Source organism: Brevundimonas sp. MEB006b (genome assembly GCF_030209705.1).
Taxonomy (GTDB): Bacteria; Pseudomonadota; Alphaproteobacteria; order Caulobacterales; family Caulobacteraceae; genus Brevundimonas.
Genome location: NZ_JARVRL010000005.1, coordinates 389888 through 446999 on the forward strand (window position 1 = coordinate 389888; position 57112 = coordinate 446999).

Annotated in this window: 56 protein-coding genes (2 of these 56 cut by a window edge); 9 read left to right on the forward strand and 47 right to left on the reverse strand. The window is 65.9% G+C overall.

Going from position 1 to position 57112, the window contains the following annotated elements; translation table 11 throughout:
• From pyrG to tpiA, 3 genes are all read right to left on the reverse strand, one after another.
• Positions 1 to 801: the start of a CTP synthase gene (gene pyrG / locus QRN13_RS08300; RefSeq protein ID WP_284877549.1), read on the reverse strand. 852 nt of this gene lie to the left of the window's left edge; only the first 801 of its 1653 coding nucleotides appear in the window; its start codon is at positions 799 to 801; its stop codon lies off the left edge, out of view.
• A 122-nt stretch (positions 802 to 923) separates the two neighbouring features.
• Positions 924 to 1355, reverse strand: coding sequence for a preprotein translocase subunit SecG (secG, locus tag QRN13_RS08305; protein ID WP_017503940.1), 432 nt, complete (start codon positions 1353 to 1355; stop codon positions 924 to 926).
• 64 nt (positions 1356 to 1419) lie between these two features.
• Complete coding sequence (gene tpiA / locus QRN13_RS08310; RefSeq protein ID WP_284877550.1) at positions 1420 to 2172, reverse strand: triose-phosphate isomerase; 753 nt, start codon at positions 2170 to 2172, stop codon at positions 1420 to 1422.
• A gap of 140 nt (positions 2173 to 2312) precedes the next feature.
• Here tpiA and QRN13_RS08315 point away from each other — a divergent pair, with 140 nt between their 5' ends.
• On the forward strand, positions 2313 to 4220 hold the full coding sequence (locus QRN13_RS08315; RefSeq protein WP_284877551.1) for a peptidylprolyl isomerase: 1908 nt from the start codon (positions 2313 to 2315) through the stop codon (positions 4218 to 4220).
• Entirely contained in the window at positions 4217 to 5734 is a 1518-nt protein-coding gene (trpE, locus tag QRN13_RS08320; RefSeq protein ID WP_284877552.1) for an anthranilate synthase component I, read from the forward strand. The genes QRN13_RS08315 and trpE overlap by 4 nt, the downstream gene beginning before the upstream one ends.
• Here trpE and QRN13_RS08325 read toward each other — a convergent pair.
• Positions 5731 to 5934 carry a peptidoglycan-binding protein gene (locus QRN13_RS08325; RefSeq protein ID WP_284877553.1) on the reverse strand — a complete coding sequence of 68 codons (204 nt, stop codon included), beginning with the start codon at positions 5932 to 5934 and terminating at the stop codon, positions 5731 to 5733. The genes trpE and QRN13_RS08325 overlap by 4 nt on opposite strands.
• Positions 5935 to 6022: 88 nt before the next feature.
• On the opposite strand from QRN13_RS08325, the gene QRN13_RS08330 reads away from it, so the two are divergent.
• From QRN13_RS08330 to lexA, 4 genes are all read left to right on the forward strand, one after another.
• Positions 6023 to 6613: an anthranilate synthase component II gene (locus tag QRN13_RS08330; RefSeq protein WP_284877554.1), complete on the forward strand. Its 591-nt coding sequence runs from the start codon at positions 6023 to 6025 to the stop codon at positions 6611 to 6613.
• A 2-nt stretch (positions 6614 to 6615) separates the two neighbouring features.
• Positions 6616 to 7653, forward strand: a complete 1038-nt coding sequence (trpD, locus tag QRN13_RS08335) for an anthranilate phosphoribosyltransferase (RefSeq protein ID WP_284877555.1) — start codon at positions 6616 to 6618, stop codon at positions 7651 to 7653.
• On the forward strand, positions 7650 to 8444 hold the full coding sequence (gene trpC / locus QRN13_RS08340) for an indole-3-glycerol phosphate synthase TrpC (RefSeq protein ID WP_284877556.1): 795 nt from the start codon (positions 7650 to 7652) through the stop codon (positions 8442 to 8444). Before trpD ends, trpC begins: the two co-directional genes overlap by 4 nt.
• A 118-nt stretch (positions 8445 to 8562) precedes the next feature.
• The gene (lexA, locus tag QRN13_RS08345; RefSeq protein WP_284877557.1) at positions 8563 to 9261 is read left to right on the forward strand and encodes a transcriptional repressor LexA; all 699 of its coding nucleotides are present in this window, start codon (positions 8563 to 8565) and stop codon (positions 9259 to 9261) included.
• Here the strand turns inward: lexA and QRN13_RS08350 are convergent.
• Positions 9242 to 11428: a ComEC/Rec2 family competence protein gene (locus QRN13_RS08350; protein WP_284877558.1), complete on the reverse strand. Its 2187-nt coding sequence runs from the start codon at positions 11426 to 11428 to the stop codon at positions 9242 to 9244. The two genes, lexA and QRN13_RS08350, sit on opposite strands and share 20 nt — an antisense overlap.
• Here QRN13_RS08350 and gltX point away from each other — a divergent pair.
• The gene (gene gltX / locus QRN13_RS08355) at positions 11427 to 12842 is read left to right on the forward strand and encodes a glutamate--tRNA ligase (protein ID WP_284877559.1); all 1416 of its coding nucleotides are present in this window, start codon (positions 11427 to 11429) and stop codon (positions 12840 to 12842) included. The genes QRN13_RS08350 and gltX overlap by 2 nt on opposite strands.
• Before the next feature lie 66 nt (positions 12843 to 12908).
• Complete coding sequence (gene gltA, locus QRN13_RS08360) at positions 12909 to 14210, forward strand: citrate synthase (protein ID WP_284877560.1); 1302 nt, start codon at positions 12909 to 12911, stop codon at positions 14208 to 14210.
• 56 nt (positions 14211 to 14266) lie between these two features.
• Here the strand turns inward: gltA and QRN13_RS08365 are convergent, their stop codons facing one another.
• From QRN13_RS08365 to dnaE, 19 genes are all read right to left on the reverse strand, one after another.
• The gene (locus tag QRN13_RS08365) at positions 14267 to 15259 is read right to left on the reverse strand and encodes an FUSC family protein (protein ID WP_284877561.1); all 993 of its coding nucleotides are present in this window, start codon (positions 15257 to 15259) and stop codon (positions 14267 to 14269) included.
• Positions 15260 to 15261: 2 nt separating this feature from the next.
• A complete protein-coding gene (gene lpxB, locus QRN13_RS08370; protein WP_284877562.1) occupies positions 15262 to 16431 on the reverse strand; it encodes a lipid-A-disaccharide synthase in 1170 nt (389 codons plus the stop codon).
• A complete protein-coding gene (gene lpxI, locus QRN13_RS08375; protein ID WP_284877563.1) occupies positions 16428 to 17267 on the reverse strand; it encodes a UDP-2,3-diacylglucosamine diphosphatase in 840 nt (279 codons plus the stop codon). Before lpxI ends, lpxB begins: the two co-directional genes overlap by 4 nt.
• Entirely contained in the window at positions 17264 to 18052 is a 789-nt protein-coding gene (gene lpxA / locus QRN13_RS08380) for an acyl-ACP--UDP-N-acetylglucosamine O-acyltransferase (RefSeq protein ID WP_284877564.1), read from the reverse strand. Before lpxA ends, lpxI begins: the two co-directional genes overlap by 4 nt.
• The gene (fabZ, locus tag QRN13_RS08385) at positions 18052 to 18546 is read right to left on the reverse strand and encodes a 3-hydroxyacyl-ACP dehydratase FabZ (protein WP_055753514.1); all 495 of its coding nucleotides are present in this window, start codon (positions 18544 to 18546) and stop codon (positions 18052 to 18054) included. The genes lpxA and fabZ overlap by 1 nt, the downstream gene beginning before the upstream one ends.
• Positions 18543 to 19556 carry a UDP-3-O-(3-hydroxymyristoyl)glucosamine N-acyltransferase gene (gene lpxD, locus QRN13_RS08390; RefSeq protein ID WP_091747011.1) on the reverse strand — a complete coding sequence of 338 codons (1014 nt, stop codon included), beginning with the start codon at positions 19554 to 19556 and terminating at the stop codon, positions 18543 to 18545. Before lpxD ends, fabZ begins: the two co-directional genes overlap by 4 nt.
• Positions 19557 to 19563: 7 nt before the next feature.
• The gene (locus tag QRN13_RS08395; RefSeq protein ID WP_055753512.1) at positions 19564 to 20169 is read right to left on the reverse strand and encodes an OmpH/Skp family outer membrane protein; all 606 of its coding nucleotides are present in this window, start codon (positions 20167 to 20169) and stop codon (positions 19564 to 19566) included.
• 32 nt (positions 20170 to 20201) lie between these two features.
• The gene (gene bamA / locus QRN13_RS08400; protein ID WP_284877565.1) at positions 20202 to 22667 is read right to left on the reverse strand and encodes an outer membrane protein assembly factor BamA; all 2466 of its coding nucleotides are present in this window, start codon (positions 22665 to 22667) and stop codon (positions 20202 to 20204) included.
• Between the two features lie 29 nt (positions 22668 to 22696).
• The gene (locus QRN13_RS08405; protein ID WP_271041264.1) at positions 22697 to 23914 is read right to left on the reverse strand and encodes a M50 family metallopeptidase; all 1218 of its coding nucleotides are present in this window, start codon (positions 23912 to 23914) and stop codon (positions 22697 to 22699) included.
• Positions 23915 to 23941: 27 nt separating this feature from the next.
• Positions 23942 to 25138, reverse strand: a complete 1197-nt coding sequence (gene dxr, locus QRN13_RS08410) for a 1-deoxy-D-xylulose-5-phosphate reductoisomerase (RefSeq protein WP_284877566.1) — start codon at positions 25136 to 25138, stop codon at positions 23942 to 23944.
• Positions 25135 to 25953 carry a phosphatidate cytidylyltransferase gene (locus tag QRN13_RS08415; RefSeq protein WP_205680905.1) on the reverse strand — a complete coding sequence of 273 codons (819 nt, stop codon included), beginning with the start codon at positions 25951 to 25953 and terminating at the stop codon, positions 25135 to 25137. The genes dxr and QRN13_RS08415 overlap by 4 nt, the downstream gene beginning before the upstream one ends.
• Entirely contained in the window at positions 25953 to 26726 is a 774-nt protein-coding gene (gene uppS, locus QRN13_RS08420; RefSeq protein WP_284877567.1) for a polyprenyl diphosphate synthase, read from the reverse strand. Before uppS ends, QRN13_RS08415 begins: the two co-directional genes overlap by 1 nt.
• Positions 26727 to 26763: 37 nt before the next feature.
• Positions 26764 to 27321: a ribosome recycling factor gene (gene frr, locus QRN13_RS08425; RefSeq protein WP_017503964.1), complete on the reverse strand. Its 558-nt coding sequence runs from the start codon at positions 27319 to 27321 to the stop codon at positions 26764 to 26766.
• Positions 27322 to 27360: 39 nt separating this feature from the next.
• Complete coding sequence (pyrH, locus tag QRN13_RS08430) at positions 27361 to 28095, reverse strand: UMP kinase (RefSeq protein WP_045811327.1); 735 nt, start codon at positions 28093 to 28095, stop codon at positions 27361 to 27363.
• A gap of 126 nt (positions 28096 to 28221) precedes the next feature.
• Positions 28222 to 29163, reverse strand: a complete 942-nt coding sequence (gene tsf, locus QRN13_RS08435; protein ID WP_284877568.1) for a translation elongation factor Ts — start codon at positions 29161 to 29163, stop codon at positions 28222 to 28224.
• A 111-nt stretch (positions 29164 to 29274) separates the two neighbouring features.
• Positions 29275 to 30138: a 30S ribosomal protein S2 gene (gene rpsB, locus QRN13_RS08440; protein WP_017503967.1), complete on the reverse strand. Its 864-nt coding sequence runs from the start codon at positions 30136 to 30138 to the stop codon at positions 29275 to 29277.
• Between the two features lie 227 nt (positions 30139 to 30365).
• Complete coding sequence (locus tag QRN13_RS08445; RefSeq protein WP_284877569.1) at positions 30366 to 30962, reverse strand: DUF4142 domain-containing protein; 597 nt, start codon at positions 30960 to 30962, stop codon at positions 30366 to 30368.
• A 99-nt stretch (positions 30963 to 31061) separates the two neighbouring features.
• Positions 31062 to 31448 carry a DUF3224 domain-containing protein gene (locus QRN13_RS08450; RefSeq protein WP_284877570.1) on the reverse strand — a complete coding sequence of 129 codons (387 nt, stop codon included), beginning with the start codon at positions 31446 to 31448 and terminating at the stop codon, positions 31062 to 31064.
• A 98-nt stretch (positions 31449 to 31546) separates the two neighbouring features.
• The gene (gene dnaE / locus QRN13_RS08455; RefSeq protein WP_284877571.1) at positions 31547 to 35011 is read right to left on the reverse strand and encodes a DNA polymerase III subunit alpha; all 3465 of its coding nucleotides are present in this window, start codon (positions 35009 to 35011) and stop codon (positions 31547 to 31549) included.
• 385 nt (positions 35012 to 35396) lie between these two features.
• Here dnaE and msrA point away from each other — a divergent pair, with 385 nt between their 5' ends.
• Positions 35397 to 36020 carry a peptide-methionine (S)-S-oxide reductase MsrA gene (msrA, locus tag QRN13_RS08460; RefSeq protein ID WP_284877572.1) on the forward strand — a complete coding sequence of 208 codons (624 nt, stop codon included), beginning with the start codon at positions 35397 to 35399 and terminating at the stop codon, positions 36018 to 36020.
• A gap of 14 nt (positions 36021 to 36034) precedes the next feature.
• On the opposite strand, the gene QRN13_RS08465 is transcribed toward msrA, so the two are convergent.
• The 23 genes from QRN13_RS08465 to QRN13_RS08575 form a co-directional block, all read right to left on the reverse strand.
• On the reverse strand, positions 36035 to 36739 hold the full coding sequence (locus QRN13_RS08465) for an ABC transporter ATP-binding protein (protein ID WP_284877573.1): 705 nt from the start codon (positions 36737 to 36739) through the stop codon (positions 36035 to 36037).
• Positions 36732 to 38018, reverse strand: a complete 1287-nt coding sequence (locus QRN13_RS08470) for a lipoprotein-releasing ABC transporter permease subunit (RefSeq protein WP_284877574.1) — start codon at positions 38016 to 38018, stop codon at positions 36732 to 36734. Before QRN13_RS08470 ends, QRN13_RS08465 begins: the two co-directional genes overlap by 8 nt.
• On the reverse strand, positions 38015 to 39331 hold the full coding sequence (gene proS / locus QRN13_RS08475) for a proline--tRNA ligase (RefSeq protein WP_284877575.1): 1317 nt from the start codon (positions 39329 to 39331) through the stop codon (positions 38015 to 38017). Before proS ends, QRN13_RS08470 begins: the two co-directional genes overlap by 4 nt.
• A 77-nt stretch (positions 39332 to 39408) precedes the next feature.
• Positions 39409 to 39675 carry a DUF1467 family protein gene (locus tag QRN13_RS08480; protein WP_055753501.1) on the reverse strand — a complete coding sequence of 89 codons (267 nt, stop codon included), beginning with the start codon at positions 39673 to 39675 and terminating at the stop codon, positions 39409 to 39411.
• Positions 39676 to 39684: 9 nt separating this feature from the next.
• The gene (locus QRN13_RS08485) at positions 39685 to 40023 is read right to left on the reverse strand and encodes a DUF3088 family protein (protein ID WP_284877576.1); all 339 of its coding nucleotides are present in this window, start codon (positions 40021 to 40023) and stop codon (positions 39685 to 39687) included.
• A 40-nt stretch (positions 40024 to 40063) separates the two neighbouring features.
• Positions 40064 to 40972, reverse strand: coding sequence for a hypothetical protein (locus QRN13_RS08490; protein ID WP_284877577.1), 909 nt, complete (start codon positions 40970 to 40972; stop codon positions 40064 to 40066).
• A gap of 56 nt (positions 40973 to 41028) precedes the next feature.
• Positions 41029 to 42702 carry a ribonuclease J gene (locus QRN13_RS08495; protein WP_055753498.1) on the reverse strand — a complete coding sequence of 558 codons (1674 nt, stop codon included), beginning with the start codon at positions 42700 to 42702 and terminating at the stop codon, positions 41029 to 41031.
• Positions 42703 to 43482, reverse strand: coding sequence for a type III pantothenate kinase (locus tag QRN13_RS08500; RefSeq protein WP_284877750.1), 780 nt, complete (start codon positions 43480 to 43482; stop codon positions 42703 to 42705).
• Complete coding sequence (locus QRN13_RS08505; RefSeq protein ID WP_284877578.1) at positions 43479 to 44228, reverse strand: biotin--[acetyl-CoA-carboxylase] ligase; 750 nt, start codon at positions 44226 to 44228, stop codon at positions 43479 to 43481. The genes QRN13_RS08500 and QRN13_RS08505 overlap by 4 nt, the downstream gene beginning before the upstream one ends.
• A gap of 4 nt (positions 44229 to 44232) precedes the next feature.
• Positions 44233 to 45675, reverse strand: a complete 1443-nt coding sequence (gene nuoN, locus QRN13_RS08510; RefSeq protein ID WP_161639056.1) for an NADH-quinone oxidoreductase subunit NuoN — start codon at positions 45673 to 45675, stop codon at positions 44233 to 44235.
• A 9-nt stretch (positions 45676 to 45684) separates the two neighbouring features.
• Positions 45685 to 47169 carry an NADH-quinone oxidoreductase subunit M gene (locus QRN13_RS08515; RefSeq protein WP_284877579.1) on the reverse strand — a complete coding sequence of 495 codons (1485 nt, stop codon included), beginning with the start codon at positions 47167 to 47169 and terminating at the stop codon, positions 45685 to 45687.
• A gap of 4 nt (positions 47170 to 47173) precedes the next feature.
• On the reverse strand, positions 47174 to 49261 hold the full coding sequence (gene nuoL / locus QRN13_RS08520; protein WP_284877580.1) for an NADH-quinone oxidoreductase subunit L: 2088 nt from the start codon (positions 49259 to 49261) through the stop codon (positions 47174 to 47176).
• A gap of 2 nt (positions 49262 to 49263) precedes the next feature.
• A complete protein-coding gene (gene nuoK, locus QRN13_RS08525) occupies positions 49264 to 49569 on the reverse strand; it encodes an NADH-quinone oxidoreductase subunit NuoK (protein ID WP_039247409.1) in 306 nt (101 codons plus the stop codon).
• Positions 49569 to 50195, reverse strand: a complete 627-nt coding sequence (locus QRN13_RS08530) for an NADH-quinone oxidoreductase subunit J (protein ID WP_017503986.1) — start codon at positions 50193 to 50195, stop codon at positions 49569 to 49571. Before QRN13_RS08530 ends, nuoK begins: the two co-directional genes overlap by 1 nt.
• Before the next feature lie 73 nt (positions 50196 to 50268).
• Positions 50269 to 50760, reverse strand: coding sequence for an NADH-quinone oxidoreductase subunit NuoI (gene nuoI / locus QRN13_RS08535; RefSeq protein ID WP_017503987.1), 492 nt, complete (start codon positions 50758 to 50760; stop codon positions 50269 to 50271).
• Positions 50760 to 50939, reverse strand: a complete 180-nt coding sequence (locus tag QRN13_RS08540) for a hypothetical protein (RefSeq protein ID WP_284877581.1) — start codon at positions 50937 to 50939, stop codon at positions 50760 to 50762. The genes nuoI and QRN13_RS08540 overlap by 1 nt, the downstream gene beginning before the upstream one ends.
• Positions 50939 to 52012: an NADH-quinone oxidoreductase subunit NuoH gene (gene nuoH, locus QRN13_RS08545; RefSeq protein WP_039247406.1), complete on the reverse strand. Its 1074-nt coding sequence runs from the start codon at positions 52010 to 52012 to the stop codon at positions 50939 to 50941. The genes QRN13_RS08540 and nuoH overlap by 1 nt, the downstream gene beginning before the upstream one ends.
• 3 nt (positions 52013 to 52015) lie before the next feature.
• The gene (gene nuoG, locus QRN13_RS08550) at positions 52016 to 54061 is read right to left on the reverse strand and encodes an NADH-quinone oxidoreductase subunit NuoG (protein ID WP_284877582.1); all 2046 of its coding nucleotides are present in this window, start codon (positions 54059 to 54061) and stop codon (positions 52016 to 52018) included.
• On the reverse strand, positions 54061 to 54450 hold the full coding sequence (locus QRN13_RS08555) for a hypothetical protein (protein ID WP_284877583.1): 390 nt from the start codon (positions 54448 to 54450) through the stop codon (positions 54061 to 54063). The genes nuoG and QRN13_RS08555 overlap by 1 nt, the downstream gene beginning before the upstream one ends.
• 2 nt (positions 54451 to 54452) lie before the next feature.
• Complete coding sequence (nuoF, locus tag QRN13_RS08560; protein ID WP_039247403.1) at positions 54453 to 55766, reverse strand: NADH-quinone oxidoreductase subunit NuoF; 1314 nt, start codon at positions 55764 to 55766, stop codon at positions 54453 to 54455.
• Positions 55767 to 55771: 5 nt separating this feature from the next.
• Complete coding sequence (locus tag QRN13_RS08565; RefSeq protein ID WP_017503994.1) at positions 55772 to 56035, reverse strand: hypothetical protein; 264 nt, start codon at positions 56033 to 56035, stop codon at positions 55772 to 55774.
• Positions 56035 to 56712 (reverse strand): NADH-quinone oxidoreductase subunit NuoE, encoded by a 678-nt coding sequence (gene nuoE / locus QRN13_RS08570; RefSeq protein WP_284877584.1) that lies wholly within the window; start codon positions 56710 to 56712, stop codon positions 56035 to 56037. The genes QRN13_RS08565 and nuoE overlap by 1 nt, the downstream gene beginning before the upstream one ends.
• Positions 56709 to 57112: the final stretch of an NADH-quinone oxidoreductase subunit D gene (locus QRN13_RS08575; RefSeq protein WP_088582886.1), read on the reverse strand. It continues 775 nt past the right edge of the window; the window shows 404 of its 1179 coding nt (coding positions 776–1179); its start codon lies off the right edge, out of view; its stop codon occupies positions 56709 to 56711. Before QRN13_RS08575 ends, nuoE begins: the two co-directional genes overlap by 4 nt.

Sequence of the window (57112 nt, forward strand, 5' to 3'; positions counted from 1 at the left end):
ATGCGCCAGGACCTCGCGGTCCAGACCCTCGCGGTGATAGTCCAGCGGCACGGCGTAAATATCGGCGGAGTCCATCGCCTGAATGACGCCGCTTTCGCGCACGTTGCAGAACTGGCCGATCTTGCGCTTTTCCTCGGCCGGGATCGGCTGCTCGCAGCGGCACAGCAGGATGTCCGGCTGGATGCCGATGGAGCGCAGTTCCTTGACCGAGTGCTGGGTCGGCTTGGTCTTCATCTCGCCGGCCGTCTTGATAAACGGCAGCAGCGTCAGGTGAACGAAGCAGCTCTGGCCGCGCGGCAGGTCCTGCCCAAGCTGGCGGATCGCCTCGAAGAAGGGCAGGCCCTCGATATCGCCGACCGTGCCGCCGATCTCGACCAGAACGAAGTCGACGTCTTCGCCCGCGTCGGTCAGGGCGGGCGTCAGGCAGAAGGATTTGATCTGGTCGGTCACGTGCGGAATGACCTGGACGGTGGCGCCCAGATAGTCGCCGCGACGCTCCTTCTCCAGAATTGTCGAATAGATGCGGCCGGTCGTGATGTTGTCGGACTTGGCCGCCGATACGCCGGTGAACCGCTCGTAGTGGCCTAGGTCCAGGTCGGTCTCGGCGCCGTCGTCGGTCACGAAGACCTCGCCGTGCTGATACGGGCTCATCGTGCCCGGATCGACGTTCAGATAGGGGTCGAGCTTGCGCAGGCGGACCTTGTAGCCGCGCGCCTGCAAAAGAGCGCCGAGAGCGGCGGAGGCGAGGCCTTTTCCTAGCGAGGAAACCACGCCGCCGGTGATGAACACATAGCGAGCCATGGGGGGACACCTTACTCCATGATTCGCGGCTCGGTCATGCCGCCGTCGAATCGAACTGTTGATCAAAAGAAGAAAGCGCGCCCTGCGGCGCGCTTTCTGAAACTCGGGTCTCTGTCTGAGCCTTACTGAGCGGGCTGTTGGGCCGGCGCCGGAGCGGTGGAGGCCGACGGCAGGCTGGCTTCCAGATCATCCAGCGAAGGCGTCGCCGGCTTGGCCGGCGCAGCGGGCTGTTGCTGGGCGGGCTGTTGCGTCTGGGTCTGCGGCGTCGTGGCCAGCGAACCCACGGCGTCGGCGTCGATGCCGGACACCGAGGCGCGGTCCATATTGCCGACAACCGTCAGAATGATCGTCAGGGCGAACAGCGCGGCCGCCAGCCACCAGGTGGTGACGGTCAGCAAGTTGCCGGCGCCGCGTGCGGTCATGAAGCCCGACGGACCGCCGCCCATGCCCAGGGCGCCACCCTCGGACTTCTGAAGCAGGACGATGCCCGTCAACGCGATGGCGACGATGATGATGGCGACGAGCAGGATGGTCTGGAGCATGGCGTCATTCATGTGGGCGCGGATCTGCGCCGATCAAGCGGCGGCCTCTATCATCGAAGCGCGCCAGGGGCAAACGTCACGCGGCGGCGTTGACGATCGGCATGAAGTCCTCGGCCTTCAAGGACGCGCCGCCGACCAGGGCGCCGCCGACTTCCGGCGTCGCCAGAATGTCGCGCGCATTCTCCGGTTTGACCGAACCGCCATACAGAATAGGCGCGGCGCGAGCGCCGTCTCCCAGCTTTGCGACGATGGCGGCGCGCACGGCGGCATGGACCTCGGCGATCTGATCCAGCGTCGGGGTCAGGCCCGTGCCGATGGCCCAGACGGGTTCATAGGCCACCGCGAAGTCGCGCTCGGCCAGGCTGGACGGCAGCGAGCGCGCGACCTGGCCCGACACGACGGCGATGGCGTCGCCCGCTTCCCGCTGCTGCAAGGTTTCACCCACGCACACGATGGGCTCCAGCCCGGCGGCGATGGCGGCCTCGACCTTGGCGGCGACGTCCGCATCGGTCTCGCCGAAAGCGGAGCGGCGTTCGGAATGCCCAAGAATCACCACGGTCGCGCCGGCGTCGACCAGCATTTCGGCCGACACCGAGCCGGTGAAGGCGCCGGCGGGCTTCTCATGGCAATCCTGACCGCCGACGGCCACGCCGCTGCCCGCCAAGGCGGACTGCATACGCTCGATCAGCGTCGCCGGCGGGCACAACACAACACGACATCCCTGCCCCGTCGCCGCGACGGCGTCCCTGATGGCTTCAGCCTGCGCCAAGGCGGCCGAGACGCCGTTCATCTTCCAATTGCCGACGATCATCTTCACGGATTGTTTCATGGGCGCCTGTCTAGAAGGCGAAAACCGCCAAGCCAAGAGGCGGCGCCGCAATCCGGACACGAAGCCATCCTTGCAGCGGCGGCCCCGGCCCGACTATACGCGACGATTGACGCCAACATCGGCCAGTCCCGGGTTTTCGAATGCTCACCGCCTTCCGCGCCTTCTCTCGATCCAAATGGGCGGCCGCCCTACTTGTCCTGATCGCGATCAGCTTCGTGATCGTCGGCGCGCGGATGGATGTCTTCTCCAACCTGGGACCGAAACACGTCATCGATGCGGGCGATCGTTCAATGAACGAGGCCGAGTTCCGCACCGCCTTCGATCAGGTGCGTGAACGGCTGCAGCAGCAGGTCGGCCGCCCCCTGACGAACCAGGAGTTGGTCGCGGAAAACATCCACGTCCGCTTCCTGACCGAGCAGACCCAGCAGCTGGGCTTCCTGAACTGGGCCTATAAGGCGGGCATCCGCCCGGGCAAGGAACTGATCGTCAAGCAGATCCGCCAGATCCCGGCCTTCTTCAACTCGGTCACCGGACAGTTCGACCAGCAGGCCTATGAGGCGGCTCTCGCGCAGCAAAACCTGACTCCCGCCATGCTGGAGCAGGACCTGCGCGACCAGTACGCCACGGAGCATTTCGGCGCCGCCGTCTTCGCCGGCGCCCGCGTGCCGCGCATCTATGGCGCGCTGCTGGCCGGATCCGCCTTCGAAAGCCGCGACGGTCGTTGGTTCGAAGTGACCCCGGCGATGGCCGGTCAGATCCCCGCCCCGACCGACGCCCAGTTGAACGCCTTTATCCAGGAGAACGCCGACCGCCTGCGCGCGCCCGAGTTCCGCATGGTGTCGGTGGTTCTGTTCACGCCTGAGGCTTCGGCCAATGCGCCGATCTCGGAAGACCGCATCCGCGAGCGCTTCGAGTTCAAGAAGGACACGCTGAGCAAGCCCGAGACGCGCTCCTTCGTCACCCTGACCGCGCCGAACCGCGAGACGGCCCAGAATATCGCCGCCGCCCTGCGGGCGGGCCAATCGCCCGCTGAAGTCGGCCGCGCCAACAACATCACGCCGGCCGCCTTCAACGAGACCCCCCGCTCGGCCATCGGCGACGCCGCAACCGCAGCCGCCGTCTTCGGTCTGCAAGCCAATCAGGTGTCCAACCCGGTCCAGGCCGGTGTCGGCTTCGCCGTCGCCAAGGTCACGGCGGTTCAACCCGCTGCGCCCGCCACGCTGGACAGCGCTCGCGAGGAACTGATTCAGGAGCTGCGCGCCGAGGACGTGAAGACCCAGACCTACGCCAAGGTCGAGAAATACGAAGCCGCCCGCACCGCCGGCAAGAACCTGGCTGACGCCGCGCGTGAGGCCGGCGGTCGCGTCGTCGATCTGCCGCCCTTCACCAAGGACGGCAAACTGCCGAACGGTCAGGCGCTTAACGCTCCGCCGCAAATCTTCGAGACGGCCTGGAGCCTGACCAAGGGCGGCGAAAGCGACGTCATCGACGCCGGTCAGGGCCAGTATTTCGCCGTGCGCGTCAACGACATCCGCCCGTCGGCCCTGCCGACCCTGGCAGAGGTGCGTGAGCCCCTGGCCGCCCAATGGATCCAGCGGGAGACCATGCGTCGCCTGTCGGCCAAGGCTGAAGAACTGACGACCCGCGTGCGCAACGGCGAGGACATCGCCGCGGTCGCCCGTTCGGTCAATGCGCCGCTGACCGTGCGCACCGGCGTCATCCGCAATCAGCAAACCCAGGAAGCCCTCGGTCAGGGCGTGCTCCAGGGTCTGTTTGGCCAGTCCAAGGGCCAGGCCTTCTCGCAGCCCGCGTCGCAGACCGCCTATGTGGTCGGCCGCGTCGATAACGTCCGCGCCGCCAATCCGGCCGTGGCCGGTCCGCTGGCCGAGCAGGTCCGCCCGCGCCTGACCCAGGAGTTGGTGCAGGCCATGGTCGAATCGTCGGTCTCGGCGGGCGCTCAGCGCTCCAAGGCCAAGAACGACCCGGCCCAGGCGCTGTCGGCCTTGGGTCTGTCGGGTGGCGCAACGCCCGCCGCACCGGCGCAATGACCGACGACGCTTCGCGCGACATCACGTTCGACGCCTTCGCCGCCGGCCTTTCGGCCGGTCGGCCGCAGGTCCTGGTTCGGCGGGTCATCGACGACCTGGAAACCCCGGTCTCGGCCTATCTGAAGCTGGGACGCGACCGGCCGTACGCCTGCCTGCTGGAATCGGTCGAGGGCGGCGCGGTCAAGGGACGCTATTCCATCCTGACGCTGGATCCCGATGTGGTCTGGCGTTGTCGATCCAACGCGGCGGAAGTGGCGCGCGGCTCAGCCATAGCGGAGGGTCGCTTTACGGCCGACCCGCTGCCGGCGCTGCAATCCCTGCGCGCGCTGATCGCGGCGTCGAAGTTCGATCTGCCGGCGGGACTGCCGCCGATGGCCGCCGGCCTGTTCGGCGTCTTCGGCTACGACATGGTGCGACTGCTGGAACCGCTGGGCGCGCCGAATCCTGATCCGCTCGATCTGCCCGACGCCGTGCTGACGCGGCCGTCGCTGGTGGCCATCTTCGATTCGGTCCGTCACGAAATCGTTCTGGTGTCGGCCGCCTATCCCGACGCCGGAATCTCCCCGCAAGAGGCGTTCGACGCCGCGACGGCGCGGCTGGACGCGTTCGAGACGGCCTTGCGCGAACCCCTGCCCGTTCGCGCCGCTCCGCAGCAAACGCCGCCTCCCGTCTTCACCTCGCCGGTGGACGAGCCGGCCTTCGGCGAGATGGTCGCCAGGGCCAAGGACTACATCGGCGCCGGCGACATTTTCCAGGTCGTGCTCAGCCACCGCTTTTCGGCCCCGTGGACCGACGATCCGTTCGCCTTCTATCGCTCGCTGCGTCGCCAGAATCCGTCGCCCTATCTGTTCTATCTAAACTTCGAAGGTTTCCAGCTCGCCGGCTCCAGCCCCGAGATCCTGGTTCGGCTGAAGGACGGCGAGGTCACGATCCGGCCGCTGGCCGGAACCCGCATGCGCGGCGCGACGCCAGAGGCGGACAAGGCGCTGGAAGTCGAACTGTTGGCTGATCCGAAAGAGCTGGCCGAGCATCTGATGCTGCTGGACCTGGGCCGCAACGATGTGGGGCGCGTCGCGGCGCCCGGCTCGGTTGAAGTCACCGAGAGCTTCGTCGTCGAGCGCTACAGCCAGGTCATGCACATCGTTTCCAACGTGCGCGGCAAGGCTGATCCCAGGCTGGATGCGGTGGACACGCTGCTGGCCGCCCTGCCCGCCGGGACCCTGTCGGGCGCGCCCAAGGTGCGCGCGATGGAGATCATCGACGAACTGGAAAGCGAAAAGCGCGGCGTCGGTTATGGCGGCGGCGTCGGCTATATTTCGGCTGGCGGCGAGGCGGACATCTGCATCACCCTGCGCACCGCCCTTTTCGCCGACGATCGGATCTTCGTTCAGGCCGGGGCCGGCGTCGTCGCCGACAGCGACCCTGCGGCCGAATATGCAGAGACCCAGCACAAGGCGCGCGCGCCGATGCGGGCGGCGGAGGACGCCTGGCGCTTTGGGACCGGCAATCGCTAGCGCGAAATCGTCATCGCCGGGTCGTTGAACTGCACGCCGGGGCCGATGATGACGACGCCCGCCATCAGAACCGCTGCGGTGGCCGCGAACGCGGCTGCGCCAAGCGCGGCGACGGGGTTGGGCTTGGTTTCGACCACGACCAGCTTCGCCTTGGCGGCGGCGATCTTGGCGGCCATGTCTTTTTCAGCGGCGAGTTTCACCGGTCCAGTCCTAGTCCCGTCGAGTTAAAATGCGCTTTAAGGCCGCGCCCGCTTGGCGCGGACGCGCGTCACGCCTAGAAGCCAAGCCATGATCCTCGTCGTCGATAACTACGACAGCTTCACCTACAATCTCGTCCACTACCTCGCGGAGTTGGGCGCGCCGACGCATGTGGTGCGCAACGACGACCTTACGGTGGACGAGGCGTGGGCGCTGAACCCCGCCGCCGTTCTGCTGTCGCCCGGCCCATGCGCCCCCGATCAGGCCGGCATCTGCCTGCCGTTGATCACGACCGCGCCAGAGTCGATGCCGATCCTGGGCGTGTGCCTGGGTCATCAGGCCATCGGCCAGGCCTTCGGCGGCGACGTCATCCGCGCCAAGACCCTGATGCACGGCAAGACCTCGCCGATCCTGCACGAGGGCCAGAGCGTCTTCGCCGGCCTGGCCTCGCCCTTCACCGCCACACGCTATCACTCGCTGGCGGTCAAGCGCGAAACCCTGCCCGACGACCTGGAGGTCACCGCCTGGACCGCCGACGGCGAGATCATGGGTTTGCAGCATCGCACCCGCCCGATCCACGGCGTGCAGTTCCACCCGGAATCCATCGCCACCGAGCACGGTCACGACATGCTGGCCAACTTCCTTGACATCGCCGGCGTAAAGCGCCTCGCGGCCGCCTGACCATGGGCGACGGGTTCAAGCCGATCCTCGCCCGGCTGGTCGAGGGCCATCCCCTGACGTCCCAGCAGGCGCACGACTTCTTCGCCGCCTGCCTGCGGGGCGAGCCCACGCCTTCCCAGGTCGCAGCCGCCGTCACCGCCATGCGGATGCGCGGCGAGACCGTGGACGAGATCGCCGCCTTCGCGGGCGCCATGCGTGAAGCCGCTCTGACGCTGGATCATCCCTATGAGGTGATCGACACCTGCGGCACCGGGGGCGACGGCCAGCACACCTACAATATCTCGACCGCCGCCGCCTTGGTTCTGGCCGGCGCCGGTCTGAAGGTCGCCAAGCATGGCAATCGGGCGATGTCTTCGAAATCAGGCTCTTCCGACGTCTTGTCGATCCTCGGCGTGAACCTGATGGCGTCGCAGGCGCAACAGAAGAAGGCGTTGGACGAGGCCGGCATCTGCTTCCTGTTCGCGCCTGCCTATCACGGGGCGATGCGTCATGTCGGGCCGGTGCGAGCCGAGATCGGTTTCCGGACTGTTTTCAATCTTCTGGGACCGCTTTCCAATCCAGCGTCTGCAAGGCGACAGGTGATGGGCGTCTATGATCCGCGCCTGCTGGAGCCGCTGGCCGAGGTGCTGGGCCGGCTCGGCGCCACACGCGCCTGGACCGTTCACGGCCAAGGCCTGGACGAACTGGCGACTTCCGGCCCCACGGACGTCGCCGAATGGAAGGACGGCGCGGTTCGTCGCTTCCAGATCACGCCCGAGGATGCCGGCCTGCCGCGCGCCTCTATCACAGACATCCGCGGCGGCGACGCCGAGGAGAATGCCGTCGCCTTGCGCGCGCTTCTGGCCGGCGCGGCCGGACCCTACCGCGACATCGTGCTGCTGAACGCCGCCGCCGCCCTCGTGGTGTCCGATCGCGCGGCCGATCTGGCCGACGGCGCCGCGCTCGCGGCTGGCGCCATCGACGACGGTCGAGCCGCCGAGGCGCTGGATCGTCTGGCCCGCATCACCTCCACGCCGCTGGAAAGCGAAGAGCCTGCATGACCGACGTTCTGGATCGTATCGCCGCCTACAAGCGCGAGGACGTCGCTGCCCGCAAGGCTGCGACCTCACAGGAGGCGATCGAAGCCCTGGCCCGCGCCGCATCGGCCCCGCGCGGCTTTCGCGCCGCCCTGGAGCGGGTCGGAGAGGAAACCGGTCGTCCCGCCCTGATCGCCGAGATCAAGAAGGCCAGCCCGTCCAAGGGCCTGATCCGGCCCGATTTCGATCCGCCGGCCCTGGCCCGCGCCTATGAGGCCGGCGGTGCGGCATGTCTGTCGGTGCTGACCGATGGCCCCAGCTTCCAGGGCGACGACGCCTATCTGGGCCAGGCCCGCGAGGCCGTCGCCCTGCCCTGCCTGCGCAAGGATTTCCTGGTCGATCCTTGGCAGGTCGCCGAAAGCCGCGCCCTGGGCGCCGACTGCATCCTGATCATCCTCGCCATGATCGACGACAGCCTGGCGGCTGAACTGCTGTCGGAAGCCGAACGGTTCGGCATGGACGCGCTGATCGAAACGCACGACGAGGAAGAAATGGCGCGCGCCTGTGCGCTCGGCGGCGATCTCGTGGGGGTCAATAATCGTTCGCTGCGCACGTTCGAGGTCGATCTGGAAATCACGGAACGGCTGTCGATGCTCAGCCCCGTTCGGGCTTTGCTAGTCGCTGAGAGCGGCATCTTTACGCCCGACGACGTGGCGCGCGTTTCGGCTGCCCATGCCCAGGCGATCTTGGTCGGCGAGAGCCTGATGCGCCAGGCCGATGTCGAGGCAGCCACCCGTCAGTTGCTGGCGGTCTGAGCCGAGACGCGGCGGCAAGCCTCGCCGTTAAGTTGACATTAGCAAGGAACACTTACAGAACATCGACAAATGTTCACGGCCCGTTCCGATTCGTCGGCGGGCGCATGAGGGCCTGGCGATGCTCACGCGCAAACAGCACGAACTGCTGATGTTCATCCACGAACGCATCCAGGAGACCGGCGTCTCCCCTTCGTTCGACGAGATGAAGGAGGCGCTCGATCTGGCCTCCAAATCCGGCATTCACCGGCTGATCACGGCGCTGGAGGAACGCGGCTTCATCCGCCGTCTCGCTCACCGCGCCCGCGCATTGGAAGTCACGAAACTGCCCGAACAGGCGACGGCCGGCGCGCCGCGCGGTCGCGCCGGGTTCAAGCCCGACGTCATCGAGGGCGGCGGCGGTGTCCGACCTGCGGCCCCGATGGCGGCCAACGACACCCGCGAGTTGCCGCTGATGGGCAAGATCGCCGCCGGCACGCCGATCGACGCAATCGAGCATGAAACGGCGCGCTATCCGGTCCCGGAATCCATGCTGGGTTCTGGCGAGCACTACCTGCTGGAGATCGAAGGCGACTCCATGATCGAGGCCGGCATCCTGAACGGCGACATGGTGGTGATCAAATCGACCGACAACGCCGTCTCCGGCGAGATTGTGGTGGCTCTGGTCGAGGGCGAGCAGGCGACGCTGAAACGCCTCCGCAAGAAGGGCGCCTCGATCGCGCTGGAACCCGCCAACCGCAACTACGAGACCAAGATCTACGGCTCGGATCAGGTCGCGGTCCAAGGCAAGCTGGTCGGCCTTATGCGCCGCTATCACTGACGTCCGGATCGGACTGACGCGCCCAGTGGCGGTCGCCGCGAACGTCGGCCGTCCACACCGCGCGCCATCGATTCGGCTCGCCCGAACGGACGCGCCACAACTCCACTGCCCCGCCTCGCGCAAAATCCACCCCGTCCAGGACAAGGCGATCCTGACAGGCGCTTGGAATTGAGGTGACGACAGCGCGGACGCTGACGACGGGCGCTGCGCGGCATAACGCCTCCATCTGATCTGAGCTCGGCGACTTCCGCCCCCACCAGATCGCCACGGGACCCGCCTCATCGATGTCCGATCGACAGGAGAAGCGGTCGCAGACCCAGCCCGTCTCCGACCGATCCATCATGGCCAGCCCCCGTCTTCGCGACCAGAGATCCACCGCAAACTCACGCACGCCAGGCCGGACCACGACGGCCGCCTGATCACGGTGAAAGGCGGCGTTCGTCCCGCCATCGCCAATCCAGAGATCCGGCGTGGGTTCACGCGGCCAGATCAGGACAGCGGCTGCGAACGGAAGTCCCAACCAGCGCAGGCGGCCTTGCCACAAACAGACGAACAACACGCCCAGGAAGGCGACCGGCAGGACATAATTTGGTGCGCTGGCGACCGTTCTGACCGCGCCGGGCAATCCCGCCGTCCACGTGCCGATCGCTAGCATCAGATCGACGCCCCATCCCGCGACCGCCAGGAACGGTCCCCCCAGCCCCAAAGGCTCAAGCGCTGCGCCCAAGGCCAGGGCTGGCATCAGGATGAAGTCCGCCACGGGCGACGTGCCGAGATTGGCGAGCAGTCCGTACATGGCGGTGCGGTTGAAATGCTGCATAGCGAACGGTCCCGTCGCCAATCCTGCGACGACGCTGGCCGCCACAGCCGCCGTCAACCAACCGCCCAGCCGTTGGACTGCCAAGATCGGCCAGGGCGCGGATATTTCGCGCGGGCGCTTCGGCCAGGCCTCGACCAAGGCGACCAAGGCCGCCGTCGCCGCGAACGACATCTGGAAACCCGGCGTGACGATGGCTTCAGGCTGTATCGCTAGAACGATGAAGGCCGCCACAGCCAGGCCATGCATCGTGACCACCTGTCGATCCAGCAGGATGGCTAGAAACGCGATGGAGGCGGTGATCGCCGCCCGCTCGGCCGGCGGCGGCGCGCCCGACACCACCAGATAGACCCCGACCGCGGTGAGGCCCGCCAATGCCGCGACCTTCTTGCCGTGAACCCGCAGGGCCAACCAGGGCCAGGCCGCCACGCCCAGCCGCACGGCGAAGAAGACGAAACCGCCGACGATGGCCATATGCAGCCCTGACACCGACAGGATGTGCGCCAGGCCGGAATCGCGCATCACATCCATGTCCTCCTGACTGATCCAGGTTTCGTGACTGGTGGTCATGGCGGCGGCGATCCCGCCGGTCCGTTCGCCGAGCCTTGCCACGATCCGCTCGGCCAGTGCGAAACGGGCGCCGTTGACCGCCATTTCAAGTCGAAGTCGCCACGGCGGCGGGGCAAGCTCGGCCCCACGCGTTTCACCCAAGGCGAACGCCACGCCGCCCATACCTTGGAAGAAGGCGTTGCGGCCGAAGTCGTAGGCGCCAGGGCTGGCCGGCGCTGGGGGCGGATTCAAAATGGCGAACAGGCGGATCGCTTCGCCGGGCCGCGGCGGCTCGCCCCGCACCGTCGCCCGCAAGCGCACCGGCGTCTGTTCGGGCGTGAGTCCGCGGATCCAGACCGGCGCGATCACGACCCGCGCGCCTCGCTGCCCCGGGCTGTCGACATCGACAACCCAGGCTTCGATCACGGTCGGTTCGCTGAGGGCGGGCGCGATCGGCGCGGCGACGGCTTGGGTGCGCACCTTGGCCGCCGCCAGCCCACCTGAAACGCAGGCCACCATCAACAGCAGCCAGGTCAGACGCCGCGACCAGCCGCGCCTACGCGCCACGACCCACAGCCCAAAGGTCAAGGCGGCCCCCAGCAGCAAGGGCCACAAGACCGGCTCGGCTCGCAGGGCGAAATAGACCCCCCCACCCGCGCCGAATGCGACCGGCGCCCATAGCCGCCATCTCAGGGTCTGAGCGGCGACTTCGGCGTGCAGCCAGGCGCGCAAACGCGCAGCAGGGGTGGGTTTTGCCGCATCGGGGCGTATAAGGGCGTCGCCTACGGACCCCTCCCCCATGACCTCACCTTCCTCGACTGTCGTCACCCGCTTCGCCCCCTCGCCGACAGGCTATCTGCATATCGGCGGGGCGAGAACCGCTTTATTCAACTGGCTGTACGCCAAAAGACACGCTGGACGCTTCTTGATCCGTATCGAGGACACCGACCGTGAACGCTCGACGGATGAGGCGGTGAAGGCCATTTTCGACGGCCTGAGCTGGCTGGAGCTGTTCGCCGACGATGAGCCGGTGTTCCAGTTCAGCCGGGCCGACCGCCACCGCGAGGTGGTCGATCAACTGCTCGAAACCGGCCACGCCTACCGCGACTTCACCTCGGCCGAGGAGACCGGTCGTCTGCGTGACGAGGCCAAGGCCGAAAAGCGCACTTTCGAATCGCCCTGGCGCGACCGCGAGCCGACCGTCGACGATCTGGCCTCGCCGCACGTCGTGCGCTTCCGTCGGCCAAAGGCGACGACGGTCACGGTGGCCGATGAGGTCCAGGGCGACGTGAACTGGTCCACCGACGACCTGGACGATCTGGTGCTGCTGCGTTCGGACGGCGCGCCAACCTATAATCTCGCCGTCGTCGTGGACGACCACGACATGGGCGTGACCCACGTCATTCGCGGCGACGACCATCTGAACAACGCCGCGCGCCAGAGCCTGATCTACGACGCGCTGGGCTGGACGCGACCGACCTTCGCCCACATCCCCCTGATCCACGGACCGGACGGCGCCAAGCTGTCGAAGCGTCACGGCGCCCAGGCGGTGCATGAATACGCCGAGATGGGCTACTTGCCCGAGGCCATGCGCAACTATCTGGCTCGCCTGGGCTGGTCCCACGGCGACGACGAACTGTTCAGCGACGCCCAGGCCATCGAATGGTTCGACCTCGCCGGCATCGGCAAGGCGCCGGCCCGCCTGGACTTCGACAAGCTGGCCCATGTCAATTCGCACTGGCTGCGCCTCGCCGACGACGAGCGGCTCGCCAAGCTGACGCTGGATGCGCACCTGCAGAAGGGCCACGCCCTCGCAGAGGCGGACGAAGCCCGGCTTCAGCGCGCCATGCCTTTCGTCAAGGATCGCGCCAAGACGATCCTCGATCTGGCCGACCAAACCGCTTTCGTACTGAAATCTCGCCCCCTGACGCTGGACGACAAGGCGAAGGCGCTACTGTCGGGTGAAACCTTGGAGCGCCTCACCCGTCTGCGCGAACGGCTGTCCCTGTTCCAATCCTGGGATGTTTTTGCGCTGGAAGCCGAGCTCAAGGCCTTTGCGGAATCCGAGGGCGTTGGGTTCGGAAAAATCGGCCCGCCGATGCGCGCAGCGCTTACCGCAGGGTCAACATCACCTGATATTGCACGAACTTTGTCGGCTCTTGGGCGCGACGAAAGTCTCGGGCGCTTGGATGATGCGCTGCAACAGACTAAGTGATCACCCACAAACCAAAAAGCGGCCGACGCCTCCCCGCGCCTGGACGTGTGATGCAAAGGGGCATTCATGACTGAACAAGCCAAACCCGCCGGCTCGGCGACCCTGTCCTTCGAGGACAAGACGATCGAGTTGCCGGTCCTTTCGGGCTCCACCGGCCCGGACGTCATCGACATCCGCAAACTCTATGCGGGAACGGGCGCCTTCACCTTCGATCCCGGCTTCACCTCGACGGCGGCCTGTGAATCGGCCCTGACCTATATCGACGGCGACGCTGGCGTGCTGCTGCACCGCGGCTATCCGATCGACCAGCTGGCGTCGAAGTCGAACTTCGTCGAGGTCTGCCACCTGCTGCTACACGGCGAACTGCCGACCGCCGCCCAGTACGAGAAGTTCGAAAACAGCATCACCACCCACACGATGCTGCACAGCCAGTTCGATCGCTTCTTCGAAGGCTTCCGCCGCGACGCCCACCCGATGGCCATCATGGTCGGCACCGTCGGCGCCCTTTCTGCCTTCTATCACGACAGCCTGGACATCCACGATCCGATCCAGCGCGACATCTCGGCCATTCGCCTGATCGCCAAGATGCCCACGATCGCGGCCCGCGCCTATAAATACCACATCGGCCAGCCGTTCGTTTCGCCGCGCAACGACCTGTCCTACGCCGAAAACTTCCTGCGCATGTGCTTCGCCGTTCCGGCCGAGGACTATCATGTCGATCCGGCCCTGGTTCGCGCCATGGACCGCATCTTCACCCTGCACGCCGACCACGAACAGAACGCCTCGACCTCGACCGTGCGTCTGGCCGGTTCGTCGGGCGCCAATCCGTTCGCCTGTATCGCCGCCGGCATCGCCTGCCTGTGGGGCCCGTCGCACGGCGGCGCCAACGAAGAAGCGCTGACGATGCTCAAGGAAATCGGCACCCCGGACAAGATCCCGGAGTTCATCCAGGGCGTGAAGGACCGCAAGTACAAGCTGATGGGCTTCGGCCATCGCGTGTACAAGAACTACGACCCGCGCGCCAAGGTCATGCAGCAGTCGGCCTATGAAGTGCTGGCCGCCACGGGCCGCGAGAACGACCCGCTGTTCTTGGTCGCCAAGGAGTTGGAGAAGGTCGCCCTGTCGGACGAATACTTCACCTCGCGCAAGCTGTTCCCGAACGTCGACTTCTATTCGGGCATCACCCTGTCGGCGATGGGCTTCCCGACCACTATGTTCACCGTCCTGTTCGCCCTGGCCCGCACCGTGGGCTGGATCTCGCAGTGGCAGGAAATGATGGCCGATCCGTCGCAGAAGATCGGTCGCCCGCGTCAGCTCTACACGGGCCGGACCCAGCGCGATTATGTGCCGATCGAACAGCGCGGCTGAGACCAAGGCTAGAATGCAGAACGCCGGGGAGACATCCCCGGCGTTTTTCTTTGTCGTCAGACCAGCTTCAGATCCGAGAAACGGGCAGCCAGGTCATCCAGATCGCGGTGCATATGGGCCACGCCGATCGCAGCAGCGCCCAGAGCCACATCGTCGCCCTCGACGGCCATGGACAGGGCCAGGCTTTGGTCGATCGCACCCATGGGCTGGGCGGCCCTGCCGTCAGAAAGAGCCTTGAGTTGCTCCACCGCGCGCTCCGCGTCCTGCGACCAGGGATCCAGCCGGGCGCCGGCACCCTCGGCCTGGAAACCGCGTCCCAGGATGACGATGTCGCTGCGCACGCGCCAGAAGGCGCGCACGAGCGCGGCTCGATCCGCCGTCTCACGTTGCGGGCCGGGCAGATCGATGACGTTCTTGGCGGCCTGACCCAGCGCATCCAGCCGCCGCTTCAGATCGGCATGACGGCGCGAAATCTCGGACGCATCCTCCGGGACGGCCTTTGAGACCAAAGCCAGCAGCACCGCCGCCTCGCCCGCCGCCTCGCGCGCCTGAAGCTTGAAGGATTGCCTGGCATGGCGCGGGAAAAGGGCCAGGATCGCCAGCACGCCGACGCCGCTGCCGACCAGGATTTCCATCACCCGATCCAGCGCGAGGGACGCCGGTCCTTCCGCGCCCGTGCCACCGGCGATGACGATGGTCGCCGTCACGGGCGCGACCTTCAACCAAGGCCGCCCGGTTGCCAAGAAGGCCAGCAGGCCCGCCGAGACGGCGATGCTCAGCGCCATGCTTTCCAGACCCGGCGGACGAAGGAAGGCGAACACCGCCCCCGCCAGCGCTCCGGTCGCTGTGCCGATGGCCCGGTCGCGCGCTACGGTCAGGACGCCGCCACCGACGCTCGCCTGAATGACGACGATGGCGGAAATCACGCTCCAGTACGGGTGCGGCAGGTTCAGCCAGGTCGCGAGATAGAGCGCGGCCATCGCGCCCACCGCCATCTGAAGCGCGGCGCGCACCTCGGCCGCACGTCGCGGACTGAGCGCCCGCGCCATCGTCAGCTCGCCGACTTCTCGGCGATGACCTTCAGCACCGCGTCGGCAGCCAGTTCGGATGGGTCCGGTCCTCCGCGTCCCATCAGGTCCAATGCCGCCGTTTGGCGACGCGCCTGTTCGGCCGCCAGGGCCGGGTCGGCCAGCAGCCGCCCAACCGCCGCCGTCAGAATGGCCGGGGTCGCCTCGTGCTGGATAAACTCGGGCGCGATCCGATCGTCGGCCGCGACATTGAACAGGGTGATGTGTTTGGCGGTCACGAACCGCTTCATCAGCTGATAGCTGAGCCCGTCGATCTTGTAGGCGATGACCATCGGCGCGCCCGCAAGCGCGAGCTCGATCGACACGGTGCCGCTGGTGGCCAGGGCGACGGTCGCGGCGCGCATGGCGTCATACTTTTCGGCTTCGTCGACCAGGTGAACGCGGAATGGCCAGGCGGCGACGCGGCCTGCAACATCGTGAGCTACCGTCCCCGCGGCGACCACGGCGACTTCCAGACCAGGATTCGTGGTCTTCAGTTTTCTGAGCGTCGCCTCATAGACGGGGGCCATTCGGGTAATCTCACTGGGCCGGCTGCCAGGCAGCACCAGGAGGAGCTGCGTATCGGCGGCGATCCCATGACGCGCGCGGAACGCTGTGCCGTCCGCAGCATCCACATTCACATGAAGCGCTGACGAACCGACCACGGTCGTAGGCAGGCCCTCGCGCTCGAACCAGGGCGCATCAAAGCCATAGAGGGCCAGAAGATGATCGACGGCGCCTGCCAAGGTTTTGGCCCGGCCCGGCCGCGAGGCCCAGACCTGAGGCCCGACATATTTGATCAGCGGCAGGTCCGGCCGCGCGGCCCGGATCGCCTTGGCCACACGGATGGTGAAGCCCCAACTGTCAATCAGCACCACGGCGTCGGGCTTTTCCCGCTCGGCCAGCGCCGCCGTCTGCTCGACGCGCCGCTTGACCTTGCCATAGGCGCGCAAACCCTCGATCCAGCCCAGGATCGAGAGTTCGGCGATGTCGAACGGGCTAACCACGCCTTCGGCCGCCATCTTGGGTCCGCCGACGCCGACAAAGGCCACACCGTCTCCTAACCGCACCTTCAACGCCCTGGCCAGACCGGCGCCCAGCGCATCGCCAGAAGCCTCCGCCGACACCAACATGATCTTTAGCGGACGGCTCACCGATCCTCGCCCCAGACGAACAGGCCCAGACGGTTCGCCGTCTCGACGATGGCCGCGCGATCAATCAGGATCAAACGTCCGGCCACCCCGCCGATGCCCGCCAGACCGGCCGCCGCCGCCATTTCAAGCGTGCGCGGCCCGATCACGGGCATATCGACGCGCAGATCCTGAATGGGCTTGGGCGCCTTGCCGAGCGCGCCCCTGGGGTTATCAACCGCTCCACGCAAGTCGGCGGGCAGATTGGCGACGCGGGTCAGCATCGCGTCCGTACCTTCCTGCGCCTCAACCGCAAGGACCAGGCCGTCACAGACGACGGCGCCCTGCCCGATATCGAGTTCGCCTGATTTTTCGGCGACATGCAGCGCCTTCTTTAGATCGGCTAGCTGCTCCTCGGTCGGCGAGAAGGCGCCCAGCGCGCCTTCGCCAAGCGTGTCGCCGCCCAGAATGTCGTCGGCGCCTTCGACGGCGAAGCCTTCGGCCTCGAACACTGACAGGATTTTGCGTAGCAGGGCGTCATCGCCCTTTGAGGCGGCGGCGACGATGCCCGGCAACAGGGTCGCCCCCTTGAAGTCAGGTTTCAACGTCTTGAAATCCGGCCGATTGACGATGCCCGCCAGACACACGGTCGTGCAGCGCTCGGCCTTCAACGCCTTCAGGATCGCGCCGATCTGAGCCATGCCGAACTCGGCGCCGGGCCAGCGCGCCAGATGCTCGTCAGCAAACCCCGCCAGACGGATCACGAAAACCGGCCGTCCCAGCGCGTCGCAACGCGCCGCGACGGCCGCCGGCAGATCGCCGCCGCCTGCGATCAGACCCAGCTTTTCAGCCGCGCTCATTCCGCGTTCGGCAGGCACAGCGGACGACGCCCGCCGTCACGGATGAAGGCGATGATCTCCACGATCTCGGGCAGGTCGGCATAGCGTTCCGCCACGCCACCGATCCGACCGGCGAACTCGCCCTCGCCCTCGAACAGATCACGATAGGCCGCAAGCAGACGCCGCACTTGATCCTTGCCGTATCCCTTGCGCTTCAACCCGATCAAGTTCAGCCCACGTAGCCGCGCATGATTGCCCCAGGCCGAGCCATAGGGGATGACGTCGCGCGTCACCGCCGCTAAGCCCCCAATGATCGCGCCTTGCCCGACGCGACCATTCTGGTGCACCGCGCACAGCCCACCCAGGAACACCTTGTCCCCGACCTGAGCATGACCGCCCAAAGTCGCGTTGTTGGCCATGACGACATTGTCGCCGACGACGCAGTCGTGACCGACATGGGCGCCGGTCATGAACAGGTTGTTCGACCCCACGACCGTCACGCCCGTCCCCTGCGGCGTGCCTCGATTGAAGGTGCAGTGCTCGCGGATCAGGTTGTTCTCGCCGATCTCCAGCCGAACCGTCTCACCCTTGTAACCATTGTGCTGCGGGTCGCCGCCGATGACGGCGAACGGATGGATGACCGTCCCGCCCCCCACCGTCGTGTCCTGCTGGACCACGACATGGCTGACCAGGCGCACACGGTCGCCCAGCAACACATTCGGTCCTACCGTGCACCAGGGGCCGACCTCCACACCCTTGCCCAATGTCGCCGTCGCGTCGATCACAGCGGTAGGATGAACGGTCATCAGGCCGCCGGCCCAGGCGCTGGAGTGGGCACAGTCACGACCATGGCCATGAACTCGGCTTCGGCCGCCAGCTTGCCGTCGATGAAGGTCTCGCCCCGGAACTTGTAGGCGTCGCCCCGCGCGCGGATCACCTTGACCTCCATGCGCAGTTGGTCGCCTGGCCGCGCGGGCTTTCTAAAACGAACCCCGTCGATCGACATGAACATGATGACTTTGTCGGCCACGGCGACGTCCAGCGTCTTGGACATCAGCAAGGCGCCGGTCTGTGCCATGGCCTCGACGATCAGCACGCCGGGCATGACCGGATCGATCGGGAAGTGCCCCGGGAAGAAGGGCTCGTTGTGGGTGACGTTCTTGATGCCGACGATCGATGTCGCGGGCACGAAGTCTTCGGCCTTGTCCACCAGCAGGAAGGGATAACGATGCGGCAGCCGACGCATCACCTCGGCGTAATCGATCTTGCCCTCGACGGCAGTCGTGTCGCTCATCCCTATGATTCCTTTGGAGCCTTCTTCGATGAGGCCTGTTTGGCGAGCCAGACCGTCTCGCGCAAGAACTGTCGGATCGGACGCGCCGGATAACCCGACCAGGTCTCGCCAGCGGGAACATCGGCCAGCACACCGGCTCCGGCCGCGACGCGCGCACCCTCGCCGATCGTGATGTGGTCTCCGATCCCCGCCTTGCCGCCGAAGATGACATTGTCGCCCACGGTCACCGAGCCCGAGATGCCGGTATTGGCGACCAGCAAGCAGTTGCGGCCGATGACGCAGTTGTGGCCGACCATCACCAGATTATCGATCTTGGTGTTCTCGCCGATGACCGTGTCGTCATAGGCGCCACGGTCGATGCACGAGTTGGCGCCCACCGTCACGCCGTCCTGAAGGATGACGCGACCGAGTTGGGGAATATCCATGACCCCCGCCGCTGTCCCCGTGGCGCCGAAGCCCGCTTCGCCGATCCGGGCGCCGGCATACAGCTTCACCCGGTCGCCGATCAGCGCGAAGGCCACGCTGACGTTGGCGCCGATCACGCAATCACGGCCGATTTGCACGCCGGGCGCGATGACGCTGTTGGCGCCAATGCGGGACCCTCGACCGATGCGGACGCCCTGCCCCAGGATCGCGCCCGGTTCGACCACGACGCTGTCGTCCTCGCCCGCCTCGTCGCGGGTTATCGCTTTGTCCAGAAGTATGGGCCGATGCAGCGCCAACGACGCCTTGGCCCAGGCGGCTTGAGGCGTGCGCGAGATGATGACAGCGGCGGACGACGGCGCGGCGTCCTTGGCCTCAGCCGGCACGATGACGCAGCCGGCCTGTGTCGTCGCCAGCGCGGCGGCGAACTTGCGGTCGCCTAAGAACGCGATCGCGCCCCCGTCCGCAGAGGACAAGGGCGCGACGTAGGCGATCATGCGATCCCCGCCCCGCTCGACCTCGCCCCCGATCTGCGCCGCCAAATCGGCGACGCTGAGGGGCGACAGGGTTTCGAAAAAGCGGGGATCGGGCATCGACGACTTAGTTGGCGGCGGCCGGTTGAGCCTGCGTCTGAGCCGGCACGGCCATACGGTTGAAGCTCAGGGTCGGCAGGGCCGTGTTCAGGCGTTGGATCGCCAGGTCGGTGACGTCCATGGCCGGGTTCATCATGAAGACGCTCTCGCGGTCCAGCAGCAGGCCGCAGCCCTTCTCCTGATACAGGGCGGTCAGGATCGGCGAAACAGCCTCGGTGATGGCCTGGCGCTGCATACCCAGGGTGTAGCGCAGCTCGTTTTCACGGGTGGCTTCCAGCTGTTGGGCCTCTTGGGCGCGCTGCTGCAGGGCCTGACGGCGCTGTTGCAGTTGGTCGGCCGGCAGGCTCGAACCCGAGGCTTGCAGTTGCTGAGCGTCCGACTGGATGGACGTGGCGTAAGGCTGCAATTCGCCCTGAACTTCCTGAGCCAACTGTTGCATGCGGGCTTCGACGGCCTGACCGGCCGACGACTGGGCCAGCAGACGCGCGTTGTAATAGACGCAGACGCCGGGGATCACCGGGCCGGGGTTGGCCGGCGCGCCGGCCTGTTGCGCCGAAGCGGCGGTGGCGATGAGCGAAGCAGCGGCGGTCGCCGCGATGATCAGAGCTTTCATGGTGTTTCCTCGTGCGGTCGAAAAAGCCGCGATTAGAACTGAGTGGAGGTCGAGAAGCGGAAGGATTCCGTCTTGTCGTAATCTTCCTTGGAAAGGACCTTGGAGATGTCGAAGCGGATCGGACCCATTGGCGACTTCCAGTGGATGCTGACGCCGGCCGATGCACGCAGCGACAGCTCATCGGCAATATTGGTGTTCACCGTTCCGGTGGACGTCAGCTTGTAGCGGTCATCCAGCACCCCCAGCGTACCGACATCGGCGAACAGCGAGGTCTTGATGCCGTATTGCTCGGGCAGATAGTTCGGCACGGTGAGCTCGACCGTGCCGATGGCGTAGAAGTTGCCGCCCAGGGCATCGGTCGTATTCAGATCGCGCGGCCCCATACCGGCTGTCTCGAAGCCGCGGAAGCTGTTGCCGCCCTTGAAGAAGCGGTCGTTGATGCGGATCGGGTCACCGTTCCAGCCGCTGACGTAGCCGGTCGAACCCTGAACGCTGACGACCCAGGCTGGCGTGATGCCATAGTACCAGCTCGCATCAGCCTCGGTCTTCACATAGTTCACGTCGCCGCCCAGACCCGCGAGGTCCTGACGCAGCGAACCGGCCCAGCCGCGTGTCGGACGGATCGGATCGTTGGTGTAGTTGACCTGAAGCGTGTAGCCCGCCGACGAGTTGATGAAGCTGCCGATCTGGTCACACAGCGCCGAAGATCCCTGCCCCACGCCCGAGCAGAAGCCCGTTGGCACGATGATCTCGTCGGACTTCAGGAAATAGCGCGTGCTCAGCAGCATATTTCCGTTCAGCGGATAGGACAGACGCAGGCCCGCGCCGGTCGAGCGATAGTCGTATGACGAGTACTGGCTCAGGTCATAGCGCGAGTGGAACAGGTCGAAGCCGGCGCGCAGGTCACGGCCGAGGAACTTCGGCTCGGTGAAGCGGAAGTCGACCTGCTGGCGCAGCGAGCCCCACTCCAGACGGGCGACCACGTTCTGGCCGCGCCCACGGAAGTTCCGCTCCGAGATGCCCAGATTGACGGTGAAGGAGTCGACGGAGCTAAAGCCCGCGCCGACGGACAGCTCTCCGGTGGGCTGTTCCTGAACGTTGACGTTGATGACCGAACGGTCCGGCGCGCTACCGCGCGTCTCCTCGACCGTCACGTCCTTAAAGAAACCTAAGGCGCGCAGGTTGTTGCGCGAGCGCTCCATCAGGGCGCGGTTGAAGGCGTCGCCCTCGGTCAGCAGCAGTTCGCGGCGGATTACCGGGTCGATCGTGCGGGTGTTGCCGACCACATTGATGCGATCAATGTAGACCCGCTGACCCTCGGACACATTGAAGGTCACATCGACCGTGTCCGTCTCGGGATTGGCCTTGTAGGTCGGATTGATCTCGACGAAGGCATAGCCGGCCGAACCTGCCGCGAACGTCAGGGCGTCGACCGCTTGCTCGATCTTGTCGCTCTCGTACAGCTGGCCTTCCCGGATCGGCACCAGGGCCTTGAGGAAGTCGGCGTTCAGCCGGTCGTTCTGGGTGACGACTTTGATCTCACCGAAGTTGTACTTGTCGCCTTCGTTCAGCGTCAGGGTCAGTTGGAACGCCTGATCGTCCGGCTGTAGCTCGGCGACCGAGGACACCACGCGGAAATCGTAATAGCCGCGGTTGGTGTAGAACTTCCGCAGCTGTTCCTGATCGTATTCCAGGCGGTTGGGATCGTAGTTGTCGTTGTTGGAGAAGAACTTCCACCAGGTCGACTTCTCGGTGACCATCACGCCGCGCACGTCGCGATCCGAAAACGCCTCGTTGCCCAAGACGTTGATGGCGCTGATGCCGGTCTGCGGGCCTTCGTTGATCTCGAAGATCACATCGACGCGGTTCTGCTCCAGCTGGACCAGTTTGGGCGTCACGGTCGCAGAGATGCGGCCCTGCAGGCGATACAGTTCGACGATGGCGCCGACGTCTTCCTGAACCTTGGCGCGGGTATAGATGCCGCGCGGCGCCAGGGTCACTTCCTTGGTCAGCTTGTCCTTCGACAGCGCCTTGTTTCCCTCGAACACCACTTGGTTGATGATCGGGTTCTCGACGATCTGGACGATCAGGTCGCCGTTCTGGATGCCCAGTTGCACATCGGCGAACAGGCCCGTCCGCGACAGGGTGCGCACCGCGACGTCCAGCACCGAGGCGTCGACCGCATCACCGGGACGGATCGGCAGATAGGAAAGGACCGTCGTCTGGTCGATCCGCTGCGCGCCCTGAACGATGATGCGGTTTATCGTGATCGTCTGCGGCGCAGCGATCTCGATGCGCGGTTCGGCGGCACTCGCCGCCGCCTGAGGCGCGGCCGTCGGAGCGGGGGTCTGGGCGGGCGTTTGAGCCGGCGCGGCAGGCGTCGTCGCCGGCGCGGTCTGCGCCAGCGCGGGTGCCCCCAGACCGGCGGCGACCGCCAGAGCCAGCAGGCTGGAGCGGGCGCTCAGTCGAAGGGCGGCGCGAGAGGTCATGTCATTCATTCGGGAAACCGTCGGGGGCTGGCGTCGGCTCACGAGACGAGCCCGCCGAGGAATTGGAAGATATTGAGCTTCTGTAGGTCGTTCCACGTTGCGAACAACATAAATCCCGCCAAAAGCGCAAGGCCTGCACGATAGCCCATCTCCTGGAATCGCGCCGACACAGGCTGTTTCGCCACAGCCTCATAGCCGTAGAAAAGCAGATGCCCGCCGTCGAGGACCGGAATGGGAAGCAGATTTAGAAAGCCGATTCCGATCGAAAGTATGGCGGCCAAGGTTGTCAGCGTCAGGATCAGGTTGATGGCCATGGCGCTAGGCGCTGGATTGGCCTCGACCGCAGCCGTGGTCAGCGAGCCCGTCGCCTTGGCCATGCCCAGCGGACCGCTGAACTGATCGCCCGACTCGCGGCCCGTCGCCAGGCGTCCGAGGTAGGTCAGGGTCGAGCCGATGACGTCGGCCGTTTGGCGCGCTCCCTCGGCGACAGCCTCGACGGGGCCATAGCGCACGTGGCGGACATCACCGGCCGACGAGCCCAGCCCCAGGCCGATGCGGCCGACCTTGACGCGTCCGGCGATGGGGTCGTTTTCCTCGCGGCGTTCCGGCGTGGCGACCAGTTCGACAGGACGCCCGGCGCGCTCGACCGTGAAGCGCACGGGATCACCGGTCGAAAGCATGACGGTGCGGGTGACCGCGCTGCCGTCCCTAATGGCCTTGCCGTTCACCTGGGTGATCAGGTCGCCGACCTGGAAACCGGCGGCGGCGGCCGGCGATCCCGCCTGCACCTGAGAGACACGCGCGGGGCGCAAGGACACGCCGACCGCCATGAAGACGAGGGCGAAGATGGTGATGGCCAGGATGAAGTTCGCGATGGGCCCGGCCGCGACGATCAGGGCGCGCTGCCACACCGGCTTGAAATGGAAATAATCGCGCTCGGCGCCCGGTCCACGCTCGGCGACCACGCGGCTGCGCAGTTCATCCAATCCGGCCCGGTCAGGCACGCTGGACGCATCCAGATCGCCCGAGAACTTCACATAGCCGCCCAGCGGCAGCCAACCGAGACGCCATTCGATGCCGTGACGATCGGTGCGGCTGGCCACGGCCTTGCCGAAGCCGACCGCGAACCGATCCACCTTCACGCCAAAGGCGCGCGCGACAAGGAAGTGACCCAGTTCGTGGATGGTGACGATAAAGGTCAGCACCAGCAGGAACGAGGCGATGGAGATCAGGACCTGACCCAGGACGCCCAGCATTCGAAAATCGTCTCCCCTGGCCTGCTGTCAGGCCGCATTCGCAAGGCTGGCGATGACGCTCTCGGCCATTCGACGCGTCTCGGCGTCGACCGAAAGGGCCGCGCCGCAGGCGTCTCCAGAACCGAAAGCCATCCCCGCTTTCGTCGCACGCTCAAGGGTTTCGGCGACGACTGCGGCAATATTGAGAAACGCCAGCTTGCGGTCAAGGAAGGCGAAGGCGGCGACCTCGTTGGCGGCGTTGAACACGGCGGGCGTCGCGCCGCCCGCCTTCAGGGCCTGACGCGCCAGATCGAGGGCGGGAAAGCGCGTCAGATCGGGCGCTTCGAACGTCAGCCGACCCAGCGCAGCCAGATCCAGCTTGGGCGCCGGCCACGCGATCCGATCCGGCCAGGCCAGGGCGCAGGCGATCGGCGTGCGCATATCCGGCGGCCCCATCTGGGCCAGGGTCGAACCGTCCACATATTCCACAAGGCTGTGGATGATCGATTCGGGGTGCACGACGACGTCGATCCGATCCTGCAGCACATCGAACAGATAAGCCGCCTCGATCATCTCCAGCCCCTTGTTGGCCATGGTGGCGCTGTCGACCGAAATCTTGGCCCCCATGCTCCAGTTGGGGTGGGCGACGGCCTGTTCGGGCGTGATGGCGACCATCTGCTCGCGCGGCGTATTGCGAAAAGGCCCGCCCGATGCGGTCAGGATCAGCTTGGCCACCCGCTCAGGCGCTTCGGCCGGAAACACCTGGAAGATGGCGGAGTGCTCGGAATCGACGGGGATCAAGCGCCCCCCTGCCCGACTGACCCGTTCGATCAGGGCGGGGCCGCAGCAGACCAGGCTTTCCTTGTTGGCCAGGGCCAGGGTCGCGCCCGTTCCCGCCGCCGCCCAGGCGGACTTCAGACCCGCCGCTCCGACGATGGACGCCATGATCCAGTCGGCGGGTCGCGTCGCCGCCTCGACGATCGCGGCGTCGCCGGCGGCGACAGAGACGTCCGTGCCGGACAAGGCGTCGCGCAGGTCGTCCAATCGCGCCGGATCGGCGGTCACGGCCAGCTTAGGCCGCCAGCGCCTGGCCTGTTCGGCCAGTTTGGCGATATTGGCGCCGCCCGTCAGGACCTCGACCTCAAACGCGCCTGTGCCCGTCGCCTCGGCTTGAGCCATCAGGTCCAGTGTGGAGGCGCCGACCGATCCGGTTGCGCCAAGCACGGTGATGCGACGCCGGATCACGCCCCACGCTCCAGCATAAGGACGATCAGTCGGCCCGCCGCGACGACGACGACCGCGAACATCAGGCCATCGACGCGGTCCAGCAGGCCGCCGTGGCCGGGAATGGTGTTGCCCGCATCCTTGACCCCGAACCGTCGCTTCAGCGCCGATTCCCACAGATCGCCCGCCATGGTTGCCAAAGCCCCCGCAAAGCCCAGCACCGCTCCCCAGACGACGCTCAAGGCGCCCATATTGACCCAGGCCGTCATGACGGCGCCCGCAACCGCGCCGGCGGCAACACCGCCGATGAACCCGGACCAGGTCTTGTTCGGCGAGAAGCGCGGCCACAGCTTGGGTCCGCCAAAGGTGGATCCTGCCAGGTAGGCCACGATGTCGGCCGACCAGGCGACGGCGAAGACCAGCACGGTCCAGTGTAGCCCGATCAAACTGTCGACGTCGCGCAGCCAAATCAGCAGGACCGAAGGCCAGCCGAGATAGAGCACGCCATAGGCAGCATCCAGCGCCTCCTGCCCTCGACTACGGGCATAGACCCCGGCCGCGACCGCGCCGAACACCAGCATGATGAAGGCGACGGACATGGCGCCGAAATGGGCGCTGATCACCGCCGCCACGACGCCGAAGCTGACCGCTCCGCCCATGACGCGGCGCGCATGGGGCGCACTCATCGCCGCCCATTCGAACGCCAGGACAACGCTGGCGACGATCATCAGCGCCAGGAACCACACGCCGCCGCCCCACGTCGCAGCGACGGCGGCGGGCGCCAGCACGACGGCGGACGCAGCCCTGAGGGCGATATCCCGACCCTTGACCGCCATCAGGCCGTAGCGCGCTCAGGCGCGATCACGCGTCCGCCGAAACGACGATCGCGCTGACCAAAGGCCGCAATCGCCTCAGCCAGGGCCTTTGGGCCATAATCGGGCCACAGAATATCCTGGAAGACGAGCTCGGCGTAGGCGGCTTCCCACAACAGGAAGTTCGACAGCCGCTGCTCGCCCGACGTGCGCACGATCAGATCAAGCGGCGGCGAGCCCGCCGTGGCGAGGCCTGAGGTCAGGATCGCCTCGTTGAAAGGCTCGACCGTCTCGCCCGCCAGCACCCGCTCCATATGGCGGCGCGCCGCGTCCACCAGATCCGCGCGACCGCCGTAGTTGAACGCGACCTGCAACAGGAACCGGTCGTTATGGGCGGTCTGGGCCTCGGCCCTTTCGATGATGGCGGCGATGTCGGCCGGCAGTCCTTCGCGGCGACCCAGGATCTTCAGCCGAACGCCGGCCTTGGTCAGCCGGGCCAGATCGCTGGCGACGTAGGACCGCACCAGCCCCATCAGGTCCGACACTTCGTCCTCGGGCCGGCTCCAGTTCTCGGTCGAGAAGCCGAACACCGTCAGGCAATCGATGCCGAGATCCGGCGCCGCCTGGATCGTGCGCTTCAGCGCCTGGACGCCCTCACGATGGCCCAGGGCCCGCGGCAGGCCGCGCGCCTTCGCCCAGCGTCCATTGCCGTCCATGATGATGGCGACGTGGCGCGGGCCGTCCTGACCCTGCTTGTCTGGGCTTTGGCCTGAAGGCGCGACGCGGTCTGCCGTCATCTGTCGTGCGATCCCTTCCGGACCCAGCCGTTTCGCCTCAGACCTGCATGATCTCTTGTTCCTTGGTCTTCAAGGTCTCGTCGATGCGCTTGATGGCCGCGTCAGTGTCCTTCTGGACCTCGGTCTCCATCTTCTTTTGCTCGTCCTGGCTGATCTCGCCGGCCTTCTCGGCCTTCTTCAGGTCGTCGTTGGCGTCGCGGCGGACGTTGCGAACCGATATCTTCTGCTGCTCGGCATATTTGCCGGCCAGCTTGACCAGGTCCTTGCGGCGTTCCTCGGTCAGAGGCGGCACCGGAATGCGTAGGGTCTGGCCGTCCACGATCGGGTTCAGGCCCAGATTGGCGTTGCGGATCGCCTTTTCAACGGCTACCACCATGCCCTTGTCCCAGACATTGACGCTCAGCATCCGGGGCTCGGGCACGCTGATCGCAGCGACGGCGGTCAGGGGCGAGGCCGAGCCGTAGGCTTCGACCCGCACGGGCTCCAGCAGGCCGGCGTTGGCGCGGCCGGTGCGCAGACCGCTGAACTCTTCCTTCAGGGCGGCGACGGAGCGATCCATGCGGTCGCGATAGGTCTTGAGGTCAGGCTTTGCCATGGTCTTGGTCTCTCTTGTCTTTCTTGGTCAGGCGAACGTTCAGGCGACGTCCTGAATGACCGTGAACGTGCCTTCGCCGGTCAGGGTCCGGCGCAGCGAATTGTCTTCCCGAATGGAGAAGACCACGATCGGTATGCCCGTGTCGCGCATCATGGCGATGGCCGAGGCGTCCATGACGCGCAGATCCTTGGCCAGCACGTCCTGATAGGACAGCGTCTCATACCGCGTCGCGTCAGGATCCTTCTTCGGGTCGGCGGTATAGACCCCGTCAACACTGGTGCCCTTCAATAGCGCGTCACAGCCCATCTCCGCCGCACGCAACGCTGCGCCCGAGTCCGTGGTGAAGAACGGTGCGCCGACGCCGGCGGCGAAAATCACGACCCGCCCCTTTTCGAGGTGCCTAAGGGCGCGACGGCGGATGTAGGGTTCGGCGATGGCCGCCATCGGGATGGCGCTCTGCACGCGGGTCGAGACGCCGATCTTCTCCAGCGCCGACTGCATGGCAAGGGCGTTCATGATCGTCGCCAGCATGCCCATATAATCGGCCTGGGCGCGCTCCATGCCGGCCGCCGCCTTGGACAGACCCCGGAAGATGTTGCCGCCACCGATGACCAGGCAGATTTCGACGCCCTCGGCCGCGACGTCCGCGACGGCCTTGGCCACCGCATCCACCGTCTTCATATCAACGCCGAAAGACTGGTCGCCCATCAGCACCTCGCCCGACACCTTCAGCAGGACGCGTTTGTAGCGGAAGGTCGAGGGGGCGTCGGGCATGCGGGAAGGTCCGTTTGACTGCGGCGCCATTGAATCAGGCGGCTTCTTATAGACGAAAGGCGCGCCGGCCATCAAAGCCGAACGCGCCCTTCTGATACAAAACCCTCACGAATGAGGGGAATGTTTTTAGTTGCCGCCCATCATGGAGGCGACTTCCGACGCGAAGTCGGGGCCTTCGACCTTCTCGACGCCTTCACCCAGCGCCAGGCGGACGAAGCCCGCCAGGTGCAGGTTGGAGGAGCCCAGTTCCTTGGCCGAGTTGGCGACCAGTTGTTCGATGGTCACGTCCGGATCCATGACGAACGGCTGCTTGGACAGCACCACGTCCTTCTGGAACTTGTTGATCTGGCCTTCCACGATCTTGGCGATCATGGCTTCCGGGCGACCTTCTTCCTTGGCCTTTTCGGTCAGAACGGTGCGTTCCTTCTCGATGGCGGCGGGGTCCAGGTCGTCGGTGTTCAGCGACAGCGGCGCGGTGGCCGCGACGTGCATGGCGATCTTGCGGCCCAGTTCGCGAAGCGCGGTCTTGTCGCCCTCGCCTTCCAGAGCCACCAGCACGCCGATACGACCGACGCCCGGCGAAACCGCGTTGTGGACGTAGGTCGAGACGACGCCTTCCGACACCGACAGGCGGGCGGCGCGGCGCAGTTGCATGTTTTCGCCGATGGTGGCGATCATGTTGGTCACTTCGTCCTGGACCGTCTTGCCGGCTTCCAGTTCGGCGCCGTGCAGGGCCTCGACCGAGTGGTGCTCCAGACCCAGTTGGGCGAACGACTTGGCGGCGTTCTGGAACAGCTCGTTGCGGGCGACGAAGTCGGTTTCGGCGTTGAACTCGATGGCGGCGGCGACTTCGCCCTTGCCGTCTCCCTTCGACGCGACGGCGACCAGACCCTCAGCGGCGACGCGGTCGGCCTTCTTGGCGGCCTTGGACAGGCCCTTGGCGCGCAGCCAGTCGATTGCTGCTTCGATGTTGCCGTCGTTTTCGACCAGCGCCTTCTTGCAGTCCATCATGCCGACGCCCGAACGCTCGCGAAGCTCCTTCACGAGGGCGGCAGTGATCTCGGCCATGTTCTTCTCCTTGGGGGATTTCGTATGTGGGAACGGCCGGACTGATTTAGCCCGGCCGTGTGTCAGTTCGTCAGGCGGCGCTCAAGAACGCGAACGCCGCCCGGCGGGCGATCAGCCCTCGGCCTTCTCGGTTTCGGCAGCCGGCTCAGCAGCGGCTTCCAGTTCGGCGGCGGCGCCTTCCGTGCCGGCCGGCGCGGCTTCGGCTTCAGCCTTGGGGGCCGAGGCTTCACGCAGCATCGGCTCGACCGGGGCTTCCGAAGCGCCCAGGTCGATGCCCGAGGCCGAAGCGCCGGCGGCCAGGCCGTCCAGGACGGCGTCGGCGATCAGGTCGCAGTAGGTCTGGATGGCGCGGGCGGCGTCGTCGTTGCCGGGGACCGGATAGGTGATGCCGTCCGGATCCGAGTTGGTGTCCAGGATGGCGATGATCGGGATGTTCAGCTTGCGGGCTTCCTGGATCGCGATCGCTTCCTTGTTGGTGTCGATCACGAACATGATGTCCGGGATCGAACCCATGTCCTTGATGCCGCCCAGCGACAGCTCAAGTTTGTCCTTCTCGCGCTGCAAGTTCAGCAGCTCTTTCTTGACGCGGCCTTCGCCGCCGTTTTCCAGAATGCCTTCCAGCTCACGCAGACGAGCGATCGAGCCCGACACGGTGCGCCAGTTGGTCAGCGTGCCGCCGAGCCAACGGTTGTTCATGTAGTACTGGGCGCAGCGCTTGGCGGCTTCGGCGACCGGCTCTGCGGCCTGGCGCTTGGTGCCGACGAACAGAACGCGACCGCCCTTGGCGGCGACTTCACGCACGGCCACCAGAGCTTGGTGGAACAGCGGCATCGTCTGCGACAGGTCGATGATGTGGATGTTCGAGCGCGAGCCGAAGATGTAGCGGTCCATCTTCGGGTTCCAGCGGTGCGTCTGGTGGCCGAAGTGGGCGCCGGCTTCAAGCAGGGTGCGCATCGAGAATTCAGGCAGAGCCATGATCGTTCAGTCCTTTTTCCGATCAAACGTGGCGCGGGGGATTAAAGGTCTGAAAGACCCTCGGAATGGTGCGGATCGGGATGTCTCCCCGAAGCGCGCCTCTCCCGCGTTGCGAAATGCGGGGGCCATGTAGGCCGGATGGGCCGCAATAGCAAGCGCAGCCCTGCAAATGCGGAAAAGGCGGCCCCTTTCGGGACCGCCTTTGGTCAGCAATGCAACGGCTGCTTTTACTTCATCGCGTCCAGCAGGGTCCGGGCACGGTCGCGGTGCGCGGTGACCGGCGTCACCAGTTCGCGCGCGAGCGTGGCCAGAGCCGGCGCTTCGGTGTTGTCGGCAAAGCCGTTCAGCAGCGTCAGCGTCTCGTTGTGAGCCGTGACCTGTTGATCCAGATAGACCTTGTCGAAGTCGTCCGGCGTCGCGGCGTTCAGATTGTCGATCAGGCCCTTGCGGCGTTCGTCCAGCGTCGTGGGGATGGCGACGTTCGGCGCAGCGGTCGCCTGAGCGGCGGCCAGCTTCTCGCCGGCGGCGGTGTGATCCTTGGTGATCATCGCGGCCAAGGCCTTCACATCCGCATTCTTGGACTTGGCGGCGGCGATCTTGGCGGCTTCCAGCTCGTACATGTTGCCGGTGCCCAGACCGGTGACGAAACCATCGACGGTGTTGGCGCCCATGGTCATGGCCGAGGTCTGGCCGACGACGCCCGACGTGGCGTCCTGGGTGGCGTTGACCGCTTCGCCGGTGTTCTGGGCGGCGCTGTCGCCACCCTGGTTGCAGGCGGCGAGAAGGGCCAGCGAGGCGACGCTGGCGATGGCGAGATATTTCATTGGAACAGTCTCCCTATGGACTGACCAAACCCATCACGCGTCCGTGAGGTTCCAAAAAATCAAAAGCTTCACCATTGATCCGGGGCTCACGGTCGACCGTCAGGGAAGCTTGTATTCCAGCTCGTAGCGATGCACGCCGCCCTCGATCTTCAGATGAAAGACGCCCGCAATCCCCGCCAAATCGCCTTCGCCGGAACCGGGAACAATGGTGATCAGCAAATCCTGGCTGCCCGCCTCCATGACCCCTCGATGGACCAAGGCGAACGCGCCGCGTCGTCCGTCGAGCACCCCTGACACGCGTTCCATCGCGACATAGGCGCCCGAGCCATTGTTCAGAAGGCCCAGCATCTCGCCGGCGCCCTCGCCTTCCAGATCTCCGCGAAAGGTCTTGGACAGGCGCATCCGGCCCGGCGCTCCGGCGGGTGAGTCGGCCTCGGCCGCGACGGGCGTCATCTGAAGCTCGAAGGTTCCGACAGCGTGGGACATGGTCTGGCTTTCCATTGGAGCAAGGGGCTGTGCGACTGCAGCGGCCGAGGGACCAGCCCCAGCAAGAGCCAAGCCGAACATCAACGCGGCGACGCACATCAGGCGTCCTCCAGCATGACGACGCCCGGCGCCGACTTCAGCGCGCCGCGCAAGGCGCCGTCCAAGCGGTAGCGGCCGGGAATCTTGACCTCGACCTCGCGCCCCTGCTCGAGGCCCGCAATCATCAGCGACACCTCGCCCCCCTTGCCGATCGCGCCCGATCGCGCGCGTTCCAGCCGCGCCTTCAGCGCCTCGGCGTCAGCGCTGCGAGCCGAGACATGAATACGAAGGCCGATGTTGGCGTCGTCCAGCAGATTGTCCATTTGCGAGGCGTCGTCGCCGAAGAAGCGCACCTCCCCTTCCGACGACTTGGCGCGCACCCGCACCATCACCGATGCGCCGGGCTCCAGCACCTCGCGGCATTTGCGCAGTTGTTCGGGCGGGAACAGGCATTCGAACTCGCCGGTCGGATCCGAGAAGGTCACGAAGGCGAACTTCTCGCCCGTCCGCGCGCTGGCCCGCTCCTGTTTGCGGCGCACGACGCCGGCCATCTGGAATGCCTCGTGGCCGGACTCAGCCAGCGGAATCGCTTCGGCGACGAAGGTGACGCGCTTGCGCTTCAGGGCTGAGGTCATCTCGTCCAGCGGGTGGCCCGACAGATAGAAGCCGACCGCCGACAGTTCGTGATCCAGCCGCTCCGGACCGACCCAGGGCTCGACGCTCTTCAGACGCGGGCGCGCGGCATGGGCCTGGTCGCCGCCGAACAATGACACCTGCGACGAGGCGCGCTCGGCCGCCACGCTCTGGCAATAGGCCATCAACACGTCGGCCTGTTCCAGCAACTGACGTCGGTTGGGGTGGATGCTGTCGAAGGCGCCGGCCTTGGCCAGACCTTCCAGCGCGCGCTTGTTGACGCTGCGCGGATCGACGCGCTCGAGGAAGTCGAAGATGTCGGCGAAGCGGCCGCCCGTCTCGCGCACCTCGATGACGTGTTTCATCGCCTCGAGACCCACGTTTCGGATCGCGCCCAAAGCGTAGAGCACCGCCCCCTTGTCGTCGTCCCAGGCCACGTCGAAGTCGGCCGACGAGCGATTGATGTCGGGCGCCAGGACCGGCACGTCGAACCGTTTGGCGTCCTGATAGAAGACCGCCAGCTTGTCGGTGTTCGACAAGTCCAGGCTCATGGACGCCGCGAAGAACTCGACCGGCTGATTGGCCTTCAGCCACCCCGTCTGGAACGAGATCAGGGCGTAGGCGGCGGCGTGGGACTTGTTGAAGCCGTATCCAGCGAACTTGGCCACCAGATCGAAGATGGAGCCGGACTGCGCCTCCGGCACGGCCTTTTCGGCGGCGCCCTTGACGAAGCGAAGGCGCTGGAAATCCATCTCCTCCTTCTTCTTCTTGCCCATGGCCCGGCGCAACAGGTCGGCCTCGCCCAGGCTGTAGCCCGCCAGGATCTGGGCGATCTTCATCACCTGTTCCTGGTAGATGATGACGCCGTAGGTCTCGGTCAGCACCTCTTTCAGGCTGGGGTGCAAATAATCGACCTCGGCGCGCCCGAACTTGCGGTCGATATAGGTGTCGATCATCTCCATCGGCCCCGGCCGATAAAGCGAAATCAAGGCGGTGATCTCTTCGATGGAGCCGCAGCGCATCTTGCGCAGGGTGTCGCGCATGCCCTGGGATTCCAGCTGGAACACCCCGACCGTCTGACCAGAGGCCATCAGTTCATAGGTGCGCGCATCATCCAGCGGCAGGCTGTTCCAGTCCCTGGCTGCGCCGCGCCGTTCGAGATAGCCGCGCGCCCGATCCAGCACCGTCAGCGTCTTCAGGCCCAGGAAGTCGAACTTCACCAAGCCAGCCGGCTCGACCCATTTCATGTTGAACTGGGACGCCGGAATGGTGGAGCGCGGATCCTGATACAGCGGCACCAGTTCCGTCAGAGGCCGGTCGCCGATCACGATGCCCGCGGCGTGGGTCGAGGCGTTGCGGTATAGCCCCTCCAGCTCCAGCGCGGTTTCCAGCAAGGTCTTCACCGCCGGCTCGGCGTCGCGCGCCTCCTTCAGGCGCGGCTCGATGTCGATGGCCTGGGCCAGTGTGACGGGCGCGGCCGGGTTGTTCGGCACCATCTTGCAGAGCCGGTCGACCTGACCCAGCGGCATCTGCAGCACCCGACCCACGTCGCGCAACACGGCCCGCGCCTGCAAGGTGCCGAAGGTGATGATCTGGGCCACCCGGTCCTTGCCGTAGCGGTCCTGAACATAGTCGATCACCTCTTCGCGCCGCTCCTGGCAGAAGTCGATATCGAAATCGGGCATGGAGACGCGTTCGGGGTTCAGGAACCGCTCGAACAGCAGGCCAAACCGCAACGGGTCCAGATCGGTGATGGTCAGGGACCAGGCGACCAGCGAGCCGGCGCCGGAGCCGCGCCCCGGCCCCACGGGAATGCCGTGGGTCTTGGCCCATTTGATGAAGTCCGACACGATGAGGAAGTAGCCGGGGAAGCCCATCTGCTGGATGATCCCGACCTCCCATTCCAGGCGGGTCCAGTATTCCTCTTCGGGCACGGCCGGCGTGACCTCGGTCAGGCGGACTTTCAGCCCCTCGCGCGCCTGGTGGGCCAGTTCATCGGCCTCGGAGCGCCCGGCCCCGGTGTCGAAACGCGGCAGGATGGGCGCGTGGGTATTGACCAAGAAGGCGCAGCGCCGCGCGATGTCGATGGTGTTGTCGCAAGCCTCGGGCAGGTCGGCGAACAGCTCGCGCATGACGGCGGCGGGCTTGAACCAGTGTTCGCCGGTGATGCGGCGGCGATCCTCCTGGCCGGTGAAGGCGCCATCGGCGATGCACAGCAGGGCGTCGTGGGATTTAGCCTGCGCCGCCTTCGCGTAATAGACGTCGTTGGTGGCGACCAGCGGCACATCGTTGGCATAGGCCCATTCGACCAGTCCCGGCTCGGCGCGCTTTTCGTCCTCCAGCCCGTGGCGTTGAAGCTCGACGTAGAAGCGGTCGCCGAACGCCGCCTTCATCGCCGCCAGAGCAGCGGCGCCTTCGGCCTTCTTGCCTTGGGCGAACAGCGGATCGACCGGGCCGTCCGGGCCTCCGGACAGCAGGATCAGGCCTTCGGAGCGGGCGACCACCTGCTCCCAGGCCACGCCCGGCTCGGCCATTTCTCCGGCGTCCAGATAGGCGGACGACGACAGGGCGCACAGGTTCAGCCACCCGGCTGTATCCTGGGCCAGCAGAACCACGGTCGGCACCTTGGCCCAGCGGGCGTTGATCTGGCCGCCGATCCCGAAGACCGGCAGGGCGCAGGCCACGAGCGGCTGAACGCCTGCATCCTTCGCCGTCTGGCTGAACTCCAGCGCGCCGAACAGGTTGGCCCGGTCCGCCACCCCGACCGCCGGCATTCCGGCGTCGGCCGCCAGCTTGCCGACCTTGGCCGCCTTGATCGCGCCTTCCAGCAACGAATAGGCCGAGCGGACCCGCAGATGGACAAAACCCTGACTGTTCACCGGCTCGTTCACGCCTTCTTCGACCCTGGCCCGCTAACGAGCCCTACACTATCCTGAGTCTCATATCGGGCGTCGCGCGGCCATCGCAAACCGGTCGCCCCACGGATCGGCTGTGGATCGCTGGCTTCAGACGGTTCTCGAAAAAACACCGTCTAAAGTGTCTAATTCGTCTGATCTCAGGCGGTGACGCTGATCGCCACGGTCCAGACCATCCATACGAAACCGCCGCACGACGCCAGCGACAGCATATCCCTCATCAAACGCGGCATGACCTTGGCTCCGAGACATCCAATATGTTCTGCTAATGTTCTATGTTGGCGTTTTGTTCCGGTCAAGTCGTTCTCGGTGAAACCGTTTGCGCGTCGCCGTCGTAGTCAATGCAACAGGAGATGAGACCATGTCCCTTCGCACGACCGCCCTCGCCGCCGTTGCATCCTTGACCGTCGCTGCGCTGGCGATCGGCGCGCCCTTGGCCCGTCGGGCCGAGGCGCAGACGGCGTTTCAGACCGCGATCTTCGCCGGCGGCTGCTTCTGGTCGGAGGAGAAGGCCTTCGACGACGTGCTGGGGGTGCGCTCGGCCGTATCGGGCTTCGTCGGCGGCCATACCGCAAACCCGACCTATGAACAGGTGGTGCGCGGCGGCACTGGCCATATGGAGGCGGTGCAGGTCACCTTCGATCCGCGCGTGGTCAGCTATCGCACCCTGGTCGATCGCTATTGGCGCACCATCGACCCGACGGATCCTAACGGTCAGTTCTGCGACCAGGGGCCGTCCTATCGATCCGCCGTCTTTGCGACAGCGGGCCAACGCGCGGACGCCGTCGCCTCGCGCGATGCGGCGATGCGGGTGTTGAGAAAGAGCTTCACCACGCCGGTCGTCGGCGCCCAGCGGTTCTGGCCCGCGGGCGAGGAACACCAGAACTACGCCAAACGCCACGCCGCCAGCTATCAGGCCTACCGAATCGGATGCCGCCGCCCCGAACGCCTGCGAGCGATCTGGGGCGACGCCGCCGTCAGCTGATCGATAGGCATGGCTCAGTAGGCGTGGCTCTGGGCCTTGCGCTGTTCCAGATGACCGTCCTTCAGGGCGAAGACACGGTCCATATGGCCGGCCAACTCCATATTGTGGGTGGCGATCAGGGCGGCGACGCCCGTGGTCTTGGCCAAGTTGCGCAGGGATTCGAACACGGATTGGCTGGTGGTCGGATCCAGATTGCCTGTCGGCTCGTCGGCCAGCAGCAGGCGTGGGCCGTTGGCCAGCGCGCGACCGATGGCGACGCGCTGCTGTTCGCCGCCCGACAGCTGAGCCGGCTGGTGCGTCAGGCGTTCGCCTAGCCCCAGGGCCGTCAGCGTGACCTCGGCGCGTTTGCGCGCCTCGTCCTGGGCCACCCCGGCGATCCGCATCGGCAGGGCGACATTGTCGCGCGCATCGAACTCGGGCAGCAGGTGGTGGAACTGATAGACGAAGCCGATCCGGCCCAGGCGCAGGCGTGTGCGGGCGCGCTCGTCCAGATCGCCGACCTGTTCGCCGTCGATGGCGACCGTGCCGCTGGTGGGCTTTTCCAACAGGCCCGCGGCGTGCAGCAGCGACGACTTGCCCGAGCCCGACGGTCCGATCAGCCCGACCAGTTCGCCCGGATAGACGTCCAGATCCACGCCCTTCAGCACGGTCAGGCCGCCTTGGGCGGTGTCATAGGTACGGGTCAGGCCGCGCACCGAAAGGATGGGAGCCTTACTCATAGCGCAGCGCCTCCACGGGATCGATGCGAGACGCGTTCCAGGACGGCGGCAGGCTGGCGATACAGCTCATCAACAGGGACCAGAAGGCCACCCAGGTCACGTCCACCGGATCGACCAGGGCCGGAATGGCGTCCAGCATATAGACGTCGGAATCGAACAGCTTGGTCTGCAGGACGAACTCCAGGAAATGCTGGATCGAACCGATGTTCCAGCAGAACAGCAGCCCCAGAATCAGGCCCGCAATGGTGCCCGCAACCCCGATCATGGCGCCGGCCATGAAGAAGACGCGCAGGATCGCCGAGGGACTGGCGCCGATGGTGCGCAGGATGGCGATGTCACGGCCCTTGTTCTTCACCAGCATGACGATGCCGGAGATGATGTTCATGGCGGCGATGGCGACGACGAGGCCCAGAATGATGCTCATGGCCACGCGTTCGACCTTCAGCGCGCCGTAGAAGGCGGCGAGCCGCTCGCGCCAGTCGCTGACGACCGAGCCGGGACCGGCGGCGTCGCGTATGGCGGCGGTCAGGGCGCCGACCTGATCGGGATCGTCCACCTTGATCTCGATCGCGTCCCAGACGCCTTCCTTGCCGAAGAAGAGCTGCTGCTGCTCCAGCGGCATGAAGATGAAGGCGCGGTCGTAGTCGGCGGCGCCCGAACGGAATAGGCCGCCGACGAAATAGGTCTTCTCAAGTCCGCCGAGGTTGCCGAAGGCGCTGTCGGCCCCGGTCGGCGAATACAGGGTCACAGGATCGCCGACGCGCAGGCCCATGGAGTTGGCCAGGGCCGCGCCGACCAGAATGCGGTCGCCGCCATAAGGCCCCTTGCCGAAGCTGGCGCGCTCCTGCGGGCTTAAGCTGTCGAAGACATACTGGGTCTTGGCCAGATCCTCAGGACGGATGCCCTTGGCGATGGCGCCGGTCGTATAGCTGCCGACGCGGATCAGGCTTTGGGCCTCGTTCAGCGGACTGGCGCTGGCGACGCCGGGCACGGCCTGGATGCGCTTAAGGGCGGCTTCGCGATCCGGCGAGGTCAGGACCTGGCCCTGCACATACATATGGCCGTTGAACGCCAGCATGCGGCCCAGCAGTTCGCTGCGGAAGCCGGACATGACGCTCATCACGCTGATCAGCACAGCGACGGCCAGCATGATGCCGATGAAACTGATTACAGCGATGGTGGCGACGCCGCCTTCCTTGCGCTTGGCGCGCAGGTAGCGCAGGGCCAGGCCGATCTCCCACGAGGAGAAGGCGCCGGACGGACGAGACGGCAGGCTCAAGCGGTCAGCCTTTCGATAGCTTCGGCGAGCGGCACGGAGACCTTCTCGCCAGTGGCGCGACGTTTCAGTTCGACAACGCCGTCCGCCAGTCCCTTGGGACCGATGGTCAACTGCCACGGCACGCCGATCAGGTCAGCGGTGGCGAACTTGCCGCCGGGACGTTCGTCGGTGTCGTCGTAGAGGACGTCCTTGCCGAGCTTTTCAAGCTGGGCCACCGCGTCCTCGCAGGCGGCCGAGACAGCCTCATCGTTGGCTCGCAGATTGATCACGACCACGTCGAACGGCGCGACCGCATCGGGCCAGATAATGCCGCCGACGTCGTGGCTCGCTTCGATGATGGCGCCCAGCAGGCGCGACACGCCGACGCCATAGCTGCCCATGTGAACCTCGGCGTCCTGACCGTCGGGCCCGGCGACCTTGGCCTTCATCGGGGCGGAGTATTTGGTCCCGAAGTAGAAGATGTGGCCGACCTCGATGCCGCGCGCCGACAGGCGGTCGCCCTCGGCGGTCTTGGCCTCGAACTGCGACGGATCGTGCATCTCTTCGGTGGCGGCGTAGAGGGCGGTGCGTTCGTCGAAGACGGCCTGGACGGCTTCGGGGCTGAAGTCGTCGCCAGGCGCAGGCATCTCGACCAGCTTGCGGTCGCAGAAGACCTCGCTCTCGCCGGTTTCGGCCAGGACGATGAACTCGTGGCTCAGATCGCCGCCGATGGGGCCGGTGTCGGCGCGCATCGGCACGGCCTTCAGGCCCATGCGGGCAAAGGTGTTCAGATAGGCGACGAACATGCGGTTGTAGGCGACGCGGGCTGCAGCCTCGTCCACGTCGAACGAATAGGCGTCCTTCATCAGGAACTCGCGCCCTCGCATCACGCCAAAGCGCGGACGGCGCTCGTCGCGGAACTTCCACTGGATGTGAAACAGGTTCAGCGGCAGCGACTTGTAGGACTTCACATAGGCCCGGAAGATGTCGGTGATCATCTCCTCGTTGGTCGGTCCGTACAGCAGCTCGCGCTCATGCCGGTCGGTGATCCGCAGCATCTCGGGGCCGTAGGCGTCATAGCGGCCGCTCTCGCGCCACAGATCAGCCAATTGCAGCGTCGGCATCAGCAGTTCGACGGCCCCTGCCCGCGTCTGCTCCTCGCGCACGATCTGCTCGATCTTGCGCAGTACCTTCAGACCCAGCGGCAGCCAGGCGTAGATGCCGGCGGCCTCCTGCTTGATCATGCCCGCGCGCAGCATCAGCTGGTGCGAAACGATCTGGGCGTCCGAAGGAGCTTCCTTCAGCGTGGGCAGGAAAAAGCGCGACAGGCGCATGGTCGGGAATCCTAGGCGTAGAGACGGAACAAGGCTTTAGCCGCTCGGACGGGGCGAAAGCTAGGCCGATGCGTCTTTTAGACAGCCGGGCCGCTGGCGAAGTTCGGCAGGGGCAGCCAGCCCGTGAAGATCAGCACCATCACGAACACCCAGACCAAGGCCGAGACCCAGGTGGTCGTCAGGAACTTCTTCTTCAGATTGGGCGTCTTGGGCGCGCCCCATTGAGAGCCGTCGGTCGGCGGCTCGTGCGTCTCGCTGGCCGTGCCCAGCGGCAGCACGGCGAACAGCACCGTCCACCAGGCGATGATGTAGATGCCGACCATGGTGAAGACGCCGATGGGCATGACGGACCTCTAGGGATGGGGCCGGCCGACGCCGTAGCGGGCCGCCAGATAGGGAGCGATGGCGTGATCCTGAAGAAACCGCCGGCCGGTCGTTTCGCTGACCTCGGCCTCGGGCCAATCCAGCTCGCCGTCCAGGATCAGGATGGGGCAGCTCTGATGGGCCTGGCCGACCTGGTCGATGACAGGCTGGCGCGGGCGCGGATGGTCCAGATAGACGACGTCGAGCGCATCGCGAAGCTGAGGATAGAAGGCCAGGACACCCTCGATATAGGCCCCGGGCGGGCAGAACCACGGACCGCCCTGGTCATCGTGCCAGTCGGGGTTCAGCAGGAAGAGTCGCTCGGTCATCGGCGTGGATATATCCGAGTTGAGGCCGTCGGCGCGACCGCTATTCGCACGATGCGCCAAACCCCGGCGCCCTCAGCGCCAGAAGGATCGAAGAGCGCGCCTGCTGCGTGATCGCCCCGGCGCCTTGCAGCACGCAGCCGACCGCCGTGTTCGAGTTGGGCGCCAGAAGGCCGTAGGTCAGACCCTCCTGCGCCAGACGCGCCTGGGCGCCCTTCAACGTTTCGACGGCCGTCGCGACGCGCGCCGGCTCATTGGTGATGCGCGTCATCTCGTGCAGCGCCTCGCCCGAACTGGGGAAGTCATAGGCGTTCGGATCGAACGGCGCGATCTCGGCCGACAGGCGTTCGGGATGAATGTCGATGCCGAACTTGGCGTTCTGACTGGCGGAGAAGGCGATGGCCGGTCCGTTCTCAGGCACCACCAGAATATAGGCATGGCGCGGAAACAGCAGATATTGCGCCATGAACTTGGTCACCGGCACCAGCGGCATCCCGTCCGGTCCCAAGGCATGGGCACCGACATAGACGCCCGACGGCACGCTGCGCGCATCGATCCGACCGTTCAGCTTCAGGATACGATCGACCATGACGTGGTCGAGCAGAAAGACGCCGTCATCCGCCTCGCGCTCCAGATAGGCATGGATGGCGGCGGTGTCGGGCGCTGGTCCCAGATCGCGACCATAGACGGTCGGAAAGGCGGTCGGCGACATCGGTTGGCCGTCGGGCGGGCTGAACCACAGCACGCGCAGTTCGTGAACCGTCCGCGCCAGGGGGTCTTCGCCCCGGAACGTCGACAGGCTGAGCACCAGATTGACGACGGCGAACAGGGCCACGAAGCCGACCAGCCCCTGCCCTGCAATCACCGCCCACCGCCGCCAACCGCGCAGCGGATGACGGGCGTGCCGAATCCGCTCCAGCAGGCGGCGCGCACGGGCAGGCTTTTTCGACATGCGTTTCCCCGACCGTTCAAGCGCACGACAAATGCGCCCGAACGGTCAAGGTTGCATCAGACGCGCAGGACGACCGTCTCGACGATGGGACGACGATCCCAGATCTGTTGGCTGGCCTTTTTCAGCACGCGGGCGACGGCCTGTTCGATGACCATTTCATCGTCCAGAGCATCGCCCTTCAGGCCCTTGACCACCTGTTCGACGCGTTCGGCCAGCTTGTCCAGCGCATCGCCGAGCGGCGTGGCGGTATCGCCGGGCAGGCCGACGCTGCGGATGTCGATGTCGCTGGCGATGCGACCGCGCTTGTCCAAAGCAAAGCTGACGATCAGCACGCCGTTGGTCGAGGCGTGACGACGCTCCTTCAGGGCCTCGCCTTGCTCGGTCACCAGCATGCCGCCGTCGACATAGAGGCGGCCGTTCGGCACCTCGTCGATGATCTTGGCTGGGCCAGGGGCCAGGCGGACCATGTCGCCGTTGCGCGGCGTCACCGTTTCGGGAACGCCCATGTCCTTGGCCAGGTTGGCGTGTTCCAGCAGGAAGCGGCGCACGCCGTGGGTCGGCACCGCAATCTGCGGCCGGGCCCATTCGTACATCTGCTTCAGCTCGTCACGGCAGGGGTGGCCCGAGACGTGGATGCCGGGGTGATCCTTCTCGGTGTAGAGACGCACACCGCGATCCGCGAGGCGGTCTTGCAGATTGCCGATCGCCAGTTCGTTGCCGGGGATCTGGCGCGACGAGAAGATGCAGTGGTCGCCCAGACCCAATTTCACGACCGGATGGGTGCCGTCAGCGACGCGCGACAGGGCCGCCCTCGCCTCACCCTGGCTGCCGGTGCACAGATACAGGATCTGATCGGCGGGCCAGACGCGGGCCTCCTCGTCCGACAGGAAGGGCTTCACGTCCTTCAGCATGCCGACGTGCTTGGCCGCCGCCGTGATTCGGTGCATCGACCGGCCGGCCAGGGCCACGCGACGCCCGCAGGCCTCCGCGGCGCGGATCACGCTGTCCATCCGGGCGACGTTGGAGGCGAAGCAGCCGACGGCGACGCGCCCCTTCAGGCTGGCGATCAGCTTGGAGATGGCGACGGCGACATCGCCCTCGGACCCGGCGACGCCCGGCACGAAGACATTGGTCGAATCGCAGACCATGGCCAGCACGCCTTCGTCGCCCAGGGCGCGGATGACGGGGGCGTCGGTCTTGGTCCCGATCACCGGCTGGTCGTCGATCTTCCAGTCGCCGGTGTGGAACACCATTCCCAGCGGCGTATCGATGGCCAGGCCGCTGGGCTCGGCGATCGAGTGGGTCATGTTGACGAAGGTCACGCCGAAGGTGCCGATATCGACGGTCCCGCCCAGCGGCACCTCGATCAGTTCGACCTCGTCCAGAATGCCGCGCTCGCGCAGCTTGTCGCGGATCAGATAGGCGGTGAAGGGCGTGGCGTAGATCGGCGCCTTGATGCGCGGCCACAGCCAGCCCAGGGCGCCGATGTGATCTTCGTGCGCGTGGGTCAGCACGATGCCCTTGATATTCTCACCCTCCAGGAAGGTGGGATCGGGCACGATCACATCCACGCCGGGCGTAGACAGGTCACCGAAGGTGACGCCGACATCGACGATCAGCCATTCACGGTTCGCCTCTGGGCCGAAGCCATAGGCGTTCAGGTTCATACCGACCTCGTCCGAGCCGCCCAGCGGCAGGAAAACGAGTTCGTCTTGGGTTTGCTTTTTCATTCAATCAGTCAAATGGGCGTTACGACGCCAGATTTCGAGGAGGCCGCGAATAGTCAGGTCGGGATCGAAGTGATCGATGCTGTCGGTCGCGCCTTCGAACAGGCTGGCGACCCCGCCGGTGCCGACGACGGTCATGGGCTTGCCCCACTCCGCCTTGATGCGCCCGACCAGGCCTTCGATCAACGAGATATAGCCCCAGAAAACGCCGGACTGCATGGCCTCGACCGTGCCCTTGCCGATGACGTTCTCGGGTTTCTGAATGGCGATGCGCGGCAGTTTGGCCGCCGCCTCGTGCAGCGCCTGAAGCGACAGATTGATGCCGGGCGCGATCAGACCGCCCTCGAAGGCGCCGTCGCCCGAGACGATGTCGAAGGTCGTCGCCGTGCCGCTGTCGATCAGCAGAAGGTCGCCGGGATACATCAGCGAGGCGCCCACAGCATTCACCAGACGGTCGGCGCCCGCCTCGCTGGGCTTGGCGATCCGCACCTCGATGCCCAGCTCGGCGTTCTCGCCGATGACCAGCGGTTCGATGTTCAGATAGCGCCGCGCCAGGTTGCGCAGGTTGAAGATCGATTGGGGCACGACGCTGGAGATGATGCAGCCGCTCAGCGCCCCGAAGGCCAACCCCTTCATCACCATCAGCTGGTTCAGCCAGACGGCGTATTCGTCGGCCGTGCGGCTGGCCTCGGTCGCGGCGCGCCATTGGGCGATCCAGTCCGTGCCGTCGTGGACCGCGAACAGCGTATTGGTGTTGCCCTGCTCGATGGCGAGAAGCATCAGGCGGCTTTCCCGAAGAAGACATCGCCGGCGGAAATCAAACGCACGGAGCCGTCGGCAAGGCGCAGGCGCAGGGCGCCGTCCGGCTCCACGCCCTCCGCCAGGCCTTCAAGCGTCTCATTGTCCAGACGCGCGACACACGGTCCATTCAGCCCTGTCAGGCGGCTGGTCCAGGCGTCGAGCACGGGCTCGAAGCCCATCGTCTGCCAGCGCCCCCACCAGACCGCGAAGGTCTCGGCCAGGATTTCGGCGGCGGCCTCGATCGGCGGGACGTAGGCCAGGTCGGCGCGCAGACGTTCGGCAACCGAGGTCGCCCCCCGCTCGGTGCCCTCGGGCGCATGGGCCAGATTCACGCCGATCCCGACCGCAAGCCACAGGTCGCCGTTCGCATACCGGCCGGATTCGACCAGAATGCCCGACACCTTGACCCCGTCCAGCAGGACGTCGTTGGGCCATTTGATCGAAACGAGCGCGGGCGAGACGAAGACGTCCAGCAGGTCCGCGACCGCCAGGGCGGCGATGAAGGTGGCCTGGGCCGCCTCCGCCGCCGACTTGGGCGTGGTGATCAGAAGGGTGGCGGCCAGATTGCCTTGATCGGTGTCCCACTTGCGACCCCGCCGACCGCGACCGGCGGTCTGGCGGCGCGCCACGATCCAGCGCGGGCCCGCCTCTCCGGCCTCGGCGAGGCGGCGCGCCTCGGCGTTGGTCGAGTCGATCTCGTCGAGGATGACCAGTGGGACGGGCGCCAACGCCCTACCCGTTCCCGAAGCCGGCGCTCGCAGCCTTGGTCAGCGGCTCCAGCCAGGTCAGACCGACGATCACCAACGGGAAGGCGAAGGCGGCGCAGGCCCAGCCGATCCACTTGGCCTCGACCGGCGCGGCGTCGGTGGCGATGTCATCGACCGGCGCATCGAACCACATCAGCTTGAGGATGCGCAGATAGTAGAAGGCGGCGACGACCGAGGCGACCAGACCGGCGGCCGCGACGGGCCACAGACCTGCATCGGCGGCGGCGCCGAACACATAGTATTTGCCCCAGAAGCCCGAGAACGGCGGCATGCCCAGGACCGACAGCGACAGGATGGTCAGGGCCACGGCCGTCAGCGGCCGATCCTTCTTCAAGCCAGCCAGATCAGCGATGCGGCGGATCGGACGGCCCGACTTGGACAGGCTGAGCAGGATGGCGAAGAAGCCCAGTTGATCGATGACATACAGCGTCATGAACATCAGCATGGCCTGCAGGCCCTCGGCCGTGCCTGCCGCGATGCCCAGCAGGGCGTAACCGATGTTGGCGATCGAGGAATAGGCCAGCAGGCGCTGGATGTCCTTCTGCGCCAGACCGCCGAAGGCGCCGACGACGAAGCTGATCAGCGAGATGGCGATCAGGACCTGCGACCACTGGGCGTGGGCGTCGCCGAAACCGTTTTCCAGCGCGCGAGCGATCAGCACCATGGCCGCCACCTTGGGCGCCGTGGCGAACAGGGCCACGACCGGCGTCGGCGCGCCCTCATAGACGTCGGGCGTCCACATGTGGAACGGCGCGGCCGAAACCTTGAACGCCAGGCCGCAGATCAGGAAGACCAGGCCGAAGACCAGACCCGGGCCGGGATTGTCGGCGGCGACGGCGGCGATGTCCTCGAACCGCATCGAGCCGGCGAAGCCGTAGATCAGGCTGGCGCCATACAGCAGCAGGCCCGACGACAGCGCGCCCAGAACGAAATACTTCAGGCCCGCTTCCGACGCCTTGACGTCGTTGCGGTGGAAGGCGGCCAGAACATACAGGGCCAGCGAGTGCAGCTCGATCCCGACGTACATGGAGATCAGGTCGCCCGAGGACGCCATCATCCCCATGCCGGCCGAGGCCAGCACGATCAGGACCGGATATTCGAACTTGGCGATGCGCGTGCGCTTCATCCAACCGTCGCCCAGCACGACCGCAACGGCCGCCGACAGATAGATCAGGCTCTTGGCGTAGATGGCCAGAGGATCGGCGACATAGGCACCGTTGAAGGCGACGCCCCAAGGTCCGACGATCGAGATGACCGATGCGGCGATCAGCAGCAGGACCGACAGGATCGAAACCAGACGGGCGCTCTTGTCGCCGATGAAGGCGCCGACCATCAGCAGGACCAGGGCGCCGACCGCGAGGGTGACTTCCGAGGCGGCGAGATGCAGGGCGGAGGATAGATCAGGCATCTGTAAGTCTCACCCGCCGATCGCGGCGCGATACGCGCTGGTCAGGGCCTCGACAGCAGGCCCGGTGTAATCGAGGACGGAGGCCGGATGGACCCCCAGCCAGATGGTGCCGACGATGAGGGGCACGAACAGCAGCAGTTCGCGCTTGTCGATGTCGGTGATGGTCTCAAGCTTCGGATTAGTGATCTCGCCGAACATGACCGCGCGGTACAGGGTCAAGGCGTAGACCGCCGAGAAGATGACGCCCGAGGCCGCGACCAGCGCCGCCCAGGTCGAGGCGTTGTAGGCCCCCGTCATGGTCAGAACTTCGCCGATGAAGCCCGAGGTGCCCGGCAGGCCGACGTTGGCCATGGTGAACATCAGGAAGATGGCGGCGTACCACGGCATCTTGGACGTCAGGCCGCCATAGAAGGCGATCTCGCGGGTGTGCATCCGGTCATAGACGACGCCGACGCACAGGAACAACGCGCCCGAGATCAGGCCGTGGCTGATCATCTGGAAGATGGCGCCCTGCATACCGATGTCGTTGCCGGCGAAGATGCCCAGGGTCACAAAGCCCATGTGGGCCACGGACGAATAGGCGATCAGCTTCTTGATGTCCGTCTGACGCCAGGCGACCAGCGACGTATAGACGATGGCGATCACCGACAGGGTGAAGACCAGCGGCCGGAACATCTCCGACGCCATCGGGAACATCGGCACGTTGAACAGGATGAAGCCGTAGCCGCCCAGCTTCAGCAGAATGCCGGCCAGGATGACCGAACCGGCCGTCGGCGCCTGAACGTGGGCGTCGGGAAGCCAGGTGTGAACCGGCCACATCGGCATCTTGACCGCGAACGAGGCGAAGAAGGCCAGCCAAAGGATCGGCTGGACGGTGGGATCGAAGGCGAAACGCTTCAGCTCAGGAATGCTGGTGGTGCCCGCCTCATGCGCCATCCACAGCATGGCCAGCAGCATCAGAACGGACCCCAGCAGGGTGTAGAGGAAGAACTTGTAGGCCGCATAGATGCGGTTCTGACCGCCCCAGATGCCGATGATCAGGAACATCGGGACCAGGGTGCCTTCGAAGAAGATGTAGAAGAGGAACAGGTCCAGCGAGGTGAATACCCCGATGACCAGCGTCTCCAGCACCAGGAAGGCGATCATATATTCGACGACGCGCGTCTCGACCGACTTCCAGCTGGCCAGGATGCAGATCGGCATCAGGAAGGCTGTCAGCAGCACGAACAGGATCGAAATCCCGTCGACGCCCAGATGATAGCTGGCGCCCGCGAACCACGGGACCATCTCGACGAACTGATAGCCGGTGTTAGCGGGATCGAAGCCGGCGACCAGCACGACCGACACCGCCAGGGTGACCAGGGTGGTGATCAGCGCGATCCAGCGCGCGGCCGGCCCGGCCGCATCGGCCGACTTTGACGTCAGCCGGGCGGCGAAGATCGCCAAGGCCCCGACCAGGGGCAGGAATGTAACGAGGCTCAGGATGTAGGGCACGAGATCAGGCTCCCCACGCGAGGATGGCGAAGGTGAGCAGACCGGCCACCCCGAGCAGCATCACGAAGGCGTAGTGATAGACATAGCCGGACTGGATCTTGCCCAGTCGAGCGGCGGATTTCAGCGACACCCAGGCGGCGCCGTTCGGGCCCAGACCGTCGATGATCTTCACGTCGCAGATCTTCCAGAAGAAGTTCCCGATGGCGCGGAAGCCGCGCACGAAGACGAAGTCGTATAGCTCATCGAAATACCACTTGTTGTAGAGGAAGCGGTAGATGACGCCGTTCCGCTCGGCCATGCGACGACCCATGCCCTCGCGAGCGACGTAGATCCAATAGGCGAAGGCGGTGCCGATCAGCGTCAGGATCAGCGGCGACCATTTCACCCAGGTCGGAACGTCGTGGCTTTCGTGCAGGACGTGGTTGTTCGAGCCGGTGAAGATCGCGCCGCGCCAGAACTCGCCCTCGTGGTGGCCGATGAAATGCGGCGCGAAGACGAAGCCGGCCGCGACGGCGCCGACCGACAGCAGGATCAGCGGGATCAGCATGACGAGCGGGCTCTCATGCGGCTTCAGCGGACCATGATGACCGTGGTCGTCATGCGCATGGTCGTCGTGATGATCGCCGACCGGCTCGGAATGGGTCTCGAGCTGGGCGTGGGAAGCGTGGTCGTCAGCATGATGGGCGTCGCCCTCTTCCTTCCACACCGGCTTGTTGTGGAAGGTCATGAAGACCAGGCGCCACGAATAGTAGGCCGTCAGACCGGCGGCGATGATGCCGACGAAGAAGGCGAACAGGCCGATGGCCGAGTGACCCGAGGCCGCCGAGGCATAGGCGCTCTCGATGATCGAATCCTTGGAGTAGAAGCCGGCGAAGCCGCCGACGCCGGGGATGCCCAGGCCGGTGATGGCGATGGTGCCGATGGTCATCACTGCATATGTGACCGGCAGCAGCTTCCACAGCCCGCCCATCTTCCGCATGTCCTGCTCGTGGTGCATGCCGTGGATCACCGAGCCGGCGCCCAGGAACAGCAGGGCCTTGAAGAAGGCGTGCGTGAACAGGTGGAACATGGCCGCCTGATAGGCGCCGACGCCCGCCGCGAAGAACATGTAGCCCAGCTGCGAACAGGTCGAATAGGCGATGACCCGCTTGATGTCGTTCTGGGTCAGGCCGACCGTGGCGGCGAAGAGGGCCGTGATGGCGCCGATGATGGCGATGATCTGCGACGCGCCCGGCGCATATTCATAGATGGGGCTCAGCAGGCAGACCATATAGACGCCGGCGGTGACCATGGTCGCGGCGTGGATGAGCGCCGACACCGGGGTCGGGCCTTCCATCGCGTCCGGCAACCAGGTGTGCAGGAAGAACTGGGCCGACTTGCCCATGGCGCCGATGAACAGCAGGAAGCCGGCCAGATCCAGCGCGGACCACTGGACGCCCAGGAACTCCCACGTCGTGCCGGCCTTGGTGGCGATCAGCGGGAACAGTTCGGCGAAGTTGATGGTGCCGTACATCCAGAAGATCGTCATGATCCCCAGCACGAAACCGAAGTCGCCGACGCGGTTGACGACGAAGGCCTTGATGGCGGCGGCGCTGGCCGTCGGCTTCTTGAACCAGAAGCCGATCAGCAGATAGGACGCCAGGCCCACGCCTTCCCAGCCGAAGAAGATCTGCATGAAGTCGGCCGCCGTCACCAGCGCCAGCATCATGAAGGTGAACAGCGACAGATAGGCGAAGAAGCGCGGCCGGCTGTCGTCCTCGGCCATGTAGCCCCAGGAGTACAGGTGAACCAGCGACGACACGCTGGTGACTACGATCAGCATGGTCGCCGACAGGGCGTCGATGCGGATCGACCACGCCGACTGGAAGTCGCCCACGTTGATGAAGGGCGCCAGGCGAATGGTGAAGGGCTCCATATGGCCCCAGGTCCATTGGCCGAACACCGTCCAGGCGACGGCGCACGAGAAGAACAGCAGGCCGGTCGTGACGGCCTGCGACGGGATGTTGCCAATCCGGCGTCCGAAGAAGCCGGCGATGGCCGCGCCCAGCAGCGGCGCGAAGATCCCGAGAATGACGAGGGTATGGAAGGTCACGCTCAGCCCTTCATCACGGAGGCGTCGTCCACGGCGATGTCGCCGCGGTTACGGAAGAAGGTCACCAGGATCGCCAGGCCGACGGCGGCCTCGGCCGCGGCGACGGTCAGGACGAACATCGCCATGATCTGCCCGCTGATCTCGTTCAGATAGGCCGAGAAGGCGACGAAGTTGATGTTCACAGCGAGCAAGATCAGCTCGATCGACATCAGGATGATGATGACGTTCTTGCGGTTCACGAAGATGCCGAACACCCCGATGGTGAACAAGATCGCAGCGACCGTCAGATAGTGGGTCAGACCGATCATCAGAGAAGCTCCTCGGCGCTGACGCCTTCGCCCGTGGCGGCGGACTTGATCTCGACCGACTTGCGACGGTCACGGTTCACCTGGTCGCCGGGGTTCTGGCGTTTGATGTGCGGCTTGTGGCGCAGCGTCAGGGTGATTGCGCCGATCATCGCGATCAGCAGCACGATCCCGGCCGCCTGGAAGAAGTAGACATAGTCCGTGTAGAGCACGCGGCCGATGGCCTCGACGTTCGTCACGCTGGCGTCCGGCGCGCCCGGCGCCGGCAGGCCCGCAGCGGCCCCGCCCTGAACCACGGCGACCGAGACGATGATCATCTCCACCAGCAGCACGGCGGCGATGATGGCGCCCAGCGGCAGATAGCGCGCGTACCCTTCGCGCAGCTTCAGGAAGTCCACGTCCAGCATCATGACGACGAACAGGAACAGCACCGCGACCGCGCCCACATAGACGACGACCAGCAGCATCGCCAGGAACTCGGCGCCCAGCAGGACGAACAGACCCGCCGACGAGAAGAAGGCCAGGATCAACCACAGCACGCTGTGCACCGGGTTGCGCGCGGTAACGACCAGAAGGCCGGAAACCGTGGCGACCGCCGCCAGCAGATAGAAGGCTATGCCTTGCAGCATGTCGGGACGAAGCCCCTTTCGTATCGGCCGCGACCCCGTTCAGGAATCGCCGACCCGTTTAGCGAGATGCGCCTTAGCGGTAAGGCGCGTCGAGTTCCAGATTCTTGGCGATCTGCCGTTCCCAGCGGTCGCCGTTATCGAGCAGGCGTTGCTTGTCGTAGAGCAGCTCTTCGCGCGTCTCGACGGCGAACTCCGAGTTCGGGCCTTCAACGATGGCGTCCACCGGGCAGGCCTCCTGGCACAGGCCGCAGTAGATGCATTTGACCATGTCGATGTCATAGCGGGTCGTGCGGCGGCTGCCGTCGGCGCGCGGCTCGGCCTCGATGGTGATGGCCTGGGCGGGGCAGATGGCTTCGCACAGCTTGCAGGCGATGCAGCGTTCCTCGCCGTTCGCATAGCGACGCAGCGCGTGCTCGCCGCGGAAGCGCGGCGACTGCGGATTGCGCTCGAACGGATAGTTCACCGTCATCTTGGGACGGGCCATATATTTCAGCGACAGACCGATGGCGCCGATGACGTCCAGCATCATCGCGCCCTTGGTCGCCTGGACGATACGGGTGAACATCAGGGCTTATCCTTGGGGGCGGGCGTCGTCTTGGAGGTAGCCTGGCTGGCGCGCCAGTCCTGTTCGATGCGGTCCTGGCGTTGCTGCCATTGATAGCTCGACTCGGGCATGCGCGACGCGTCGGGCGCGCAGGCTGCGGTCATCGTCACAAGACCGAGGCCGATGATGAGGCCGCGCATCACGACCCCACCACGAAGACGCGCCAGGCCGATACGATCACGACCGCGACCAGCGATGTCGGCAGGAAGATTTTCCAGCCCAGACGCATCAGCTGGTCATAGCGATAGCGCGGCACGAAGGCCTTCACCATCGAGATCATGATGAACCAGAAGACCGTCTTGGCCATGAAGGTCAGCAGATAGATCGTATAGGCGATCCAGGCCGGCAGCCCATCCATCCAGGCCTGCGGCACGCCGGGATTCCAGCCGCCGAAGAACAGCAGGCTGATCATCGCTGACATGAAGACGATGTTGACGTACTCGCCCATCATGAACAGCAGATACGGCGTCGAGCTGTATTCGACCTGATAACCGGCGACCAGTTCGGACTCGGCCTCGGGCAGGTCGAACGGCGGGCGGTTGGTCTCGGCCAGGGCCGAGATGAAGAAGATGATCGACATCGGGAACAGGATCACGACCAGCGGCCAGGTGTCAGCGCCGCCGCCGAAGCCGTACCAGTTCCAGAACATGCCCTTCTGGCTGTCGACGATCGCCGACAGGTTCATGGTGCCGGCCAGCAGGATCACATTGATGATGATCAGGCCCAGCGAGACTTCATAGGACACCATCTGCGCCGCGGAACGCAGCGAACCCAGGAACGGATACTTCGAGTTCGAAGCCCAGCCGCCCATGATGATGCCGTAAACGCCCAGCGACGACACGGCGAAGATATACAGGATGCCGACGTTCAGGTCCGACACGACCCAACCGGGCGCGAACGGAATGACCGCCCAGGCCATGAAGGCCAGGATCACGGTGATGATCGGGGCGATGATGAAGACCGCCTTGTCGGCGCCGGCCGGAATCACGACCTCCTTCAGCACGAACTTGATCATGTCGGCGAAGGATTGAAGCAGACCAAAGGGGCCGACGACGTTCGGACCCTTGCGCATCTGCACGCCGGCCCAGACCTTGCGGTCGGCGAGCAGCAGGAAGGCGACGGCGATCAGCACGCCGACCGTGATCAGCAGGACCTGGCCGACCGTGATCAGCGTCCAGCCCAGAGGCGTGGCCCAGAAGGAAACGGGGTCCATGGCTTACTCCGCCGCCATTGCGACCGGCTGGGTCCGCAGGGCGGACAGCTCGGCCATCGTCGCGCTGGCGCGCGCTATCGGATTGGAAAGATACGGGTCGGTCACCGCCGACACGAAGGCCCGGTCGTCCAGATCGCCCTTGGCGCCCAGGGCCGCCACGTCGAACGCCGCCGGCGCGGGCAGATAGTCGATCCGGCCGAAGGTCGGATGATCGCCCATCAGCTTGGCGCGCAGTTGCTCCAGCGTGTCATAAGGCAGGGTCTTGTCGACGCGCGCCGACAGGGCGCGGATGATGGCCCAGTCTTCCTTGGCTTCGCCCTTGGGGAAGACGACGCGTTCGGCCATCTGCACCCGGCCCTCGGTGTTGACGTACAGGCCGGCCTTCTCGGTATAGGCCGCACCCGGCAGGATCACGTCCGCGCCGTGCGCGCCGCGGTCGCCATGGCTGCCCAGATAGACGCGGAAGGCGTTCGAACCGGTCGGATTGACCTCGTCGGCGCCCAACAGGAACAGAACGTCCAGCGCATCCGGCTTCAGCATTTCCGCGACGGTCAGGCCACCGTCAGCCGGCACGAAGCCCATGTCCAGACCGGCGACGCGCGACGCCGCGTGATGCAGGACGTTGAAGCCGTTCCAGCCGTCAGCGACCACGCCGACCTTCTTGGCCAGGGCGCCGAGTGCGTTCAGGACGGCCGGACCGCCCTCCCCGCCCAGCGCGCCGGAGCCGACGATGATCGCCGGACGCTCGGCCTTGGTCAGGAAGTCCAGCGCCGACTTCGGCAGCTTGGCCAGGGTCTGCGTACCTGCGCCCAGATAGGCGTAGTCGAACGTCAGGTCAGCCTGTTCGCCGATCAGACCGATCTCCATGTCGCCCTTCAGCCAGGCCTTGCGAAGGCGGGCGTTCAGCAGCGGCGCCTCGGTGCGCGGGTTAGCGCCGACGATCAGAACGGCGTCAGCCTTTTCAATGCCTTCCAGGCCGGAGTTGAAAAGCCATCCCTCGCGCGGGCCGTAGCCCACGGCGGCGCCGTCCTGGCGGCAGTCGGTATTGTTCGAGCCGAGCGCGCGGAACAGATCCAGCGTCGCCTTCATCGACTCGGCGTCCTGCAGATCGCCGGCGATCACGCCGATGCGGTCGGCCGGTGCGGCCTTGAGCTTGGCGGCGACGGCGTCCAGCGCCTCGTTCCACGAGGCGGCGCGCAGCTTGCCATTCTCACGGATCCACGGACGGTCCAGACGACGCGCGGTCAGGCCGTCGACGACGTAGCGGCTCTTGTCCGACAGCCACTCCTCGTTGATGCCCTCATTGACGCGCGGCAGCACGCGCATGACCTCGGACCCTCGGTAGTCGGCGCGGATGTTCGAGCCCAGGGCGTCCATGACGTCGATGGTCTCGGTCTTCTTCAGTTCCCACGGACGATAGTGGTACTGCCACGGACGGTGCGTCAGGGCGCCGACCGGGCACAGGTCGTTGACGTTGCCCGACAGTTCCGAGGCGACCGACTTTTCCAGATAGGTCGTGATCTCGGCGTCCTCGCCGCGCGAGATCATGCCGATATCCGGCACGCCCGCGACTTCGGTGATGAAGCGGACGCAGCGCGTGCACTGAATGCAGCGCGTCATGAAGGTCTTGATGGTTGGACCCATCGCCTTTTCTTCGACCGCGCGCTTGTTCTCCGAATAGCGCGAGCCGTCGCGGCCGTAGCCGACCGACTGGTCCTGCAGGTCGCACTCGCCGCCCTGGTCGCAGATCGGGCAATCCAGCGGGTGGTTGATGAGCAGGAACTCCATCACCCCTTCGCGGGCCTTCTTGACCATCGGCGTGTCGGTGAAGATTTCCTGGCCGTCGGCGGCCGGAAGCGCGCACGAAGCCTGCGGCTTCGGCGGTCCAGGCTTCACCTCGACCAGGCACATGCGGCAGTTGCCGGCGATGGACAGGCGCTCGTGATAGCAGAAGCGCGGAATCTCTTGTCCGGCGCGTTCGGCGACCTGGAGCACGGTCATGCCGGGCTCGAACTCGGTTTCGACGCCGTTGACCTTGGCGATAGGCATCAGCGGGCCTCTTGCTTGGCGGCGGGAGCCGCCATTTGTACATCCACGGACATCCGCTGACCGTCGCGGAACAGGCCCGCACCGTCGGCTTCCGCCCGGCATTCGAATTCCAGCCTGCCGCCATCGACCGGCGCGCGCCACGACACCTGGGCCGTGCGTTCGCCGGTGGCGGTGAAGACGACCGCGTCGCCTTCCTGGCCATACATGCGGTTCACCACATCGCGGCAAGCCGCTTCGAGGTTCGCCGGAGCCGCCGCCGTCGCGACAGGCGCTACTTCAGCGGGAGCGGCCGTCGCGGGCGCGGTCGACGCTTCAGGCGCAGCCTTTTCCCGCTCGCCGCAAGCGGCGAGCATCGGAAGCGTCAGCAACAGGGCGACGGCGAGGCGCATCTCTACTCCGCCGCGATCGCGTGGCCGGCGAAGTTCGCGCGGCGGCTGCGATAGTTGGCGATCCGCTCTTCGATCTCGTGACGGAAGTGACGGATCAGGCCCTGAACCGGCCAGGCGGCCGCGTCGCCCAGGGCGCAGATGGTGTGCCCCTCGACCTGTCCGGCGACGTCCAGCAGCAGGTCGATTTCCGACGGATCGGCCTCGCCCACGGCCATCCGCTCCAGCACGCGCCACATCCAGCCGGTGCCTTCACGGCACGGCGTGCACTGGCCGCAGCTCTCGTGCTTGAAAAAGTAGCTGATGCGGGCGATGGCCTTCACAATATCGGTGGATTCGTCCATCACCGTCACGCCGGCGGTGCCCAGCGAAGAGCGAACCTCGCGCATGGAATCGAAGTCCATCAGGACCGTCTCGGCCTGTTCGCGCGTAATGACCGGGCAGGACGCGCCGCCCGGGATGATGGCCTTCAGATTGCTCCAACCGCCGCGCACGCCGCCGCCGTGATCCTCAATCAGCTGACGCAGCGGGATCGACATGGCCTCTTCGACCACGCAGGGGGTGTTCACGTGGCCCGACAGGGACATCAGCTTGGTGCCGGTGTTGTTCGGACGGCCGAAGCTGGCGAACCAGTCGGCGCCGCGACGCAGGATCGTGCCGACGACGGCGATCGACTCGACGTTGTTCACCGTAGTCGGGCAGCCGTAGAGACCCGCGCCGGCCGGGAACGGCGGCTTCAGACGCGGTTGCCCCTTCTTGCCTTCCAGCGATTCCAGCAGCGCCGTCTCTTCGCCGCAGATGTAGGCGCCCGCGCCGTGGTGGATATAGACGTGGAAGTCCCAGCCGTGGACGTTGCCGTCGCCGATCAGCTTGGCCTCATAGGCCTGCTTGACGGCGGCTTCCATCCGCTCGCGCTCCAGCACGTACTCGCCGCGCAGATAGATGTAGCAGGCATGCGCCTGCATCGCGAAGCTGGCGATCAGCGCGCCTTCGATCAGCAGGTGCGGATCATGACGCATGATCTCGCGGTCCTTGCAGGTCGCGGGCTCGGACTCGTCGGCGTTGATGACCAGGTAGTGAGGACGATCCTTCACTTCCTTGGGCATGAACGACCATTTCAGGCCGGTCGAGAAGCCCGCGCCGCCCCGGCCGCGCAGCCCCGAGGCCTTGACGTTGTTGATGATCCAGTCGCGCCCAAGGTCCAGCATGTCCTTGGTGGCGTTCCAGGCGCCGCGGTTCTTCGCCCCGTCCAGCGTCCAGTCGTGGAAGCCGTACAGGTTGGTGAAGATGCGATCCTTGTCTTCGAGAATGCCGACCATGGCCCTCAGAGTCCTTCCGCCAGACGGCGCTTGTGGTGGCGCGTGCGCATCCAGATGGCCGCGATGACCATCACCCAGCCCGCCGCCAGCATGAAGTAGGAGAGATTGACCGCCCACGGTCCGACTGCGCCCTGACGCGAGATCAGGATCAGAACGGCCGCGCCGACGACCATAGCCAGGCCGCCCGCGCGCAGCGGACGCCCGACGTTGCGCAGTTCCTTGCGGTAGGCTGCGCGGCCCTCCTCGGTGTTCAGATCCGGCGGCGACATCAGGCCGGGGCCTTCTCGACCGGTGCCGGGTCGCTGTTCGGCAGCTTCTTGATCGGCTTGGCGGCGGAGCCGTCATACAGCGTCGCATCGAGCAGGGTCTTGGCCCCCCCCTCCGGCGCCGCATTGGTGCGACCGATGTAGGAGCCCGGCTCGGGCGTCTTGCCGGCGGCGAAGTCGTCGATGATCCGGCCGATCGTCTCGGGCGTCAGGTCCTCGAAATAATAGTCGTTGATCTGGGCCATCGGCGCATTGGAGCAGGCGCCCAGGCACTCGACTTCCTGCCAGGTGAAGCGACCGTCGGCGGACAGATGATCCTTGGGACCGATCTTCTCCTTGCAGAGGCGCATCAGCTCATTGGCGCCGCGCAGCATGCACGGCGTGGTGCCGCACACCTGGATCAGCGCCGTCTTGCCGACCGGCTCCAGCATGAACATGGTGTAGAAGGTCGCGACCTCCAGCACCCGGATGTAGGCCATGTCCAGCAGCTCGGCGATCGCGCGGATAGCGGGTTCGGACACCCAGCCTTCCTGCTTCTGCACCAGCCACAGGATCGGGATCACCGCCGACTGACGGCGGCTTTCGGGATACTTCTTGATCCACCATTCGGCCTTGGCCGTCGTATCGGCCGAGAAGGCGAACGAGGCGGGCTGTTCCTTGGCGAGACGACGAACGCTCATCGGTCCACTTCTCCGAAAACGATGTCGAGCGAGCCCAGGATGGCGGACACGTCGGCCAGCTGGTGGCCACGGTTCATCCAATCCATCGCCTGCAGCGAGCGGAAGCCCGGCGCCGAGATCTTCACGCGATAGGGTTTGTTGGTGCCGTCCGACACCAGATAGATGCCGAACTCGCCCTTGGGCGCCTCGACCGAGGCGTAGACCTCGCCCTCGGGCGTCTTGAAGCCTTCAGTGTAGAGCTTGAAGTGGTGGATCAGCGACTCCATCGAGCGCTTCATCTCGCCACGGCGCGGCGGGACGATCTTGTTGTCCTCGACCATCACCGGCTCGCCGGGGCAGTTGCGCAGCTTGTGGATGCACTGCTCCATGATCCGCACCGACTGCTTCATCTCCTCGATGC

Coding starts and splice junctions, on each gene's coding strand:
- secG (WP_017503940.1), bottom strand. CDS start 1,355: ATGAATGACGCCATGCTCCAGACCATCCTGCTCGTCGCCATCATCATC.
- tpiA (WP_284877550.1), bottom strand. CDS start 2,172: ATGAAACAATCCGTGAAGATGATCGTCGGCAATTGGAAGATGAACGGC.
- QRN13_RS08315 (WP_284877551.1), top strand. CDS start 2,313: ATGCTCACCGCCTTCCGCGCCTTCTCTCGATCCAAATGGGCGGCCGCC.
- trpE (WP_284877552.1), top strand. CDS start 4,217: ATGACCGACGACGCTTCGCGCGACATCACGTTCGACGCCTTCGCCGCC.
- QRN13_RS08330 (WP_284877554.1), top strand. CDS start 6,023: ATGATCCTCGTCGTCGATAACTACGACAGCTTCACCTACAATCTCGTC.
- trpD (WP_284877555.1), top strand. CDS start 6,616: ATGGGCGACGGGTTCAAGCCGATCCTCGCCCGGCTGGTCGAGGGCCAT.
- trpC (WP_284877556.1), top strand. CDS start 7,650: ATGACCGACGTTCTGGATCGTATCGCCGCCTACAAGCGCGAGGACGTC.
- lexA (WP_284877557.1), top strand. CDS start 8,563: ATGCTCACGCGCAAACAGCACGAACTGCTGATGTTCATCCACGAACGC.
- gltX (WP_284877559.1), top strand. CDS start 11,427: ATGACCTCACCTTCCTCGACTGTCGTCACCCGCTTCGCCCCCTCGCCG.
- QRN13_RS08350 (WP_284877558.1), bottom strand. CDS start 11,428: ATGGGGGAGGGGTCCGTAGGCGACGCCCTTATACGCCCCGATGCGGCA.
- gltA (WP_284877560.1), top strand. CDS start 12,909: ATGACTGAACAAGCCAAACCCGCCGGCTCGGCGACCCTGTCCTTCGAG.
- QRN13_RS08365 (WP_284877561.1), bottom strand. CDS start 15,259: ATGGCGCGGGCGCTCAGTCCGCGACGTGCGGCCGAGGTGCGCGCCGCG.
- lpxI (WP_284877563.1), bottom strand. CDS start 17,267: ATGAGCGCGGCTGAAAAGCTGGGTCTGATCGCAGGCGGCGGCGATCTG.
- lpxA (WP_284877564.1), bottom strand. CDS start 18,052: ATGACCGTTCATCCTACCGCTGTGATCGACGCGACGGCGACATTGGGC.
- lpxD (WP_091747011.1), bottom strand. CDS start 19,556: ATGCCCGATCCCCGCTTTTTCGAAACCCTGTCGCCCCTCAGCGTCGCC.
- QRN13_RS08395 (WP_055753512.1), bottom strand. CDS start 20,169: ATGAAAGCTCTGATCATCGCGGCGACCGCCGCTGCTTCGCTCATCGCC.
- bamA (WP_284877565.1), bottom strand. CDS start 22,667: ATGAATGACATGACCTCTCGCGCCGCCCTTCGACTGAGCGCCCGCTCC.
- QRN13_RS08405 (WP_271041264.1), bottom strand. CDS start 23,914: ATGCTGGGCGTCCTGGGTCAGGTCCTGATCTCCATCGCCTCGTTCCTG.
- QRN13_RS08415 (WP_205680905.1), bottom strand. CDS start 25,953: ATGGCGGTCAAGGGTCGGGATATCGCCCTCAGGGCTGCGTCCGCCGTC.
- uppS (WP_284877567.1), bottom strand. CDS start 26,726: ATGACGGCAGACCGCGTCGCGCCTTCAGGCCAAAGCCCAGACAAGCAG.
- frr (WP_017503964.1), bottom strand. CDS start 27,321: ATGGCAAAGCCTGACCTCAAGACCTATCGCGACCGCATGGATCGCTCC.
- pyrH (WP_045811327.1), bottom strand. CDS start 28,095: ATGCCCGACGCCCCCTCGACCTTCCGCTACAAACGCGTCCTGCTGAAG.
- tsf (WP_284877568.1), bottom strand. CDS start 29,163: ATGGCCGAGATCACTGCCGCCCTCGTGAAGGAGCTTCGCGAGCGTTCG.
- rpsB (WP_017503967.1), bottom strand. CDS start 30,138: ATGGCTCTGCCTGAATTCTCGATGCGCACCCTGCTTGAAGCCGGCGCC.
- QRN13_RS08445 (WP_284877569.1), bottom strand. CDS start 30,962: ATGAAATATCTCGCCATCGCCAGCGTCGCCTCGCTGGCCCTTCTCGCC.
- QRN13_RS08450 (WP_284877570.1), bottom strand. CDS start 31,448: ATGTCCCACGCTGTCGGAACCTTCGAGCTTCAGATGACGCCCGTCGCG.
- msrA (WP_284877572.1), top strand. CDS start 35,397: ATGTCCCTTCGCACGACCGCCCTCGCCGCCGTTGCATCCTTGACCGTC.
- QRN13_RS08465 (WP_284877573.1), bottom strand. CDS start 36,739: ATGAGTAAGGCTCCCATCCTTTCGGTGCGCGGCCTGACCCGTACCTAT.
- proS (WP_284877575.1), bottom strand. CDS start 39,331: ATGCGCCTGTCGCGCTTTTTCCTGCCCACGCTGAAGGAAGCTCCTTCG.
- QRN13_RS08480 (WP_055753501.1), bottom strand. CDS start 39,675: ATGCCCATCGGCGTCTTCACCATGGTCGGCATCTACATCATCGCCTGG.
- QRN13_RS08485 (WP_284877576.1), bottom strand. CDS start 40,023: ATGACCGAGCGACTCTTCCTGCTGAACCCCGACTGGCACGATGACCAG.
- QRN13_RS08490 (WP_284877577.1), bottom strand. CDS start 40,972: ATGTCGAAAAAGCCTGCCCGTGCGCGCCGCCTGCTGGAGCGGATTCGG.
- QRN13_RS08495 (WP_055753498.1), bottom strand. CDS start 42,702: ATGAAAAAGCAAACCCAAGACGAACTCGTTTTCCTGCCGCTGGGCGGC.
- nuoN (WP_161639056.1), bottom strand. CDS start 45,675: ATGCCTGATCTATCCTCCGCCCTGCATCTCGCCGCCTCGGAAGTCACC.
- nuoK (WP_039247409.1), bottom strand. CDS start 49,569: ATGATCGGTCTGACCCACTATCTGACGGTCGCTGCGATCTTGTTCACC.
- QRN13_RS08530 (WP_017503986.1), bottom strand. CDS start 50,195: ATGCTGCAAGGCATAGCCTTCTATCTGCTGGCGGCGGTCGCCACGGTT.
- nuoI (WP_017503987.1), bottom strand. CDS start 50,760: ATGTTCACCCGTATCGTCCAGGCGACCAAGGGCGCGATGATGCTGGAC.
- QRN13_RS08540 (WP_284877581.1), bottom strand. CDS start 50,939: ATGCGCGGCCTCATCATCGGCCTCGGTCTTGTGACGATGACCGCAGCC.
- nuoH (WP_039247406.1), bottom strand. CDS start 52,012: ATGGACCCCGTTTCCTTCTGGGCCACGCCTCTGGGCTGGACGCTGATC.
- nuoG (WP_284877582.1), bottom strand. CDS start 54,061: ATGCCTATCGCCAAGGTCAACGGCGTCGAAACCGAGTTCGAGCCCGGC.
- QRN13_RS08555 (WP_284877583.1), bottom strand. CDS start 54,450: ATGCGCCTCGCCGTCGCCCTGTTGCTGACGCTTCCGATGCTCGCCGCT.
- nuoF (WP_039247403.1), bottom strand. CDS start 55,766: ATGGTCGGCATTCTCGAAGACAAGGATCGCATCTTCACCAACCTGTAC.
- QRN13_RS08565 (WP_017503994.1), bottom strand. CDS start 56,035: ATGTCGCCGCCGGATCTGAACACCGAGGAGGGCCGCGCAGCCTACCGC.
- nuoE (WP_284877584.1), bottom strand. CDS start 56,712: ATGAGCGTTCGTCGTCTCGCCAAGGAACAGCCCGCCTCGTTCGCCTTC.